Here is a 57,671-nt window from a genome sequence, read left to right as displayed (position 1 = left end):
CGAACGGCTTGCGCGCGCGCGGCGACTCGGTGTGCAGCGCATGCGCGACCAGTTCCTTGCCGGTGCCGGTCTCGCCGTTGATCAGCACCGACAGCGGCGCCTGCGCGAGGCGGCCGATGGCGCGGAACAGCGCGCGCATCGCCGGGGTGTCACCGATCAGTTCGGCGCTGCCCTGGCTTGCCGTCGGCAGCACGGCCTCGGCGCCGCCGCCGCCGGCCGCGGGCAGCGCACGCGCGGCCAACGCCACCGCATCGTCCAGGTCGAACGGCTTGGACAGGAATTCGTGCGCGCCGCCGCGGAACGCGCCGGCGGTGCTGGCCACGTCGGTGTAGGCGGACATCACGATCACCGGCAATTGCGGATGCGCGGCCTTGAGCTTGTCCAGCAACACCAGGCCATCGTCGCCGGGCATGCGCACGTCGGTAAACAGCAGGTCCGGCAGCGGCCGCTGCGCCAGCGCCTGCAGCGCCGCGGCGGCGCTGTCGAAGCCTTCCACGTTGTAGCCGGCATCGCGCAAGGCGGTGGACAGCACGAAGCGGACCGAGCGGTCGTCATCGACCACCCAGATACGTTGCGATCCTTCCAGGGATTCGGTCATCGGAATGCGCCTATTCGGGGTCCGCTGCGGCCTGCGGCAGCAGCAGGGTAAACACGGTATGCCCGGGGCGGGAGCGGAAGCTCAGCGAACCGGCGTGCTCGCGCGCCACCTGCTGCGCCAGCGCCAGGCCCAGGCCGCTGCCTTCGGCGCGGCCGCTGACCAGCGGCAGGAACAGGTGCTCGGCCAGTTCCTCCGGCACGCCGCGGCCGTCGTCGACGATCTCCAGGCGCACGCCGCGCGCATGCACGCAGTCGCCGATGCGCTGGGCATGCTCGACGCGGGTGCGCAGGGTCACCTGCGCGGCGCCGGCCTGGATCGCGTTGCGCACCAGGTTCCACACCGCCTGGGTCAGGCGGTCGGCATCGCCGAGGAATTCGGGAATGCTGGGGTCGTAGTCGCGCTGCAGACGCACCGACCAGCCGCCCTCGTTCTCGGCCAGGCGCAGCACCCGTTCCAGCACGGCGTGGATGTTGAGCATGGCGTGCGGCCGCGCCGGCACTGGCGACAGCAGCTGGTCGAGCAGGCTGTTGAGGCGTTCGATCTCCGCGCCGATCAGGTCGATCAGCTCGCGCTCGTCCTCGTCGCGATGCTGCGCGCGCCGCGCCAGCAATTGCGCGGCGCCCTTGAGCCCGGCCAGCGGATTGCGCAGTTCGTGGGCCAGCCCCTTCAGCGCCGCGCCCAGCGCATTGGGCAACGCCTGTGCCGGATCCGGGGTGGGGAATTCGTCGACCGGGTGCGCCTCCAGCAGCCAGCCGCCATTGTCCATCCGCGACAGCCAGCCCTCGGCGAAGCGCGGGGCCTCGCCGGGAATGGCCAGCGCCATGCGATGCAGGCGCAGCACGTCGCGTTCGTCGTTGAGCAGAAACCGTGCCAGCGCGTCGCCCTGCACTTCCAGCGAGGCCAATGGCTGGTCGAGCAGGCGCCGCGCGCTGACGCCCAGCCAGCGCGCGAAGGCCGGATTGGCGCCGAGCAGGCGGCCATCGGCATCGGCCCAGACCACCGGGGTGCCGAGCGCGTCGAGCGGGGGTGGAGATGCGGTCATGGACATTGCACCAATGTAGTGCAAACGCTGCCGGAAGGCGCTGAACGCCCGGCCGGACGGGCCATTTGCCGGAACGGGCCGGCAACGCAGGCCGGCGCCGAGGCGTGGCCTGGCGCGGCCGGCGGGCACAAGGCGCCGCGGGCAACGGTGGAACCAATGCGTAGGGGTCGGGCGAGGCTAGCGGCCACGCGGGAATACCTCGGATCGCGAAGAAAACTGCCGTCGTTCCGCCCCATGGAGCGCCGGCGATGGCCACTGACCGCCAGCACCGGTGCACCGGCCGCAGGCGGGATTGCCGCAACGGCCCGCGACGCGCGGTCGCGGGCCGCTCTTGCTCAGGACTCGTACGCGGCTTCGCCGTGCGAGGTGATGTCCAGACCCTCGCGCTCGGCTTCTTCCGAGACCCGCAGGCCAAACACCAGCTTGGCGACCAGGAAGCCGACCACCGAGACCACGCCGATCCAGACCACAGTGACGCCGACGCCGGTGGCCTGCACCAGCACCTGGTGACCCATGCTCACGCCTTCGGCATAGCCGGCGCCGCCCAGCGCCTTGTCGGTGAACACGCCGGTCAGGATCGCGCCGACGATGCCGCCGACGCCGTGCACGCCGAACACGTCCAGCGTGTCGTCGGCATTGAGCAGCTTCTTCAGCCCGGTCACGCCCCACACGCAGATCGCGCCGGCGGCCACGCCGATGGCGATCGCACCGAACGGGCCGACGGTGCCGGCAGCCGGGGTGATGCCGACCAGGCCGGCGACCATGCCCGAGGCCACGCCCAGCGCCGAGGACTTGCCCTTGACCAGCTTCTCGACCAGCGACCAGGCCAGCACCGCGGCGGCGGTGGCCAGCAGCGTGTTGAGGAAGGCCAGCGCCGCAGTGGCGTTGGCTTCCAGCGCCGAACCGGCGTTGAAGCCGAACCAGCCCACCCACAGCAGCGAGGCGCCGACGAAGGTCAGGGTCACGTTGTGCGGCTTGAGCGCGGTCTGGCCAAAGCCCAGGCGTTTGCCGACGAAGTAGGATCCGACCAGGCCGGCGACGCCGGCGTTGATGTGCACCACGGTGCCGCCGGCGAAGTCCAGCGCGCCCTTGGTGAACAGGAAGCCTGGGGCCGCCCACACCATGTGCGCCAGCGGCAGGTAGCCGAAGGTGAACCAGATGACGATGAACAGCAGCACCGCGGCAAACTTCACGCGCTCGGCGAAGGCGCCGACGATCAGCGCGCCGGTGATGCCGGCGAAGGTCAGCTGGAAGGCGACGAACACGTACTCCGGCAGCTTGAAGCCCTTGGAGAAGGTGTCGGCCAGTGTGGTGGTGTCCACCCCGTGCAGCAGCGCCTTGTTGAGCGTGCCGATGTACAGGCCGCCGTCGGCGAAGGCCAGGCTGTAGCCGTACAGCACCCACAGGATCGCGATCAACGAGAACACCACGCCGACCTGGATCAGCACCGACAGCACGTTCTTGGAGCGCACCATGCCGCCGTAGAACAATGCCAGGCCCGGCACCACCATCAGCAGTACCAGCAGCGTGGAGGTCAGCATCCAGGCGACGTCGCCCTTGTCCACCACCGGCGCGGCGACGGCCGGCGCGGCAGCGGCCGGCGGCGGCGGCGTCAGTTGTTCGGTGACCACGTCCGCGCTCGGCACCGGCGTCACTTCGGCCTGGGCGAAGGCCGTGGCGGGCACGCCGACCGCCATCGCGCTGACCAGCATCAGCATGCATGCCGCGTAGAACCGGGCCTTCCACCCGGAGAAAAGACCTGTCTTCATGAGGGGCTCCAGGGTGGGGTTAGAGCGCATCTGCGCCGATCTCGCCGGTGCGGATCCGGATGACCTGTTCGATCGCGGTGACGAAGATCTTGCCGTCGCCGATCTTGCCGGTCCCGGCCGCGGTCTGGATCGCCTCAACCACGGCCTCCAGACGCTCGTCGGTCACCACGGTCTCGATCTTGATCTTGGGCAGGAAGTCCACGACGTACTCGGCGCCGCGATACAGCTCGGTGTGGCCTTTCTGCCGGCCGAAGCCCTTGACCTCGGTGACGGTGATGCCGGACACGCCTGCCTGCGACAAGGCCTCGCGGACCTCGTCGAGCTTGAATGGCCGGATGATGGCGGTGATCAGTTTCATGCGCATACCCCGTTGGTGGAAGGAGCCGGCCGCCGTACGCCGGCCGGCGGTTTGCATGTCATCGGGGCGCCGCGAACGGCGCCGTCCTGCTGCGCGGTGCGTCCCGCGGATCACGCCGTGGCGCGGCGCACGCGAAGTGCGACGGCAACGGCGACGTGGGAGGGAACGTGGCCCACGGCACGCAAGCGCTGGCTTTCGTGGTGCATCCCCCTGGAAACACCGCTGTTGCCACTGCGTTCGGGCGCGGACCAACGGCACGGCTCCCCAGCCGAGTAGGTGGCGGCGATGACGAAGGAGGGAGGGGGAACCTTCGCCATCGCCGCCAGTGGAACTCAGTTGGCGTAGTACAGCTGGTATTCCAGCGGGTGCGTGGCGGCGCGGAACTTGGTCACTTCCTGCATCTTCAGCGCGATGTAACCGTCGATGAAGTCGTCGCTGAACACGCCGCCGGCCTTGAGGAACTCGCGGTCGGCGTCGAGCGCTTCCAGCGCCTGGTCGAGGCTGGAACACACCTGCGGGATCTTCTTCTCTTCTTCGGGCGGCAGGTCGTACAGATCCTTATCGCTGGGCGCGCCCGGGTCGATCTGGTTCTTGATGCCGTCCAGGCCGGCCATCATCAGCGCAGCGAAGGTCAGGTAGCCGGACTGCAGCGGATCCGGGAAACGGATCTCGATGCGTCGCGCCTTCGGGTTGGACACCCACGGGATGCGGCACGAGGCCGAGCGGTTGCGCGCCGAGTAGGCGAGCATCACCGGCGCCTCGAAGCCCGGGACAAGGCGCTTGTAGCTGTTGGTGCCGGCGTTGGTGAAGGCGTTGATCGCCTTGGCGTGCTTGAAGATGCCGCCGATGTACCACAGCGCCATCTGCGACAGGCCGCCGTAGCCGTCGCCGGAGAACAGGTTGGTGCCACCCTTGGCCAGCGACTGGTGCACGTGCATGCCGGAGCCGTTGTCGCCGACGATCGGCTTGGGCATGAAGGTCGCGGTCTTGCCGTTGCGGTAGGCGACGTTCTTGATGATGTACTTCATCATCATCAGCTCGTCGGCCTTCTTCACCAGCGAATTGAACTTGGTGCCGATCTCGCACTGGCCGGCGGTGGCCACTTCGTGGTGGTGCACCTCGACCTCGATGCCGACCTGCTCCAGGGTCTTGCACATTTCCGCGCGCAGGTCCTGCAGCGAATCGGTCGGCGGCACCGGGAAGTAGCCGCCCTTGACCGCCGGACGATAGCCGCTGTTGCCGCCTTCGATCTTGCTGCCGCTGCTCCAGGCCGCTTCTTCCGAATCGATCTTGAAGAAGGTGTGGCCCATCTCGTTGCCGAAGCGCACGCCGTCGAAGATAAAGAATTCCGGCTCCGGGCCGAAGAACGCCTGGTCGGCGATGCCGCTGGACTTCAGGTAGGCCTCGGCGCGCTTGGCCACGCCGCGCGGGTCGCGGTCGTAGCTCTGCATGGTGGCCGGGTCGAGGATGTCGCAGGTCAGGACCAGGGTCGGATCGGCCATGAACGGGTCGATGAACGCGGTGTCGGCGTCGGGCAGCAGGACCATGTCCGACTCGTTGATGCCCTTCCAGCCCGAGATCGAGCTGCCGTCGAACATCTTGCCCTCTTCGAACAGCGCAGGCTCGATGATGCTGACGGGGAAGGTCACGTGCTGCTGCACGCCGCGCATATCGACGAACCGCAGGTCGACGAACTCGACCTTGTTGTCCTTGACCAGCTTCTCAATATTTTCCGCAGACATCGATGAAACCTCGGGTTGGTGAATGACTTGGTCCCAGTGACAGCAATCACCGTGCCAACTGTGACTGATTCACAAGCCCTTGATTTTGGTAAAGGAAGCACGCCAACGGGGCGAACTGCATGCACCAAAGTGGTTCTATGGCAATTCAAAGCACCAAAATGGTGCTCGAGGCAATGTTTTATCCTTGCCCAGCTTTTCCCTCCCCCAAGAGCCGAACCCTCCCCCATGAGCGACATGTTCTCCGCCCTGCTGCTGGGCATCCTCGAAGGTCTGACCGAATTCCTGCCGGTCTCCAGCACCGGCCACCTGCTGATCGCCGAGCAATGGCTCGGCCGCCGTTCGGACTTTTTCAACATCGTGATCCAGGCCGGCGCGATCCTGGCCACCACCCTGGTATTCCGGCAGCGGCTGTGGACGCTGGCCACCGGGCTGGGCGACCGCGCCAGCCGCGACTACGTGCTCAAGCTGGGCACCGCGTTCCTGGTCACCGCGGTGGTCGGCCTGGTGGTGCGCAAGGCCGGCTGGCAACTTCCGGAGTCGGTGCAGCCGGTGGCCTGGGCGCTGGTGATCGGCGGCGTGTGGATGCTGGTGGCCGAGCATTTCGCCGCGCGCATGCCCGAGCGCGAGCGGGTGACCTGGAAGGTGGCCATCGCGGTGGGCCTGGCGCAGGTGGTGGCCGGCGTCTTCCCCGGCACCTCGCGCTCGGCGGCGACGATCTTCCTGGCGATGCTGCTGGGCCTGAGCAAGCGCTCGGCCGCGGCCGACTTCGCGTTTCTGGTCGGCATCCCGACCATGTTCGCGGCCAGCGGCTATTCGTTCCTGGAGCTATACAAGAACGGCGTGGTGGGCAGCGAGGACTGGGGCGACGTGGCCATCGCCTTCGCCGCCGCGGTGGTGACCGGCTTCATCGTGGTGAAGTGGCTGCTGGGCTACATCAAGTCGCACCGCTTCACTGCGTTCGCGGTGTATCGCATCGTGCTGGGTGCGGCGCTGTTGTCGTGGTTGCCGGGGGCCTGAGGGCTGGTTGGCTGGCGGCCGTACCCTCACCCCAACCCCTCTCCCGATGGGAGAGGGGCTAAGCGGCTGTTCCTTCTCCCATCGGGAGAAGGTGCCCCGCATGGGCGGATGAGGGTACGGGCGCAGCCTCGTGCAACCAAACTCCGCGAGACGTTGCGCGCCGGACCCTCACCCCAACCCCTCTCCCGACTGGAGAGGGGCTTTAGGCGAGCTTGGGATTCAGGCTATACGTGCCATAGAGGCTGGCCTCGGCCAGCACATGGCCCTGCATCGCGCGCAGTGCGTCGGCGGCGGTGAAGCGCGCCGGCAGTGCCAGCGTGGCCACGTCCAGCGCGAACAGGCGGAAGAAGTAGCGATGCAGGCGCAGGTCGTTGGCCGGCGGGTACGGGCCGTCGTAGCCATAGTAGTCGCCGCCCATCTGCGCATCGCCGGCGAACCAGTCGGTATAGCTGTTCAAACCCTGCCGCGCGCCGGGCAAGCCAGGCGGTTGCCGCTTGCCCTTGGTCACAACCCCGTCGCTGGCGCTGCCTTCGGCGATCTCGCGTAGATCGGCCGGAATCTCAACGGCAGCCCAATGCACGAAATTGGTGCGTGGCTGCTCGACCGGGATCTGTACGTCGTCGCGGCCAACCATTGCGGCCACGGTCGGCACGTCCGGATCGAGGCACAGCAGCGCGAACGCCGCGGTGCCGGCCGGCACGTCGTCCCAGGCCAGGTGCGGATTGCGGTTGGCGGCGAAGCCATCGGCCTGGCCCATCGCGTAGGTCGCGGCGATCGGCTGGCCGGGCTGGATGCTGTCACTGCGAAGACGCATGCGAAAACTCCGGTGGGGGAATCAGGTTTCGGTGTAGCCGAGGCGCACGGCCACCGGCGTGAGCAGCGCGAACGCGGCCGCCAGCGGCGCGGCATAGGCGCGCCAGTGGCCGGACGACAGGCGCGGCGGGCCGAGCGTGGGCACGCTCGGGAACGGGACGCCGAAGGCCTGCTGCAGCGCCGCGGCCACGCCGGCCGGATCGGCCTCGATGCCGTCCAGGCGTAGCAGCCGGTGCGGATACAGGTCCTGTTCGTGCAAGTCGGCGACCTGGGTCAGCACCGCCGCCAGCCAGTGCGCGCCGGTCTCCACGGTGGCCACGCCGAACGGCGCCGGGGCGCCGTTGGCCAGCCAGTCCAGCAGCATGTCGCGCGGGTCGCGCAGCGCGATTAGCAGCCGCCCTTCCGGCAGCTGCGGGCGCAGCCCGCGCAGCAGCGCATTGTCCCACCACAGCAGCCAGTCGACGATGTTGCCGTCGTCGATGCCGCGCGCCGGCAGCTGCGCGCGCCACTCGGCGATCAGCGCCGCGCCGTCGAGTTCGCCGCTGTCCAGCTCGGTGACGCTGCGGTAGCGCTGGAAGCCGTCGGTGGGCGGCTGCGCGCCGAAGCGGTCGCTGCGCAGCACCTGGCTGGCCGCGTTCATCACCGCGACCACCCGCTCCACGCCGCTGCCCGGCGCGCCCCACACGAACAGCGGCCGCGCCCGCACCTGCGGATCGATCTCGGCCAGCGCCGGCCATTGCGCCGGGGCCTGGCCCAGCGGCGGCAGCGGCAGGCGCTGCGGCAGCTGTTCATGCTGGAACGCCAGCCACGTCGCCAACGCCTCGGCCGGGCGCCCGGCGCGGTCCTGCACCGCCGCCAGCCACGGCCGCAACACGCTCTGCTCGGTTTCGGGCATGCGCTGCATCAGGTCACGCACGTGGGCGATGGCCGCGTCGTGCTCGCCGCGTTCCAGCAGCGCTTCGACCAGGCGCTGCTCGCCGCTGATGCGGCCCGGCTCCAGCGCCACGATGCGCTGCGCCACGGCCTCGCCCTGGTCGCGTTCGCCGGCCATGTCGTGCACCCGCAGTTGCGCTTCCAGCGCTGGCAGGTGGCCCGGCATCGCCGCCTGCCAGCGTGCGATCAGCGCGCGCGCCTCGGCGCCGCCGACCGGCTCCAGCGCCAGCCGCGCCAGCCACAGGTCGTGCGCACCGGTGGTGGTGGCCAGGGCCGCTTCCAGGGTGGCGCGGGCATCCTCGACCGCCCCCAGCCGCTGCCAGGCGATCAGCGCCGCATGCAGGGTGCGGCGGTCGGCCGGGGCGGCGCCCAACGCGCGCCGCAGGTGCTCCAGCGCATCGGCCGGACGCCCGGCCTGCAAGGCGTATTCGCCCGCCAGCCGGCGCATGCCGGCGGTGTCGCTGACCGGATCGGCCAGCACCGTGTCCAGTGCCGCGATGGCGTCGTCGAGGCGACCCTGGCGGTGCGCCAGCTGCGCGACCAGCGCCATCAACGCACTGCTGCCGCGGGTCAGCGTGGCGACGCGGCGGAACGCGGTCTCGGCGAAGGCCAGGTGCTGCTTGTCCAGGTAGGCGAAACCGAGCGCGTACAGCAAGCGCGGATCGTCGGGCAGCGCTTTGCTGGCGCGCGACAGCAGCGCCAGCGCGCGATCGGCATCGCCGCGGCGCAGCGCCAGCATGCCGTCCAGGCCCAGCAATTGCGGATGGTCCGGATCCAGCCGCGCGGCGGTGCGGCTGAGCCGCTCCACTTCGTCCAGATCGCCGCGGCCCAGCGCCAGATGGGCGCGCATGACGTAGGCCAGCAACTGGTTGGGATCCAGCGCGGCGGTGCGTGCCAGAGCGTCCTCGGCCTGGGCCAGGTCGTTGGCGCTGAGCAGCATGCCGGCGCGCAGCAGGTGCAGGCCGGCGTCTTCCGGCGCCAGCGCGATGGCCTGGTCAATGCTGTGCAGCGCGGCAGCGGTGTCGTCGTTCTGCTGCTGCGCCAGCGCCAGCCAGCGGTGCGCCTGCGCGTCGGCGGCGGCATCGGCCACCCAGGCCTGGGCGATGCGCAACGCATCGGCGTTGGCCTGGCGGCGCAGGGCATCGAGAATGTGCTCTTGCATGAGCGTCCGGCTGGTGGCAAAACCGCATTGTAGCGGGAGTGCCGGGGAGCGCATGGCTCAGGCGCGCAGGCTGCCGTCACAGCGGCGAACGCCAGGAGGCATATGCATCAAAATGGTCAACAGAGCGCGGGCTGCAACTGGACGACAAGCTCCCGATGCTGGACGAAGGCTTGTGAGCCTATCGGCTCAGCGAGACGTGAACTCAGGGTGCTCTGGACGTTCCTTGTGGAATTGAGGCCAGGCGGTAGCGGAAGGATCGGTGCTTGTCGTCGAGGGGCCAGACTGCTTGCAAGCGCCTTACCAATCCAGGGCAATGCATAACTGGCCAAGATCGTAAATGCCAGCGCCACGGGGATCGCCGCCAGCGACGGGAATGCCTGCAAATGCATCCTCAAAAACTCTGCAGAGCGGAATCAACGGGGTGATTTGCGTGTGCCTATCGAAGCTTATGCCGCCACTTGCAATGGGCCAGCTTTGTGCCACGGGACTGAAACAGCGACCAATGTCAGCAGCCCGAGCGATTGCGAGGACTGCAGAGCACATCAGGGTTCCGGCGCGCCCGCGGCGGGTCGCTGCATCGCTTCGCCATGCAGTGACACTCTTCGCAATTGCCTTTCACCGCCAGCGGCAACCAGGCAAAGCTAGCCGTACATTGCACTAGAGCGTGTTATGAACTTTGGAGGATGGCGGCAGCGTTGCTGAGCATGAGGACCGTGAAGACGACGAAATGCAGGCCAGCCAGGGTTTCCGGCAAGCGCTCGTAGTCGCGTGCAAGCCGACGGAATCGATTGACCCAGCCAAAGCTACGTTCGACGACCCAGCGCCGAGGAAGCAACACGAACCCTTTCTTGGCTTCGGGAAGTTTCACCACGTGCAATTCGATTCCTTCTTCCTGAGCCGCTTGCGCCGGCTCCTGGCCGGTGTAGCCTTGATCCACGAATGCCACCGTTACGGTGTCACCTGTGACGTGTTGCACCTCCTGCGCCAGTGAGCGCACTTGAGCGCGCTCTTGTTCGTTGGCTGGCGTGACTTGCACTGCAAGCAAATGTCCGAGCGTGTCGACCGCCATGTGCACCTTGCTGCCTTTCTTCCGCTTATAGCCGTCGTAACCGGCGCGCGGGCCGCTCTCACAGGTGGATTGCAGTGTCCGCCCGTCCAGGATGATTGCGCTGGGTTGGCCTTGCTTCCCCTGGGCGACACGTAGGACGGAACGCAGATCGCTGACCATGGCTTCAAAGCAGCCCGCCTGCAGCCAGCGCTGCGTCTGCTGGTAAACCGCTTCCCATGGCGGGAAGTCGTTGGGTAGCAGGCGCCACGGCGCTCCAGCACGCGCCATCCAACGCAGCGCATTGAACATCGCCCGCAACGCGTACTTGCGCTGCGGAGCTTGCTCTGTCATCAGGCTCAGGTAAGGCGCCGCGAACGCCCACTCTTCGTCGGAAATATCGGTCGGATATGGGCGTTTGCTCTGCATCCATCTACGATAGCTGCATCCCCGAAAAGTTCATAACACGCTCTAGGATGATCGAACGGCTTTCCGCGTATTCGTGCCTCGGCGATCGGAGATTCCGCTAAAGGTGAATAGAGATGGGAATTTGCTGCTCCAAATCCTCCGGGTCCTCCAGACATGACACATATGCCACGGAGGCGCCATCGCGCGCATCCACGGCGCCGGGCAGTGACAGCAGCAGCCCGATGCAATCGCCGGAGCTATCATCGCTGAGAGTCTCCCTTGGGACGCGTCCCGCGGCGCTGCGCAGGGGTGGAGATGCGCCTCTGGAGCAACATCAGATCCAGCAGGCCGCCTACCATATGGGAGCTTATGTCGTCGGTGACCAGGTCACGAGTCCGAGAAGACTCGCGACAGCCGGGCAAACCGTTCACGACGTCCGCCTACTGCTCAAGCACGGCCGGGGAAACGTCAAAGCGGACGACATTCCCTCGTACGGCCACAACGGCATCGGATCGTCGGTCGCAAAGATGGCAACGGGAGGCGGTAGCAGCAAGGTTGCAAGGGCCGTCGTCATGGGGGCGGCGGTCTGCGATCAGCAAGCTCCCCTGACCGCCATGGTCCACGCTCCACACATGGCAGCCAACGAGCAGAGTGTGACCTTTGAAGCTCGCGTGCCGATGAAAGAGATAAAGGACGAAGGTAATGAAATACCCGTCAGGACGAAACACACCTGGAACGAACTGCAACGTGTAAGCCGCGATCCGACGTCGACCGTGGTCATGGATGCGTGGGCCAACGGCCCGGCAGTTCGCTTGAAAGACAGTGCATGGAACGCAGAGCCGGCCACGAAAGGTGCTTGGTCGATGGACAAAAGCAGAGCCGAGTTACTGAAAGAGCGTATCGAGGGGTTGGTTCCCTTGATTCATCCGGACCACGATTCCGTCACGGCCGCAAACTTACGCTGCAGGAGAAATGCCCCCGTATCGTGGGAAAAATACGCAGAATCACAGGTGATTTCAGCGGAGTTCGCCAACAGTGTGCGCAACGCATTGTCCTGTGTCCCTGCACACCAGCAGCGGGAAATCGCGTCACGGATGATCCAGGAAGCCTATGGAACGGATCCTGGCTCTTACGCGCACCAATCCGCGGTTGAATCAGTTCTGGTGGCAGCCAACCACCTGGACTCCCTGCCTCGGCCTGCTGTCGTACCACCGGAATACTGAGCGCACGAGGGTCGATCCGGCCGCCGTGGATGGGCGATGTGCGCGCCACCGATTCCAGGGTCCAGGCGGCGCAGATTGATATCGGTAGGGTTGCTGACCCTGACATCGGCGATCTCGATGCTCGTACGCGTGACGCCCGGCAGGCGGAATGCCGTCCAGCCTGTGCTCAGGCGCGCAGGCCGTCGGTCAGGCGCTCGGCCACCCAGCGTTCGGCGAACCCGTCGCCGCGCGCGTTCTCGATGAAGCCGCAATGCCCGCCCCAGCGCGCGATTTCCAGCCGCGCCAGGGCAGGCAGGCGCAGGTTGCGGAAATCGTCCAGCGGGATCACCGGGTCGTCCTCGGCCATCAGGATGTCGGCCGGCACGCTCAGGTTGCGCAGGCGCTCGCCGGCGATCGAATAGCTTTCGAAGTACGCGTCCAGGCTGGCGAAACCGGCGTGGCGCTGCGCCAGCCAGCCCATCAGCTCGCGCATGTCCAGCGCCAGCGTGGCGTCGTCGTAACCGTGCCGCTCGGGGAACAGTTCGCGCTTGCGCAGCAGCGACTCGCGCCACCTGCGGCGGAAATACCAGTCGTAGAACTGCGGGCCGTTCTCGATCCGCTGCATGGTCGTGGCCGGATCCAGCAGCGGACACACCGCGGCCACGTGCTGCAGCGGCAGGCCAGCGGCCGGCGCGCGCAGTGCCAGGCGCAAGGCGAAGTTGCCGCCCAGCGAATAGCCGGCGGCCAGCAGCGTCGGCGCCGGGAAGCGCCGCCACAGGTCGCCGGCGGCGTTGACCACTTCGTCCAGGCGCTCAGAATGGAACAGGTCCACGTTGAGGTGGTGGGTGCCGCCGTGGTCGCGGAAGTTGAGCCGGAACACCTGGTAGCCGCGCGCCAGCAACTGCGCGGCGGTCAGGCGCATGTAGCCGGAGTCGGCGCTGCCTTCCCAGCCGTGCAGCAGCAACACGGTGCCACGCGGCTCGGTGCCGGCCGGCACGCTGAGCCAGCCCTGCAGGCGCACGCCGTCGCCGCCATCGAGGATGTGCGAGGTGGTGGTCGCGCCGCTGGCGGCGAGCAGTTGTTCGCCGCGGCGCACGCGCAGGGCGCTGGAGCCCAGCACCGATTGCAAGTGCGGGTTGCGCAGCCAACGCGGGGGAAGGTAGTCGGCAGCATTCATCATCGGCAGCGAGCTTGCCCCGTGCGAGTGGAGCAATAGATCAAATCGACCGGGCCGCGGTGTTCCATGGTTCAGCGTTGCGCCATCGCCGCGACGATGCGCGCGCGCGCGATCTCGGCGATGCCCCGGCGCCCTTCCACGTCCTGCAGCCGGATCGGCTGCAGGAAGTGCACCTCGGCCTCGCGGCCCGGCTCGCCGAGCAGGCGCAGGAAATTGGCGAAGAAGCTCTCGTGCGCGCCGAACGCGATCACCGTCTGCGCCGAGCCGCCGGCGCCGTAGCGCACCGCCACCGGCTGCACCGCCACCTGCGCTTCCACCGCGGCCTGGAAGATGCGCGCGTGGAACGGGCCGACATCGTGGCCGCCGCGGGTGCGTCCTTCCGGGAACACGCCGACCGAGCGCCCCGAGCGCAGCCGTTCCAGCATCGCCTGCAGCACCCCGCCCAACGATTCGGTGTTGCCGCGCTGGTGGAAAATGGTCTGCCCGCGCGCGGCCAGCCAGCCGACCAGCGGCCAGCCGGCGATCTCGCGCTTGGCGACGAAGCCCATCATGCGCTGGCTGTGCAGCATCACGATGTCGATCCAGCTGACATGGTTGGCCACGAACAGCACCGGATTGGGCAGCGGCGTGCCGACCCGGCGCACGCGCAGGCCGAAGATACGCAGCATCCAGATCGACCACCAGCACACCATGCGGTCGCCGAACGATTCGACGCCGGCGCGGCCGGGCGACAGCGACACGCACGCCAGCAGGAACGGCAACGACAGCGACACGTGCAACGCCAGCAGCGGAATGCGGTAAGCGTAACGGACCCAGCGCAGCGCAACGCCGTGTTGGCGCGTGGCGGGTGAGGAGAACTCGCTCATTCGGGTCAAGATACCGGAAGCCGGGGGGAAGCACCCTATTGTGTCAGCATGAGGACGGTTGCGACTGAGCGCACGCTAATTGCCTGCGATCACCGCCAGGGTCAGCCGCGATACGCAGACCGGCTTACCGGCCGCGTCCTCGATGCGGATCTCCCAGACCTGGGTGGCGCGGCCGAGGTGCAGCGGCCGCGCAGTGCCGGTGACCGTGCCGGTGCGAGCGGAACGCAGGTGGTTGGCGTTGATCTCCATGCCCACGCAGAGCTGGTCCGCTTCCACGCACAGGTTGCCGGCGCCGCTGCCCAGGGTTTCGGCCAACACCATCGAGGCGCCGCCGTGCAGCAGCCCGTACGGCTGCCGCGTGCGCGCATCGACCGGCATCGTCGCGCGCAACCAGTCCGGCCCGGCGTCGGTGAAGACGATGCCCAGGTGCGCGATCAGGGTGCCGCGGGCGTCGGCGTTGAGGGCATCGAGATTGACGGGTTCGCGGAAGGTCATCGCGCAGGGTCCGTGGACGAGGAGGGCGCCAGCCTAACGTCAAACGGTACCGCGGGCGATGCGGTGCGCCACGCACGCGTGCGCCCGTCGGCAATCGCTCCGCCACCAGGTTCCTGGAACGCCAGCTTCAGGCAGCCTGGCCCGCAGCCGGGCATCGGCGATCGAAGGCGATGCATCAGGCCCTTGCGCCTTTGCGGCCCGGCCCCGGCCCCGGCCCCGGCCCACGCGATTTTCCGAGTCCCCGGTCCCGAGCCCCGCTTCCCGGCCTCTCACAGAATCGGCACCAAGCCCGAGCCGAACGCCGTCAGCATCCGCACCAGCAGCCACTTCGGGCCAACATTGACCTCGGGGAAGTCGCCGACCGCGTTGTAGCAGCGGTGGAAGCCGGGATCGCGCCGGGTCAGCGGCGCCGGGCATTCGGGGCCGGACTGGAATGCGTAGTTGGTGGCGTAGCGCCATGGCCAGAAATCCAGCACCGGCAGCGCCTCAGAGGCCTTGCCCATGCTGTAGTTCAGGCCCGACAGCAGCGGCGGCTTGACCCGCGCGGCCACCGTCCACGAGTTCTCCGGCTCGATGTCGCGGCCTATGCTAGCGGCCAGCGCCTGGGCGAAGGCCGGGTCGTCGATGATCACCGCGCCCTCGGTGTTGTAGGTCTCGCTGCGCGGATCGAAGTTGTGCGTGCCGATCACGCCGACGCGGCGATCCACCACCAGCGACTTGGCGTGCAGGCCCATGCGCGCGCCGTCGCGGGTCACCGGCAGCGGCCGGTTGGCGACGCGGCGGCTCAGCAACGAGGGCCGGGTCTCGGTGCGCAGCACGCGCCGATCGACCTGGCTGCCGTCGGCGCGACGGCGGCTGCCGGGGGGGCCGCCGCTGCCGCTGCCGAGCACCGAACTGCGGCCGCTGCGCGCATTGCTGCCGGCAGCACTGCCGCCGATCAGCGGATTGCGGCCGCCGGCCTCCCCGGCGTCCGGCAGCTGCAGCGGCGACGGCAGCAGGTTGGCGTAGTCCACCGGCGCGTCCAGCGGGAACGGTTTGTACTCGTAGATGTCGAAGCCCAGCTCGCGCAGGTTGCGGCGCTTGTACTTGTACGACAGCGCATACACCACCGGGTTGTCGGTACTGGCCAGGCTGTTGGTGGCCACGATCACCTGCGGCGGCTGCGCGCGCTTGCGCAGGTCGCGGAAAATCGCCTGCGCCGGATCCGACAGCACCAGGTACGGCGTCTGCAGGATGATCTCCTGCCTGGCCTCGGCGATCAGCTTGTCCAGCTTGGGTGCGGTGGAGATCGCCTTGGGGCCGTGCTTGCGGCGATGCTTCTGCGGCAGGTCGGCGACGTAGTCCACGTGCCTGACCGGCAGCGCCGGCAGTACGAAGGCGTCCTCGACGAAGGCCGGATCGGCGGCCTCCTCGCTCACCCGCTGCACCCGCTGCGGGCGCAGGAACTGGGCGGGCGGCAGCTGCGGCACGCCGTCGCGCAGCAGCAGCTTGCCGACGTCGTTGAGCCGCGCCACCGGCACGCTGCGCCGCGCCGCCCAGTAGGCGTCGAAGCTGGCGGCCATGCTGCGCGCCACCGGCCCGGCCACCAGCACGTCGCGGTCGCGGAAGTTGTACTCGCTGTCCCAGTCGTAATAGTCGTCCTGGTAGTTGCGCCCGCCGACCACGCCGATCGCATCGTCCACCACCAGCAGTTTGTTGTGCATGCGCTGGTTGAAGTGGCGGAAACAGCACAGCACGCTGGCGGCGTAGTGCAGGTAGTTGGGCTTGGCCAGGCCGAAGGTGGGGTTGTAGATGCGCAGCGAGAAGTTCTGGTGCGCGCCGGCCAGCGCGCCGAGGATCTGCAGGTCGGAGATCGCCGACAGCTGGTCGATCAGCACCCGCACCTGCACGCCGCGTCGCGCCGCGGCCAGCAGCTCGTCCATCACCAGCCGCGCGCTGTCGTCCTTGTCGAAGATGTAGGTCTGCAGGTCGATGCTGCGGCTGGCGCTGCGGATCAGGTTGACCCGCGCCACCAGCGCTTCCTCGCCGTGGTCCAGGATGGTGGCGTATTGGCGCGGCACGGCGCCGCCGGCGGACTCGGCGAAGGCCTTGCCGGCCAGCGCGCGCAATGGCGAGGCCAGCGCGCAGTGATCGCGTTGCGTGCAGTCGACGCGGCCGTCGCGCGCGGCCTCGGCGATCGCCACCGCGCGGCCGTGCTGGGCCTGCGACAGGCTCGCGCAACCGCTGCCGAGCAGCAGCGCCGCCAGCACCAGGACCCGCAGCAGCGATGTCACGGAGCGTGCGCTGCCGTCAGCCGTGCGCGCAGCACGAAGGTGACCCGATCGCTCAAGGCCAGATCCCACTTATCCATTCCATAACGTCCACGCAGAACCGTACCGCGGCTGATCACATCGCAATCATAGCCTGGGCGGCTGCACGCCGCCGGCATCATGGTCAGCGTCTCGGTATGGCCGACCCCGCGGATGCTCAGCGTGCCGACCAGCGCACCGCCCGTGGTCAGCAGCTCCGGGGAGAACGGCTGCGAATCGAAAGAGACGGTCGGAAAGCGTTCGGCGTCGAAGAAATCCTCGCCGCGCATCCAGCCGGAGTAGCGCGGCTTGCCGGGAATCTGCACGTAGGCGGTGAACAGGCGCAGGCGCACCTGGTGGCGGCCGTCGGGCAGCATCTCCACGGTGCCTTCGAAGCGCGGGAAGAAGCCCTCGATGCGCTGCCCGAAGCGGGTGCGGATCTCGAAACCAAAGCGCGACTGGACCGGATCAAGGGCATAGTCCCCCGGCGACGGCGGCTGGGCCTGCGCGCTGGCACAGCCCGGCAGCAGGCATAGCGACAGCAGCGCGGTGCACAGCGCCGGGCGCAGGCGCCGGCGCGGTACGTTCAGGGCCACCAGAATGCGGTCAGTCGCGCCACGCCCGGCTCGATCGCCGCGTCCTGCGGCACCGTCAGCACCACCACGCTGGCGGTGGGCATGCCGCGGTAGTCGCCGGACTGGCCGCTGTGCATCAGCGCCGCCAGCTGTTCCAGGCCGGGGTTGTGACCGACCAGCAGCAGGCGCTCGACGTCGCGGTGCTCGTCCAACAGCGCGGCCAGGGTGCCGGAGGTGGCCTCGTAGGCCCGCGGCTCCAGACGCTGCTCGACATAGCCGGTCAGCTCCAGCACCGCTTCCAGGGTTTCGCGCGCGCGCCGCGCCGGCGAGCACAGCACCCGGTCGGGCACCAGCCGCTGCTCCAGCAGCCAGCGCCCGGCGGCTTCGGCCTCGGCCAGGCCGTGCGGCGACAGCGGCCGGTCGACATCGGCCTGGCCGGTATCGGCCGGTTCGGCATGGGCATGGCGCAGCAGGATCACTTCACGCAGGACGATGGTCATCGGTCAGGCCTTCTTGAGCCACTTGAGCAAGGGTTCCCAGTCCTGCTGGTGATCGCGCACCTGGGCAGAACGGTAGTCGAACAGGCTGCGGCCGAGGCCGACCAGCACCACATAGGCCTGGCTGTCGCGCAGCTGCGCCAGCACCGGATACGGCCAGCCGCCGAGCATCTCCAGCGCCTGTTGCGCGGCGTGGGTCCACGGCTTGCTGCGGTTGATCACCAACCCCACCGGCAACTTGCGCTGGTGCACCCGCGGCACCTTGGCCAGGGTGTTGAGGAAGCCGACGGTGGCCTCGATGTCCAGCGCCGACGGCATCACCGGCACCACCACCGCATCGGCCTCGTCCAGGAACTGGGCCAGATCCTCGGCCATGGCGCCGGCGGCGCCGTCGATGATCACCCGCTGGGTGTCGTCCGGTAGCGCCGCGCGCCAATTGCGTTTGCGGCTGGCGTCGATCGGCAGCACCGCGCTGTCCAGGCCGGCGCGGCGCTCGGCCCAGCGGGTCGAGGAGCCCTGCGGATCGGCATCGGCCAGCACCGTACGCTTGCCGGCCAGCGCGTAGTACGCGGCCAGGTGCGTGGCAATCGTGGTCTTGCCCACGCCGCCCTTGGAGCCGGCCACCAGGATCGTCTTCATGCGCGCCTCGCTTCCGGAAAGAAGAGGCCGCAGCGTACACCGGCCCCACGTTGGCCGGTAGTCAACGCGTGGTGGGCGGGCCGGCCACGTTGCTATCGTGGCGGCCCCACGGCAACGGCTCGCCCATGAGCGAGCTGCCGCTGCAGGAACTGCGCGGCACGCGGCCGCTGTCGGTGATGATGGCCGAACAGATGAAGACACTGCACGAATGGGCACGCGAGCGTACGGTGTCGGCGAATTGAGGAGCCGCGTTTTTGCAGGAGGAATTCAACCCCGACCTGGCATTCCCGGTAACGCCCGGCCGCGCTTGCACCCCTTGCTTACGGAAGCGCCCCCAGTAGCCACGCCCAGGCCGGCAAGGTGACCAGCGACAGCAGGATGCCGTAGCCGACCAGCGCCGCCGCCAGCCGCGGCGCCAGCCGGTGGGAGATCGCCAGCGCGGCGGCGGTGATCATCGTCGGCATCGCCGATTCGAGCACGTTGGCCTGCAGCAGCTGCCCGCGCAGGCCAAGCGCCCACGACAGCGGCCAGGCCAGCGCCGGCAACAGCAGCAGCTTCAGCAGCAGGCCGGCGGCGAGCGGCTTCAGTTCCTCGCGCGGCAGCCGCAGCTGGATCGAGAAACCGACGGCCAGCATCACCAGCGGCAACATCGCGTCGGCCAGGTGCTGCAGGCCCGAGGCGATCCATGCCGGCGACTGCGCGGGCATCAACGTCAGCGCGAACGCCAGCGCCCACAGCGGCGGGAACCGGGCCATGCGCAGCAGCGTCTGCCGCAGCGTCGGCGGCGTCTCGCCGCTGTAGCGGGCCAGCACATACAGGCCGAAGCTGGACAGCAGCACGAAGGTACCGAACTGGTCGTAGACCACCGCATACGGCAGCGCCGCCTCGCCGAGCAGCGCGCGCACCATCGGATAGCCGATGAAGCTGGAATTGCCCAACGCCACGCACAGCAGCAGGGCCGCATACTGGTCGCGGTGCAGGCGCAGCGGCCGGCGCAACGCCAGCGCCGCGAGCACGGTGACGCCGGTCAGCAGCCACGGCGTCAGCATCAGCCCGAGCAGGGCCAGGTCCAGCTGCAGGCGCGGCACGTAGAGCAGCACCGAGGCCGGCAGGCACAGGTACAGCACCACGCGGTTGAGCACATCGGTGGTGTTGGGCGGCAGCGCGCGCAGGCGCGCGAACAGCTTGCCGAGCGCCAACATGGCCAGGATCAGGGCGAACGCGTCGAAAGCCATCGGCACAACGGGAATCTGGCGGATACACCGGCATCATCGCATGCGCGTGCCGGCAGGCCGGTCGATCACCTGCGCCGCGCGGCATGGCTGCGCTGGCGTATGCAGCGTCCCTGCGTCGGCGCTGAAGCCCCTCCCACAGTGCGCCCAGCAGGCTTCCCGCAGGCCCTTGCAGGAGCGACTTCAGTCGCGACGAACGGAGCGCTGCAGCTGACGACCGCGCACAACATCGGGGCCAAAGACCCTACAGTAGCCCAGCCGCGCCATCGCCAGCTGCGGTGACGGCGAATCAGGCCGCGGCGCGGAGGCAAGCGCAGTTCAAGGCCATGCGGGCGGCTTGGCCTGCCAGGCGGACTGCACTTCGGCCAGGGTGGCGCGTTCGTCGTCGCGCCAGGCCGGCAGCAGCTTGGCGAAGTCGGCGCCGGCCCCCCACTGGTCCGGCCAGGTACGCACCCCGGCGGCATACCACTTCACCGCCTCGTCCTTGCGGTCCAGACGCCACAGCACCAACGCCAGCGTCGGCGGCAGCCAGTCCGGCGCGGCCGGGTGGCCGTTGACCAGGCCGCTCCATTGCGCCAGCGCGCGCGCCGGATCGCCGGCACGCAACAGGTCCCAGCCGTAGTTCCACTCGATCTGGCGACGCGGCGCGCCGGCGTTCAGTGCGTGCAACGCCGTCTGGTACAGTTCTTCGCCCAGTGTGCGGCGCCCGCCGGCCATGGCAATCGCCGCGAGCTGCGCGCGCGCCTCGACCGCGTTCGGATCGCGCTGCACGGTACTGGCCAGACGATCGACCAGCGCCTCGCCACTGCCGGCGATCGCCGCCACCGGCCGCGTGCTGCTGCGGTCCTGGTCGAAATAGAACTCCTTCGGCGCGGGCAAGGCCTGCGCGTGCGCGTCGACCGCGGCCGTGCCCACCCAGGCCAGCATCGCGGCCAGCGCGTATCTATGTGCATTCACTGCTGACAACCCCTTGGCGGATGGTCCCCTTCCCCATCGGCATGCTAACCGCGTCCGCCGCTGGCGGCGAGGAGCGGGCTCACAAAATGCCGCTGATACAATCGAGGGATCGTGCATGGCCTGCGCCGCGCACGCGCCAGCCTTCCATCTACGGGCACGCCATGAACCGCATCGCCGATCCGCGTCTGCCGTCTTCCCTCACCGCACCGGCCGCCGACAGCGTGGATGGCGGCTATACGCTGGAGCACAAGTACACCCGCACCGACGGCCGCATCTACCTGTCCGGGGTGCAGGCCTTGGTGCGCCTGCCGCTGATGCAGCAGCTGCGCGACGGTGCCGCCGGGCTGAACACCGGCGGCTTCGTCAGCGGCTACCGCGGCAGTCCGCTGGGCGGCTTCGACCTGGAGCTGTGGCGCGCGCGCAAGCACCTGGACGCGGCCAGGGTGAAGTTCCAGCCCGGCCTCAACGAGGACCTGGGCGCGACCATGGTGTGGGGCACGCAGCAGACCAACCTGTTCCCCGGCGCGCGCGTGGATGGCGTGTACGCGATGTGGTACGGCAAGGGCCCGGGCGTGGACCGCTGCGGCGACGTGTTCAAGCACGCCAACGCCGCGGGCACCTCGCGCCACGGCGGCGTGCTGGCGCTGGCCGCCGACGACCACGCCTGCCGCAGTTCGACCCTGCCGCACGGCTCGGAAGAGGAATTCGTCAGCGCGATGATGCCGGTACTCAATCCGGCCGGGGTGCAGGACATCCTCGACCTGGGCCTGCTCGGCTGGGCGATGAGCCGCTACACCGGGCGCTGGATCGGCTTCAAGACCATCGCCGAGACGGTGGAGTCCTCGGCCTCGGTGGAGGTGGATCCGTTCGCGCGGCAGATCGTGCTGCCGGAGGATTTCGAACTGCCGCCGGGCGGGCTCAACATCCGCTGGCCGGATCCGCCGCTGGACCAGGAGATGCGCCTGCACCGTTACGCGGTAGGCGCCGCGCAGGCCTTCGCCCGCGCCAACGGCGTGGATCGCACGGTGATGGATTCGCCGCACGCGCGGCTGGGCATCGTCACCACCGGCAAGAGCTACCTGGACGTGCTGCAGGCGCTGGAATACCTGGGCCTGGACGCGCGCGCCTGCCGCGACATCGGCATCCGCGTGTACAAGGTCGGCATGACCTGGCCGCTGGAGCCGATCGGCATCGCCGCGTTCGCGCAGGGGCTGGAGGACATCGTGGTGGTGGAAGAGAAGAAGGCCTTCATCGAGCGGCAGATGAAGGAGCTGTTCTACAACTGGCCGGCCAGTGCCGGTCCGCGCCCGAGCATCGTCGGCAAGTACGACGAGGCCGGCGAATGGATCCTGCCATCCATCGGCGAACTGACCCCGGCGACCATCGCCGCGGTGATCGGCAAGCGCATCCTGCGCAGGCTGCAGTCGAGCGCGATCAGTACCGAATCGATCGAGCAACGGCTGCGCTGGATGGAGGCCAAGGAAGCGGAAATGGCCTTGCCGCGCGCCAATTTCCCGCGCGTGCCGCACTACTGCTCCGGCTGCCCGCACAACACCTCCACCGTGGTGCCGGAGGGCTCGCGCGCGCTCGCCGGGATCGGCTGCCACTACATGGTGACGTGGATGGACCGCTCCACCGACACCTTCACCCACATGGGCGGCGAAGGCGTCACCTGGGCCGGGCAGGCGCCGTTCACCGACACCCCGCACGTGTTCCAGAACCTCGGCGACGGCACCTATTTCCATAGCGGCTCGCTGGCGATCCGGCAATCGATCGCCGCCGGCGTCAACATCACCTACAAGATCCTCTACAACGACGCGGTGGCGATGACCGGCGGGCAGCCGGTGGACGGCAGCCTCAGCGTGCCCGACATCGCACGGCAGATGCGTGCCGAAGGCGTGCACAGCATCGTCCTGGTCAGCGACGACATCGGCAAGTGGACGCGGCGCCGCGAGCTGTTCCCCAACGAGGTGGAATTCCACGACCGCAGCGAGCTGGACACGGTGCAAAGGCGCCTGCGCGAGGTCAAGGGCACCAGCATCCTGATCTACGACCAGACCTGCGCCACCGAGAAGCGGCGCCGGCGCAAGCGTGGCAAGCTGCCCGATCCGGCCAAGCGCGTGCTGGTCAATTCACTGGTCTGCGAAGGCTGCGGCGATTGCGGCGAGAAGAGCTTCTGCGTGTCGGTGCTGCCGAAGGAAACCGAGTTCGGGCGCAAGCGCCAGATCGACCAGTCCGGCTGCAACAAGGACTATTCCTGCATCTCCGGCTTCTGCCCCAGCTTCGTCACCGTGCACGGCGGAACGCTGCGCAAGGGCGGCAAAGCCGACGCGGCCACGCTGCTGCAGGACCTGCCGCTGCCCAGCTTCCGCAGCGACCTGAGCCAGCCCTGGAACATCCTGATCACCGGCGTCGGCGGCACCGGCGTGGTCACCATCGGCGCGCTGTTGGGCATGGCCGGACACCTGGAAGGCAAGGGCGCCAGCGTGCTCGACCAGACCGGGCTGGCGCAGAAGGGCGGCGCGGTCACCACCCATATCCGCCTGGCGCGCCAGCCCGAGGACCTGCACGCGGTGCGCATCGCCGCCGGCGAGGCCGACCTGGTGCTGGGCTGCGACATGGTCGTGGTCAACGACTACTGGGCGCTGTCCAAAGTGCGCGGCGACCGCTCGCAGGTGGTGCTCAACACCTACGAAGCGATGCCCGGCACCTTCACCACGCACCCGGACATGCAGTTCCCTGCCGCCGACATCGTCGCCGGCGTGCGCCTGGCCCTGGGCGGGCGCGAGCCCTTGCTGCTCGACGCCACGCAACTGGCCACCGCGCTGCTCGGCGACGCCATCGCCAGCAATCTGTTCATGCTCGGCTATGCCTGGCAGCAGGGGCTGGTGCCGCTGTCGTACGCCGCGCTGATGCGCGCGATCGAACTCAACGGCGCCGCGGTGGCGATGAACCAGCAGGCCTTCGCGTGGGGCCGCCTGGCCGCGCTGGACCTGGCCGCGGTGCAGCAGGCTGCGGGCATGCCCGGTAGTGTCGCGGCCGGAGCCGAACCTGCCGCGCAACGGCTGCAGCAACTGCCGCCTGGAGAATGGGAAGGCCACGCAGGCGGCGCCAGCGCTGCGCCGCGCAATCCGCACAACGCGCGCCAGACACGCGCCGCTGGCGACGCCGTCGACACCGGCCACGCGCCGCTGGACGACACCCGCCTGTCGCGCTCGCTGCACGAACTGGTCGCGCGCCGCCGCGCGTTCCTGGTCGATTATCAGGACGCCGACTACGCCGCACGCTACGCCGCGCTGGTGGAGCGCGTGCGCGAGGCCGAGCAGCGTGTGGCCGCAGGTTCCACCGCGTTGACCGAGGCGGTGGCGCGCTACGCGTTCAAGCTCATGGCCTACAAGGACGAATACGAAGTGGCGCGGCTGTACACCAGCGGCGATTTCCAGCGCCAACTGCAGCAGCAGTTCGACGGTGCCTATTCGCTGCGTTTCCACCTGGCGCCGCCGCTGCTGGCCAGGAAGGACGCGCAGGGCCGCGCACTCAAGCGCGAATACGGGCCGTGGATGTTCACGGCCTTCAAGTGGCTGGCCAAGTTACGCGTGCTGCGCGGCAGCGCGTTCGACCTCTTCGGCTACAGCGCAGAACGCCGCGGCGAGCGGCAGCTGATCGCCGACTACGAACGCACCGTGGGCGAGCTGCTGGAATGCCTCGGCGCCGACAACCTGGCGCTGGCGGTGGAGATCGCCAGCGTGCCGGAACACATCCGCGGCTACGGCCACGTCAAGCAAGCGCACCTGCACGAAGCCAAGCAGCGCCAAGCACGGCTGCTGGCGACCTGGCGCAATCCGAAGGCGCTGCATATCGTGCAGGCGGCTTGATCGGGAGTCGGCGGCGGATCGCGGACCGCGGACCGCGCTGTTGCGATGTGCTGCGCCGTCTCCGCCAGCGGCAGTGCTCGCTTGGTGGAGCGGGGTCAGCGACTAAGCAATGCGAGCACGACTGCTGACATGCAGCGCGACGCATCACTAGTGAAGTCGCTCCCACGCCTGTCAGCACTCAAACGGCAGGGCTGGTCCGAATCCAGCAGCAACTAGCACAGCCTTGTCTGCAAGGCCCCCGATTTCTGTAGGAGCGGCTTCAGCCGCGACAACTTCCGAAGCCGGACGGCCCGCCGCTGCGCTCGTCGCGACTGACGTCGCTCCCACAAGGATTCCACGGGCACCGCGGGGCGGCGAGGCCTCTTGTGGGAGGGACTTCAGTCCCGACTGCATGCCGGTTCGGAACATTCACCGCTGCGCTTGTCGCAGCTGAAGACAGTCGCCCCTACAGATTGGACAGCAGGCATCAGCTTTCCAGGTCGGAACGCATGCATCGCCAGGCATCGGGCGGCATGCTTGCCCTGGCCTGGCGATGCGCCCGGTTCAGACCCGCGGATCCAGCGGCGTGCCGCGATCCGACCCGTGGTAGCGGTCCGAATGGAAGGCCTCGCGCACCGCCGCCTTGGCCTGCGCCCAGGTCAGCCGCGAACGATCCTTGGCGCGTTCCCAGCCGCTTTCCAGATCCGTCTCCAGGCGCTCGTCCCAGTCGCGGCCCTGATAGCGGCTGCGTGCCTGCACGCCGTAGCGGTAGGCCGGACGATAGTCGTCGTAACCGGCATCGGCATCTCGGTAGCCCACGCTGTCGAAGCGCTCGGCGTAGTAGCGGTCGCTGTCCTCGTAGGTGCGATACGTGGTGTCCGCACGCTGCCAGGAATCGCGTGCCGCCAGGCGCGCATCCTCCCACTCCAGGCGCGAGTCGCCGCGGCGCGTACCCCAATCGCGCGACAGCTCGGTTTCGCTCTCTTCCCAGCTGCGGGTCGGATACTGCTCGCGCGCCTGCAGGCCGAGGCCGTAGGCGGCCGCATAGTCGCGCTCGTAGTCGTAGTCGGACTTCACGTAGTCGCGGTGGCGGTATTCCTCGCGCCAGTACTCGGCTTCGCCGGTGGGATCGATGCGTTCGGCCACGCCCTTGCCCGCTGCCGCGCCGGCAACCACGCCGACCGCGGCGCCGATCAGTGTGCCGAGCGGACCGAACACGGTGCCGGCCAGCGCACCGGCGGCGACGCCGCCCGCGGTGCCGCCGATGCCGACCCCGACCGGATGCGAACCCGGCGTGCCGGAGATGGGATCGCGATTGAGATCGCGCGCTTCGTTGCTGCTACTCATGGAAACGCTCCGCAATGATAAGGATCACCGGCCATCTGCATCGGCCTGTGGTGATCGCACAGTGGCGAAGGTCCGGTTAATCCCCCGTGCCACCGGGGTGAGCGCGCGATGAGGCCACTCCCCGGTCCCGTCACGCCTTCGCAACGACGGCGGCTGCAGGCGCGCGTCAGCCACGCCGCCACACAAGACAGCGATTGTTCGCAGGCATTGCCGCATCCTCCTGCAGCAGCAGACCCTGCGCCTGCGCCAACGCGGCAACCGCCTCGAAGTCGCGGATCCCGCTCGCGGCATCGCGCGCCTTCAGCCAGGCGTCAAACGCGCGATTGCTGTCGCTGCTGAAGGTGCCGCCGTAGTTGAACGGCCCGTACACCGCCAGCGTGCCGTCATCGCGGTCGGCCAGCAGCTTGCCGACACCGGCGAAGAACGCCTGCACCGCGGGCCAGCCCATGATATGCAGCGTATTGGCGGTGAACACTGCATCGTAGCCGGCGCTCGGCCATGGCCCTTGCTGCACGTCCAGCGCCAAGGCCGGCGGCGTGTTCGACAATGCCGCCGCGTCCAGCCATTGCGCGATGCCGGGCAGATGCTCGGCGCGCTCGCTGCATTGCCAAGTCAGCTGCGGCAGCGCCGCGGCGAAATGCACCGCATGCTGGCCGGTACCGCTGCCGATCTCCAGCACATGCCGGCGCTCAGCGAAATGCCGCTGCAGCACCTGCAGGATCGGCGCGCGATTGCGCTCGCAGGAAGGTGCGTAGGGTCTATCGTTCATCGCTCATCGCTCATCGCTTGGTGGTGACCGCAGCATGTGCCACGGCTTCGCGGAGGCGTATCGCGGTCAACTGCGCGAACGCACGAAGATGCGCTTGCTGCCGCCTTCGTTGCCGCGCTCCTCGAGTTCGAACCGCGCCGACAGCCGGCGCAGCAGGTCGCTCAGCTTCTTGTGCCCGTACAGGCGCGGATCGAAATCCGGGCGCACCTTGTTGAGATAACTGCCGACGCTGCCAAGCCCGGCCCAGCCCTGGTCGTCGGAGGCTTCCTCGATCGCCTGGCGCAGCAGTTTCAACGGTGCCGACAGCGGCGCGGCCTTCACATCGGCCGGCACGGCGGGCGCCGCCAAGCCCGAGGCCACGGCAGCCGTCGCCTCGGGCTTGGCCGTTTGCGCAGCCTGCGCAACGTGTGGCGTCTTGCGTCCCTTGCGCGCCGGCTTGGCAGCAGCGGCCGCCGGCTTGGACGGTTCGCTGTTGACCGCCTCGCTGCGCAGCACTTCGGTGTAGATGAACTTGTCGCAGGCCTGCACGAACGCATCCGGGGTCTTGCGCTCGCCGAATCCATACACGGTCGGCCCCTCTTCGCGCAGGCGCTGCGCCAGGCGGGTGAAATCGCTGTCGCTGGAAACCAGGCAGAAGCCGTCGAAACGGCCGGTGTACAGCAGGTCCATCGCGTCGATGATCAGCGAGCTGTCGGTAGCGTTCTTGCCGCTGGTGTAGGCGAACTGCTGCACCGGGCTGATCGAGTGTTTCAGCAACGCCTGCTTCCACTGGGTCATCCGCGTGCTGGTGAAGTCGCCGTAGATGCGCTTGACGCTGGCCACGCCGTACTTGGCCACTTCGGCCAGCAAGCCTTCGATCACCGACGGCTGCGCATTGTCGGCATCGATCAGCACCGCCAGGCGCGGCTGGTCGTCGTCGGTGTCGGATCTGGAACGGGTTTTCATGGCGGGGACCTGCGTGGAAACGAAAGCGACGGCAGCGCCGCGCTGGCAAGCTGCGGCGCCAGCTGCCACTGTGCCACTGCGGGGCAGCGGCGGCCAGTGCGTGGCGATGACGAACGCATGGCCCATGCCGTCCCCTGCATGCAGCTCCGCTTCGCTGCTTGGATCGATCAGGCGCGAAGGGGTGTAGGCGAGCCGCACGCGTGCCGGTGACGAATCGCAGCGGCGGGAAGCGATGCGGCTGCGCTGGCTTACGCCGACGTCGGCAACGCCTCGTAGGCCTGCCGCACCGCGGCCTCGCCGTGCGCACCGCGAAGTAGCCCGATTCGCTGCCATCGTCGCGCGCACTGCGGCCGCCGTGCGCCAGCACTTCCAGGCAGGCCAGGGTGGTGGCCGGATCGTCCAGCCGCTCGCCCTCGGCGCGGGCGATGTCGGCGATCGAACGCAGCATCAGCGTGCTGGTCAGCGGCAAATCCACCAAGCAACCCGGGCAGGCCGAAGAAACCGCCGATCGTGCCTGGGTTCGCACAACGTCTAACTTTTTCGCGTAGCAGGCGGACGCATTCGCAGGTCCCGATAATTTACGTCTCATTCGTTGAATTTACGCTCCAAGGCGGATGTTTTTTCGCAGGCAACAGTCAAATGGACAAACTGACCGGACTCTCCCACTCAAGCAGGCTCCGCCGCGAGAGCGAAAATGAAGACCCCCCTCCCGGCCCATCGGGTCAAGGCGCGACGTCAAGCGGAAGTGCATCACCGGCCTTGGCTGCCTTGGAAGGAGGACGTCCGCCGCGTCAGAGTGCCAATGTCGGCATTCGCCCCCAGACCAGCCACTTGCCCGCCCACTCGCCGTCGCACACCTCCATGTTCGACAGGGTGCTGGGATGGATGGGGGGGAGGTCGTTCAGCATCCCCCCGGACCCCAGGGTCTGGATCGATGCCAACGTCCCGCATGCAAAGGCAGCCAGGATAAACCTGCTTGATACTGCAATCGCAGTGTCCCGTTCGTCGGACATCACCCTGCCTGTACAACAAGGCGCGCACCAGTTCTACACGTACCGCGCAGCGGACGCATCCGGCGCGAATACGAAGATCCTGGCTCCAGCCCAGGAGTTGATCCCCGGGCTGCTGCGGTCTGACCGGTTGATCGAGCTTTCGCAGAGCCACCTGGCTCAGCTCAACGCGCTCGCCACCAGGCATCCCAGCGTCAAGAGGCGAATGCCGGACACCAAAGCGCGGCTGCGGGTGATCACTCCCACGGTCGCTGCCAATCTGGCAGCGGCACGCGAGTCCATCGACCTGGTCAAGGCACTTCTTCCCTACGGGGCTGGCAACCAGATCAAGGATGTCGCCGCGACCGGGGGTGAAAGTATGCTCTGCTCCTCGATGGCGAGTACATCGAGGAGCAGCCCGGGGGACCGCGCCTTTATCGCGATCCAGTCACAAGGTGGCCGTTGCGACGCGCAGGCTGCCCTGACGTACCAACTGCTCTCGCAGAATCCTGCGCTGAGGGAGTGCAGAATAGACATGCTGGACGGAGAAGATCACGTGTTCGTGGTGATCCGGGGGCAGAAGCCCGCACACGATATCGTGGTGGATCCGTGGGCGCCTTTCGCCTCACCCACGCTTGTCCAGGATGCACTCTCCATGCATCGGGATCTGCTAAGCGCAGGACAGTTCAGGCACACCAAACCTGCCGGCACCGTTCTGCCGGCCCTGAACATCCAGGAGGCGCTGAATAAGCTGGCTCTCCAACGTGAGCGTTACCCGTCGATACGCGAACGGTTCTTCGCTGAAAGATACCGAAACCCCGACAACGACATCATCAACAATCTGAGGAATCCGTGGGATCAATGGGATACACCCTTCAGCGGCAATCCCAATGTCCGCTATGACGTGCGTGACGAATCCGGCCGCCGGTTGATCGACGGTCCGCTCAGGTTCGACATGCAGCGGATCGCAGTCTCGCCCGGACCCTACCAGCCACCGGCTGCATGACGCCCGCCGAAGCAGGTGCATGCGCGACTCGCCCTGAATCGCTCAACGCCATGCAGGCCGCAATCCAAACCGGCCTCCCTGGGCATCGAACAACACATCGTACTGCTGCAGCAGCTTCATGCGGGTGTTCACAAAGGCGGGGCGCCAGAACACCTGTGCAGCCGCGCCACGCGAGGGCCAATTGACGAGCGCGGTCCGGGCGCACCGGCCCCGCTTGCATTGAACGCATACCGGGCCACCGGCGCATGCGCATCTTGAAACAGCCGTTGCATCGGAGTGCCATCCTTGGGATGGAGGCTACAGGAAGTGTGTTGGCTTACGATCAAACCGCGTAGCAATGCGGCGGAACTGCGTGAGCTAGGCCAAGCGGCATTCGATGCAATTGGGTAGCCGAAACATGTATTGACGAAAGTCCGATTGTCGGCTGCTGTACAGCCAGGATCACCGGCCTTGCTAGAAAGCAGATATTGGATCCACCCCCACTGGGTCTGGGTCAATTCGTAACAGCTAGGCCGCGCCGGATGTTCCTCGGCATCAGCCAAAGATAACGGCTGAATCTCGATCCAGCCTAGCGCGACGCCGGCAGCGCCTCGTAGGCCTGCCGCACCGCGGCCTCGCCGTAGCGCCGCTCCAGCCGGCGCACGATGAAGTGGCCGCGCGCCATCGCCTGGAAATGGCCCATGAACACCATGTTGAGCAGCGCGCCGCTGGCCGCGCCGACCAGCGGCACCGCCTGCGCGGCCAGTTTTTCGCTGACCGTGATCGAGAACTTCGCCGCGATCCGCGACATCAGCGACACCAGCGCCGGTGCGCCCTTGCTGCCGATGCCGTGCGCGGCGACGTATTGCGCGGCGGCGCTGAGCTGTTGCGCCATCGCCGTGCGCACTGCGAAGTAGCCCGACTCGCTGCCGTCGTCGCGCGCGCTGCGGCCGCCGTGCGCCAGCACTTCCAGGCAGGCCAGGGTGGTGGCTGGATCGTCCAGCCGCTCGCCCTCTGCGCGGGCGATGTCGGCGATCGAACGCAGCATCAGCGTGGTGGTTAGCGGCAGTTCCACCAGCAGCCCGGGCAGGCCGAAGAAACCGCCGGCCGCGCCGGTGGCCGCCACCGCCATGCCATGCAGGCGGGGCCGCGCCGTGCCCGGCGCCTGCGTGCGCAGGGTCAGCAGCGCCGAGCGCAAGGCGATGCGCAGCGCGCGCTGGCTGACCGCGTCGATGCGCGAGGATAGCGCCTTGGGCAGGCGCTTGCTGAGCAGATCCTCGATCGGCGCACCGACGGTATTGGCGATCTTCGCCGCCAGGCCGGGATGTTCGAGCAGCGCATGCGCCTGGGCCAAGTCGCGGTGGTCGGTGGCATCCATGGCGGGAACGGGGAGATTGGAGGTCATGGCCAGGAGTCGTGGCGTGGGAGCGCACAGCATGCACCGGCCGCCGCCGCCGTGTTGTCGAGGGCAGATGACGGACGCGGGAAAGCCGGTACCCGGCCGGTCGCCGCGGCCCTACCCGGCGATCTGCTCCAGGGTGCGGTTGCGGGTGCGCGGGCCGAACACGCCGATGATCGCGGCCACCGCCAGTAGGCTGGCGACGATGAAGGCCAGCACCCCGTGGCTGCCGGTACGCTCCAGCAGCAGACCGATCAGCAGGCTGCTGCCAGCGGTGGACAGGCGACTGAAGGAATAGCAGAAACCCACCGCACGGGCGCGCAGCGCGGTCGGGAACAGTTCGGCCTGGTAGCCGTGATAGGCGAAGCTCATCCAGGCATTGCAAAAGGTGATCGCCGCGCCGCAGGCGATGATCGCCAACGGCTGGGTCTGCCAGGCGAACAGCGTGCCGAACAGCACCGCGCCGAGCGCCGACCACACTACCTGCCACTTGTTCTCCCAGCGTTGGGCGCCGCGCAGCAACAGCAGCGGTGCCAGCGGATACGCCAGCGAGATCGCGAACGCATAGCCCAGCCCGTGCACGCTGTCCGCGCCTTGCGCCGACAACAGCGTCGGCAACCAGTTGCCGAAGCCGAAGAAGCCGATCGCCTGGAACACATGGAACGCCACCAGCATGACCACGCGGCGCCGGTAGGGCTCCTTCCACAGCGCGCCAAAATGCGGCTGCGTCGCAGCGCAGGCGAGCGGCAGTTCGATCTGCGGCGTGTCCAGCGCGCGACCAAGGTCGGCAGCGCAGCGTGCTTCCAGATCGCACAGCACGGCATCGGCCTCGGCATGCCTGCCCTGCGCCGCCAGCCAGCGCGCCGATTCTGGCAGGCGCCGACGCAGCCACCAGATCGCCACCGCGAACGTGCCGCTGAGCAACACCACCCAACGCCAGCCGCTGACCCCGAACGGCGCGTGCGGCACAAGCGCCCATGCGCTCACCGCCACCGCCGGCACCGCCAGGAACTGCACGAAGAACACGAACGCGAAGGCCGACCCGCGCATGTGCCTGGGCATCAGCTCGGACAGATAGGTGTCGATGGTGACCAGCTCGATGCCCAGACCGATGCCGACCACGAAACGCCACCCGATCACTCCCAGCGCCGTGCTCTGCAGCCCCATCGCCACGGTCGCGGCGGTGTACCAGAGCAGGGCGAAGGTGAACACCGGGCGTCGCCCGAAGTGGTCAGCGAACGGACTGAGCAGGCTGGCGCCGAGAAACAGGCCCAGGAACGTGGCCGAGGCGAACGCGGCCTGGTCGGCGATGCCGAACACGCCCGCCGCGCCAGTGGCGAAGATGCCGTCGCGCAGCAGGCCCGGGCTGATGTAGGCGGTCTGGAACAGGTCGTACAGTTCGAAGAAGCCGCCCAGCCCGAGCAGCGCGACCAGGCGCCACAGCGTGGCCGTCGCCGGCAGGCGATCGATGCGCGCGGCCACCTGTGCAACGGGATCGTCGGAAACAGCAGCGGCAGGATCGAGCATGGGCAGGCACCGGTGGGCAGGGTCGCCGACAGCCTCGGCCTTCGGCGCAGCTGAATGCTGCCCGATTGCCCGGCACAACTGCCACCGCGAATGTCGGAAATTGTAGACGCGTGCCGGTCGGCGTTCAGCGGGACGTTGGCTTGCGGACCGCGCGTGGCGCCATCCAGCTAGCGCAGGAACAGCACGTCCAGATCCTGCGTCGGCACGAACGTCTTCTGCGCGAATTCGAAGGTCAGCGGATCGGTGGGCTGCCGCGCGCCGTCGAAGCACAAGCTGAGGATGTCCGTGCACAGCGTTACGTTTGCGATCGCGCTCCCTACGCCGACATGACCGCGACGCCCGCCATCCTTAGCAAAACATTAACCGCACGCTTGGTACATCTGTGCCGGTAAAGACCGGCATCGGCAGAAGGGGAAGGACGCGTGCAAACCAAGCGAAACCAGCGCCGCTGGCTGTTGTGGATCGTGTTGCTGGCCGCTGCGGCCGCCAGTGCCGAGGCGAGCGCTGAGCAGTATCAAGAACAGCAACAGATGCAACTGCAACAACAGCAACTGCAGCAGCAATAGTCGGAAAACGCCAACGCATCATAGGGCGTGTCCGCCGCCTACCTGGACTGCCGCAAGCAGGCCAGTGGCGTATACGACCAACAGCGCTGCATCGAACGCAGAGCGCAGGAAGATCGCATGGCCAGGGCCTACGACACCCTGCGCTACCGGCTCAGCGGCAGCGACAGGGCCAAACTGATCGATGCGCAGTACACCTGGCAGCAATCCGCTGCGCAGGCGGGAGATCTGGACAAGGCGCTCGGCGGCGGCGGCCAGGCAGCCGCCTTGCAGCGCGCAGAAGCGGCGCTGGAGCGGATCAACGCACGCACAAACGAGCTGGAAAAGTACGCACGTCGCTGACGCAGCGAGCGCATGTCCGCATTCGGCGCGTCTGCGGGTGCGGCGTCACCGCTCAGCTCGTCGCCATTTGCGCAACGCAACCCCGGCGTTGATGGAGGGTTCCGTCTGCACGCGATTGCAGCCATCCGCAGCGGGGGATCCATGCACGCATATGCCATCGCCCTGGGCGACTGGCCCGATGGCCCGACGTGCCCGCGGCCAGCACGGGTGGACAGGCCGCGACGGCACGCGTTGCCGGCGCCGCAGGGGTTCGGCACCGGCACGGCCGCCGGCTTCAGCGCATGCGAGCGCCTGGAAACGCCGTTGCCGTGCGGACTGAAATGGCGAGCAGGCGTGGCGGCAGCGATCACCCGTCGCGGCCACGTCGTTCGCCAGGCGGCGGCCGACATCACGGCGTCACCGTACCGGTGCGCGTAGCGTCGGCGCCGGATCGCACACAGTGCGTTACCCGCCCATGGAGAGTCGAATGAACAAGATGCTTGGCGTTGTGCTCGCTTGCACCCTGGCCGCCGGCCTTCCCGCCGTTGCAGGCGCGGACCAGGTCGCGCCTCAGGACCGCCACGACGATGGCCGGCGCCACGACGCCCCGCCGCGGCCGGGCCAACTCGACCCTGCTCGGCGCGACGAAGCCCGCCACGACCACCGGCATGACGATCGTCCCGGCGACCACCGCAGGGACGATCGCCCGGACGACAGGCGCTATGGACGCTGGGATCCCAAATGGGGTCCGCGCCCGGGCAATCCTCCCGCGCACCGGTCGCGGCACGACGATTGGTATCGCCACGTGCGCACCTGCCAACAGCGCTACCGCAGCTACGACACACGCAGCGATACCTTCGTGCACCGCGGCCGCCGTTTGCGCTGCCCGCTGTAAGCGGCAAGCACCTGCCCGCTCTCTGCGCACGCCACGCAGCGCGGCGGTGCAGGCTTGATGCCGGGCAAGTGCAAGGCGGGGGACCGAATCCCGAATGCAGCGGCGCGATCGTCCACGGGATGGACGGCACCGGCCGGCGATCCGCTCACACCGACAGCAGTACCCGCAGGAACACGCTCACGGCTTGCCCGCGCAATCCGCGTTCTGCACATCGCAGAGCTCCGCCGCACGACGGATCTGCGCGTCGCTCAGCGGCGGTGGGCGAGCGATGGCCGATTGGATCTGGTCCGGCGCACCGGTCAAGGTGTGCAGGCCCTTGGCGACCTTGCCGGCAACGTAATAGACGCCGAGCGCGAGGTAGCCTCCGCCCTGGCTGACCTGCTCCACCGAGGGCGGTGGCCGCCAGTCCTTGTCGAAGCGGCTGGGTTGGGCGCTGACCGGATTCTTGAAGCGGTACAGGTCCAGCGGCTGCTCCTCGTCCGGCGGCAGCGCGCGCACTTCGTCGAGGGTCTGGATGTCCTGCGGCGGCGGGCTGGCCGCGGCGGCTGCGGGATCCGGGGCGGCCTGCTGGGCATGCGCATGCGCGGCCAGGCCAAACAGCGCGGCGACAACGACGGAACGCACGGCATTGCTCATCGAGATCGGTCCTTTCCCAGGCATACCCATTGCAGATGCCGAGCTTACGGTTGCCGGCTGAACATCACCAGCGCCGCGCCGTGGACGCTCAGGCCACCTGCAACGGCTGCAGGCTCAACCAGATGGCGCACCAGTGCGACAGTGCGCCGCCCACCACGTGTGCGTGCCAGATGGCACGGTTGTAGACCATCGACTTGCGCACGTAGAAGCCCACGCCAACGGTGTAGAACATGCCGCCGGCGGCGATGCACCACAGCACGGCGCTGTCCAGGCTGGCCATGAGCGGCTTGATCGCGACAATACCGGCCCAACCCAGCAGCAGATAGATGGCGACCCAGAAGCCCTTGCTGATGCCGGGCAGGAACAGTTTGGCGAACACGCCGAACAGCGCCACGCCCCACACCGCCAGGGTCATCGACCAGACCCAGGCGCCGGACAGCGCCAACACGAACAGCGGCGTGTAGGAGCCGGCGATCATCACGAAGATGCCGGCGTGGTCGAGCTTGCGCAGGATCGGCTGGCGCTGTGGCGGGGCGAAGTTGTAGGCCGCCGAGCAGGCGAACATCACCAGCATTCCCAGCGCGTAGACGCAGGTGGCCAGGAGCAGCGCGTGGTTGGCATGGGGGCGCCAGATCAGCATGGCGCCGCCGACGATGGACAGCAGCAGGCCGGCAGCGTGCACGATCAGGTCGGCGCGGCGGGCGCCGGCGGTTTTGTAGTGGGCGGCGGGGGCGGGGGAAGGCACTGACAAGGCGAGTCTTCGGCGCGTCGAGGGACGGCGCCGCTGCGCTAGGGGGGAGCACAGGATACGCGCTGGCCGCGACGATCAGGTCAGGTCAGCGTTGTCGGTCCGCACGCGCCGTCGCCATCCGCCATCGCGACGGCGGCCACGCAGCTGCGTGGGTTATGCCGCGATGCGCGCGATCTTGCGCGTCTGCGCGCCGAGCGCGCGCCGCGCCTGCTCCGGGTCGTAGTCGGCCTGCAGCCCGAGCCAGAAGCGTTCGCTGGTAGCGAGCGTGGCGGCCAGCCGGATCGCGCTGTCGGCGCTGATGCTGCGCTTGCCCAGCACGATCTCGTTGAGGCGGCGCGGCGGCAGCGCGAGTGCGTTCTGGCTGATGCCCAGCGAGTTCAGGAATGCCTCCAGCAAGACGTCGCCGGAATGGATGTTGGGCAGGGTCTTCATGGCGGTTGGCTCGATTGGGACGCCTCGGCACATGCGATGCCGGATGCGGCAACTTCGCGCACGCTGCCGATTGGCGTGCCTTCTGAACGCGGTCAGTGGGCCATTGGCTTCCGCAGTGTCGTGTCTCATACCCTGAGACGCATTTCCGCTTCCCTGTCCCGCTTTGAGAGCCGTGCCGATGCCCGCCCACGCCCTAGCCCGCCGCACCGAGGACGCCGAGCGCGCCCTGTCGACCACCGGCGGCGAGCCCTCGCGCGACGGCGCACTGCTGACCGAGCGGCTGGAACGGCGCTACCACGACCGCATCACCGGCAGCTTCATGCTCCCCGGCCGCGCGGGCCGCTATGCGCCGATCCCGGACGACGTGCCAGCGGCACTGGTCGCGGCGCTGAAGGCGCGCGGCATCGAGCAGCTGTACAGCCATCAGGCCGAGGCATGGGACGCGGCGCAGCGCGGCGAGCACGTGGCCATCGTCACGCCCACCGCCTCGGGCAAGTCGCTGTGCTACACGCTGCCGGTGGTGGCCGCGGCGATGACCGCGCAGGCCAAGGCGCTGTACCTGTTCCCGACCAAGGCGCTGGCACAGGACCAGGTGGCCGAGCTGCTGGAACTCAACCGCGCCGGCGAGCTGGGGATGAAGGCCTTCACCTTCGACGGCGACACCCCAGGCGACGCACGCCAGGCGATCCGCCTGCACGGCGACATCGTGGTCAGCAATCCGGACATGCTGCACCAGGCGATCCTGCCGCATCACACCAAGTGGGCACAGTTCTTCGAGAACCTGCGTTATGTGGTGATCGACGAAATCCACACCTACCGCGGCGTATTCGGCAGCCACGTCACCAACGTACTGCGCCGGCTCAAGCGCATCTGCGCGTTCTACGGGGTGAACCCGCAGTTCATCCTGTGCTCGGCCACCATCGGCAATCCGCACGCGCACGCCAAAGCGCTGATCGAGCAGCGCGTGCATGCGATCACCGAATCCGGCGCGCCGTCCGGCGACAAGCACGTGCTGCTATGGAACCCGCCGGTGGTCAACGCCGACCTGGGGCTGCGCGCGTCGGCGCGCTCGCAGAGCAACCGCATCGCGCGGATCGCGATCAAAAGCGGGCTAAAGACGCTGGTGTTCGCGCAGACCCGGCTGATGGTGGAAGTACTGACCAAGTACCTGAAGGACATCTTCGACCACGACCCGCGCAAGCCGCCGCGCATCCGCGCCTACCGCGGCGGCTACCTGCCGACCGAGCGCCGCGAGGCCGAACGCGCGATGCGCGCCGGCAGCATCGACGGCATCGTCTCCACCTCGGCGCTGGAACTGGGCGTGGACATCGGCGCGCTGGACGTGGTGGTGCTCAACGGCTACCCCGGCAGCGTGGCCGCGACCTGGCAGCGCTTCGGTCGCGCCGGGCGCCGCCAGCAGCCGTCGCTGGGCGTACTGGTGGCCAGTTCGCAGCCCCTGGACCAGTACGTGGTACGGCATCCGGACTTCTTCGCCGATGCCTCGCCCGAACACGCGCGCATCGCCCCGGACCAGCCGCTGATCCTGTTCGACCACATCCGCTGCGCCGCATTCGAACTGACCTTCGTCGCCGGCGAGGCGTTCGGCCCGGTCGATCCGGCGGTGTTCCTGGAAGCGCTGGCCGAAAGCGACGTGGTGCATCAGGAAGGCGACCGCTGGGAGTGGATTGCCGACAGCTACCCGGCCAACGCGGTGAGCCTGCGTTCGGTGGCCGACGGCAATTTCGTGGTGGTGGACAAGACCGACGGCAAGCAGCAAATCATCGCCGAGGTGGACTATTCCGCCGCCGCGCTCACCCTGTACGAAGGCGCGATCCACATGGTGCAGAGCACCCCGTACCAGGTCGAGAAACTGGACTGGGAAGGGCGCAAGGCCTACGTCACCCGCACCCACGTGGACTACTACACCGACAGCATCGACTTCACCAAGCTCAAGGTGCTGGACCGCTTCGACGGCGCCGCGGCCGGGCGCGGCGACAGCCACCACGGCGAGGTGCACGTGGTGCGGCGCGTGGCCGGCTACAAGAAGATCCGCTACTACACTCACGAGAACATCGGCTACGGCCCGGTCACCCTGCCCGACCAGGAACTGCATACCACCGCGGTGTGGTGGCAACTGCCGCAGGCCACGCTGCTGAAGGCGTTCGCGGCCAAGCAGGACGCGCTGGACGGCTTCCTCGGCGCAGCCTACGCGCTGCACGTGGCGGCCACGGTGGCGGTGATGGCCGACGCGCGCGACCTGCAGAAAGCAGTGGGCGACGGCGACGGCGCCTGGTTCGCGATGGCCGACGCCAAGGGCCGCGGCCAGCTGCGCGGCGGCGACAACGGCGAGCCGGTCGGCGTGGAGCTGCAGCAGTTCGTGCCCACCGTGTACCTGTACGACAACTTCCCCGGCGGCGTGGGCCTGAGCGAACCGCTGTGGCAGCGCCAGGCCGAGCTGGTGCAGCGCGCGCGCGAACTGGTGCAGCGCTGCGACTGCGTGGCCGGCTGCCCGGCCTGTGTCGGCCCGGTGCTGGCCGCGCAGGAGGACAGTGCGACCACGCCGAAGGCACTTGCCCTGCAGGTGCTGCGCCTGTTGCTGGACGGTGGCCCGGCACTGGACGAGGAAACGACCACGATCGACAGCGAATGCGATGCGCTGCCGGAGTGGAGCGCATGAACATCAGCCTCGAACGCCTGCGCGCCCTGCGCAGGCAGGCCGGCGATCCGGGCGTGGAGACGCCACGTGCGCCCGCACCGGGCGTACGACCAGCAGGCAAGGCGATCGCAGCTGGCGCTGCCGCAGCGGCGAGCGCTCCTGCACGGGCAGCGGCACCAGCAGGCGGAGCGGCGACGCTGCGCAAGCCACCACGCGACACCGATGCGGCGCCCCTCCCGCCCGCACCACGTACACCGTTGCCGGCACGCAGCGGCCACACCGCCGTCGCCGAGGTGCCGCCGATCGCGATCGAACCATTCGACCGGCGCGGTGCCGACGTCGCCTCGCTGCGGCGCCTGCTCGGCATGCGCGAGCGCGCGGTGGCGCCGGCCGCGGCGCCGCGCAAGCCGCAGGCGGCCGACCGCCACCTGCCCGGCGTGGAGATCGCACCCGGCCTGCACCTGATCGAAGCCTTCTTGCCGCAGCCGATTCCCGCCACCGCACTATCGCTGGCCTTCGCCCGCCGCGAGGACGCGGTGCAGCCGTCGGATCTGCTGTTCTTCGACACCGAGACCACCGGACTGGCCGGCGGCACCGGCACCCGCGCCTTCATGATCGGCGCGGCCGACTGGTACCTGGATCCGCTCGCAGGCCCGGGCCTGCGCATCCGCCAACTGATGATGGCCACGATGGGTGCGGAAAAGGCCATGCTCGAAGCGTTCCGCGCATGGCTGGCGCCGACCACGGTGCTGTCCAGCTACAACGGCCGCTGCTACGACGCGCCGCTGCTGAAAACCCGCTACCGGCTGGCGCGCTGCGCCGATCCGCTGTCGGCACTGGACCACGTGGACCTGCTGCATCCCACCCGCCGCCGTTACCGCGGCACCTGGGAGAACTGCAAGCTGTCCACCATCGAACGCCAGCTGCTGCGCATCGTGCGCGAAGACGACCTGCCCGGCTCCGAAGCGCCGGCCGCATGGCTGAGCTATTTACGTGGCGGCAGCGCGCGCAACCTGCGCCGCGTCGCCGCCCACAATCACCAGGACGTGGTGACGCTGGCGCTGCTGCTGCAACGCCTGGTCGACGCCGATGCCGAAGAGCGCGAGGTGGTGCCGTTCGCGGAAGCGCCGTAGCGCAGCGTATAAAGCCCCTCTCCCGACGGGAGAGCGGTTGGGGTGAGGGTCCGGCGCGAAAGCGTCCCGCGCTTCCCTGCCCCCACTCTGTCGGCGTCCGCGGCGACGATCCGCGCGGGCGCCGCGGCGGGGAATCGCTCAGCCGTCGATCGGCGTGGCCAGCCCTTGCGCGATGGCCTGGCGGATCAACTGCTCGGCCTGCTGGCGCGCACGTACGCTGGCGTCGGCCTGCTGCTTGCCCAGTTGCGATTGCTGCAATCCGAGTTGCATCTGTTGCCTGGCCAGGTCCTGGATCTTCTTGCCAGCTCCTGCCGGCGCATCTGCTCGGCCGCGCGCTGCGCCGTCACGCGATCGATCTGCGCCTGGCTGGCGGTGCCACGACTGCCGGCGAGCGCCGCCTCGGCCTGGCGCGCAGCGCTTTCGGCCATTTGCGCGCTCAGTTCCGCCATGCGCTCGCCCAGCTCGCCCTGGCGCTCGCCGAGATCGCCTTGCTGGTCGCCCAGCTCGGCCTGTGCATCGGCCAGGTCCAGGGTCTGTGCGTGCAGCGCCTGGAAGCGCGCCAGCGCCGCCGGATCGCGGACCATGTAGCGAAGGCCGTCATGGCGGAACCACAGGATCTCGCCGTCGTCGCCGGCCAGGCGACGCGCTTCGTGCAGGTCGTCCAGCGAGGCGTCCATCAGGTTGTGCCCGTCCTGTACCAGCACGTAGGCGTCCTGGTCGCCGTGCTGCGAGAGCGAAACGCAGCCTTGGCTGAGCAGCGGCGCATCGGCTTGCAGCGACGCAACGGGAGCTGCAGGTGCGGCTGGCGGTGCCGCAGCCGCCGGCACGGCGGGTGCCGGCGGCGCCAGTACGCTCGCCAGGATCGGAACGGCCGGCGCTGGCACCGCAGGTACAGCCGGTGCAGTGGCCGGCGCCGGCTTGGCCACCAGGCGCAGCGGCATCACCCCGGCCAGCGCGATCGCGGCGGTGATCAGCCCGGCGCCCAGGCGCGAAAACGATGCGGTGCTCTGCAGCATCAGCAGCCGCCGCTTCAGGCTGACGAAGCTGGGCGAGGCGCTGGCCACACCGGCCGCCGGCCGCGGCGCCACGCCCAGCTGCAGCAGCAGCCGCGCATAGTTGTGCCGGCAGTGCCGATGCCCGGCCATCACCGCCGCATCGCAGGCGGCTTCGCGGGCCAGCGCGTATTCGCGCACCGCCAGCTGCACCAGCGGATGGAAGAAGAACAGGTGCTGCGCCAGCGCCGGCAGCAGGCCCCACCACAGGTCGCGGCACTGCAAGTGCACCAGTTCGTGGGTCAATGCCATATCCAGATCGTCGGCGTGCATCGCCGCCAGGCGCCGCGCCGGCAGCAGCAGCACCGGCCACCACGGCCCGATCAGCTGCGGCGAATCGATCTGTGTGGACAGCCGCAGTTGCGGTGGCTGGCGCAGGCCGTGCGCTGCGGCGGCCAGGCACAAGGCGCCGAGCAAGGCGGCGTCGCTGCACGGCGTACTGGCCTGCACCAGGCGCCGGCTGGCGCGGTAAGCATGGCCGCTGCGCAGCGCACCGAGCAGCACGCCCGCCAGCCACAGCGCGGCCAGCACCTGCGCCCAGGGTAGCGGCGCGGCGGCAGACGCGGCCTGCGACGCGGTGAGATGCGGCGAAGCGGGCGACGTTGCGCTCGTCGCCGCCGGGTTCTGCCGCGCCGCGGCCGGCAATGCCGTCGCGGCGAGCGCGGCCGGCGCCGGCACGGCCGGCAGCACCGGCAGGTGCACGGCGCCGGCCCACACCAGGCCGAGCATGGTCTGCGCGCCGACCAGCCACCACAAGCGGCAACGCGCGGCCGCCGGCAGGCTCGGCAGCCAGCGGCACAGCGCCCAGATTGCCGCGACCAGCACCGCGGCCTGCACGCTGGTCGCCAGCAGCCGCGACAGCAGGACCTCGAACAAGCGCGTGCCGAAGATCGTGTCCATGCCTCAGTCGTCCCGCCGCTGCGATTGCAGTTTGGCCACCAATGCTTCGAGTTCGGCCAGCTCGTCGTCGCTGACCTCGGCGCGCTGCGACATCCACGCCACGAACGGCGACACCGAGCCTTGCAGGGTCTTCTCGACGAAGCTGCCGACCGCGCTGCGCACCACGTCGTCCTGCCCGGCGGTGGCGGTGTAGCGGTACACGCCTTGCACCTGGCGCCGGCGCAGATAGGCCTTGGCGCGCAGCCGCTCCATCATCGTCAGCACGGTGGAGCGGGCCAGCCCGCGGGTCTCGCCGAAGCCGGCGGCGACCTCGCCGACGCTGGCCTCGCCCTGTTCGCCAATGTACTGCAGCAGGGCCAGTTCCTGATCCCCGATCGATTTGCGTCGCATCCGCCCACCCCAGTGACTACACGTGTCGCCAAACGCATCCGTGGCGACACGTGTAGTCAATAGGCCGTCGGTCATTGCCTTGCCAGCGCGACAGGAATGCAAGTGTGGGCCGGGAGGCCCCCGTCTGGCAAAGCCCGCGGCCACCCCGGTGAAGCCCGGCAGCGGTCTCTTCATGACGCAAACAGCTGCCGCCGACTGGCGCGATCGGCGCAAGCGAACGTGCCGCCTGCGCCAGCCCGGCGCCTGCGGCAACCCGCAGATCGCCGCGTTGCCGCCATCGCGCGGTACAGACGATCCGCTCGTCCGCACCGCGGCGGCAGCGCGGCGCTACTCCTTCGGCTCGGTCTGCTTGGCCTGCTCGTTGAGATAATGGCTCACCGGCGCGCCACGATAGCGGTCGGTCAACAGGCCCAGCGCTTCGGCTTGCTTGTCGATGGCCTGCCGCGCCGCAGGCGGCAGTTTCAGGGATGCACCTTGATCCAGCCTTGCCCCGTCGCGTACCGCCTGAATATGCACCTCATCGGGTGGCTGCTTGGCCGCGACGAATTGCTTTTTCCGCAGGGCGGCAATCTCGGCATCGCGGTTTTTGTCGATCTGCGTATCCGGCGGCACGTCCAACTCCATTCCGGTATGTCCATGTGACAACCTGCGGTTCTCGCGCAGGGCCAGGAACTCTTCGTCGGGCTGATCGGTCAGTACACTTTCGCCGCGATCGCGAAACGCGCCGGTGGTCCCGCGCTCTTCCTCGAATTTCACCTTCGGCAATGGATTGATCTCACCGAAGATGCCCCAGGTGAAGTATTCCCGGCTGCCGTCCGACTTCGGCAACGAGAAATCCTCGTAGCGGTAGACGACGCCCAAGGCGGCCTTGTCCATGCCGGAGCCGGGCTGCCGCACGCGCGCGCGCGCCATCTGCATGGCCTTGCCCGCGTCGGTATCGGGATTGGAGACCATCGCCTCGACGATGACAGGATGCATCTGGCTCCAGCTTTTCAGCCAGCCGGTGGCGGTGTCGGCCAACCCTTCCGCCCCGGTTCCGCCGCCAGGGAAAAACTTGCGGACTTGCGGTTCCTCAATCGGCCCCTGGTCCAGGACCGGCACCACGTTGATCTTGCCCAGATCGCGGCGCAGTTTCAGACGCCGCGGCTCGTCCTGCGAATGCTCGGGATTGATCTGCAGGCGTTTGCACATGTTGGAGAAGAACTGATCGAACCCGCCCTTGTAGAACGCAGAATTCACCTTTATGGCGGCGATACCGCCCAGTTTCGGCTGTTTCATCAACAACAGCGCAACGTCCTCGGGGGTCTGCTCCTTGCAATCCAGCACGATCGACATGCCGGGCTTGGTCGTGCGCACGTGATTCAGCATCTGCTCGATGCTGGCCAGACGCTGATCGGTGCGCACGAAATTGCCGTCCACGGGATTGCGGATCACCAATGGCTGGTCGCGCAACTGGGAGAACGGCGTCTGTGCGACCAGGCGGTCCTCCGGATCGTCCAGGATCCGCCCTACGGTAAAGTCGTGCATCATCATCGGCACCCCGTCGGCAGTCACTTGGACATCCAGTTCAAGGGTGCGATATCCCTCATCGTAGGCGCGATCGAGCGCGGCGATCGAGTTTTCCGGGATCCCCTTGTGGAAGTCGTAGAGCCCGCGATGCACCATGACGTCCTTTCCGAGCGCCTTGGTGCTGTCTGCCTGGAGGTAGTTCTCGTGGACCAGCTCCTTGCGCTGCGCGCGCAGCGTCTCGCCCTTGCCTTCCAACAGGCGATGATCGTTGGCTTTGAAGAAGCCCACGGCGCCCTGCTGCGCGGGGATCTCATGGCCTTTATAGCGCGGGACTTTCTGCAATTGCCGGCGTGACGTCCTGGATTGCGCGGCAGGCTGGAGCCAGTCGGGATTTTTCAGGCCCTGCGCGGGCAGATCCAGCGCCTTGCCCAGCGCAGCGGTCGCCTCGTCACTGAGGCGGTCACCTGGAACGAAGGCGCGCTGCAGGTCGAACACGATGCGCTGACCCTGCTCATCCACCAGCAGCGGCTCCGTCTTGCGGCCCGCGCCCTGGCCGGACAGGCTTTTTGCCATCGCGCGAAAAGCGGGCGGATCCAGATAGACCGGGGTCAATGTGCCGGCGGCGAACTGCGCCGCGACACTGCCCGGTTTCAGTGCCACCCCGGCGTCGGCGCTCAGTGTTCCCAGTCTGGTCTGCAACGCGTGCACGGTGACCTGCCGGGCGTCTATTTCGGCCCGGCGGTCCTTGGAGAAATCCCCATCCAGGGCCACCAGCGGCGCTGGGGCGCGCTTGCCGCCGGCATCCGGCAGCGGCACCAGCGGCGGGGCGCCGGCGTTGGGCAGGCGCGGCCGTGACCGTCCCGCCAGCCCGGAAGGCGCGGCGGCCATCGGCGTGGACACCGTCGCGGTATCGACGAAAGGAGCCTCGGCGGTTTTCACCGCAGTTGTTGATGCAGCAGCAGGGGGGTACGAAACGCGCATGGCAAACTCACAAAACGACGGGCCGCTAATACACCGCATGCAATATGACAATTCACGGCAGAGGCGAAGCCGCGCGTACCATCCACGAAGCGAGCTTGCAGCACCGCGTCCAGCGGGCTTCATGCCGCGCCAACATCCGCCGCGACACGCTTGCGTCATCCTCAAAGCGATGTGCCGCCTGCGGCAGCCCGCAAATCGCCGCGTTGCAGCCGCCATCGCGCGGTACAGACGATTCACTCGCCTGCACCGCGGCGGCGGCGCGGCGCTATTCCTCCGGCTCGGTCTGCTTGGCCTGCTCGTTGAGATAATGGCTCACCGGCGCGCCACGATAGCGGTCGGTCAACAGGCCCAGCGCTTCGGCCTGCTTGTCGATGGCCTGCCGTGCCGCCGGCGGCAGCTGCAGGGACGCACCTTGATCCAGCCTCGCCCCATCGCGCGCCGCCTGGATATGCACCTCATCGAGTGGCTGCTTGGCCTCCATGAACTGCTTGCGACGTTCCTGGACAATGTCAGCATCGCGATTGCGATCGAGCGGAGCGTCAGGTGGCACGTCCAACTCCAGCCCGGTATGCCCGCGCGGCAACGTGCGGTTCTCGCGCAGCGCCAGCACTTCTTCGTCCGGCTGGTCGGTGAGCACGCTTTCGCCACGCTCGCGAAACGCGCCGGCGGTGCCGCGCTGCGGCTCGAAGCCGCTGCTGGGAACCGGATTGATCTCGCCGAAGACGCCCCAGGTGTAGTAGTCGCGTTGGCCGCCAGAACGCGGGATCGAGAAATCCTCGTAGCGGTATGCGGAGCTGAAGGCCGCTTTTTCGTAGCCTGAACCTGGCTGCCGCAGGCGTTCCTGCGTCAGTTGCATGGCCTTGCCGGCGTCGCTGTCGGGATCGACGATCATCATCTCGGCAATGATCGGACGCATGTTGTTCCAGCTCTGCATCCAGTGGGTGGCGGTATCGGCCAGCCCTGTCGTGTCCTCGGCAGCGGGGAACAACGCGCGCAACTGGGTGTCCTTGAGCGTGTCCTCGATCAGCAGCGGCACCACTTTGATCTGGCTCAGATCGCGTCGCAGCTTGTCGCGGCGCGGCTGATCTTGGGAATGCAGCGGATTGATCTGCAGCTTCTCGCACAGATTGGAGAAGAATTCGTCGAAACCGCCCTTGTAGGCGACGGAATACAGCTTGAGCGCGGTGATCGGGCGCAGTTGCGGGCGCCGGATCAGCATCAGCGCCACGTTCTCGGCGATGTGTTCCTTGCAATCCAGCACCACCGACATGCCGGGCTTGGTGCGCAATACGTTGTCCAACATCGGTTCGATGCCGGCGATGCGTTGGTTGGTACTGACGAAATTGCCGTCCATCGGATTGCGGATGACCAGGCGCTTGTCCTGCAATTCGGCATATTTCACCTGCGTGGCCAGGCGATTTTCGGAGTCGTCCGTGGTGCGCCCGATCGCGAAATCGTGCAACAGCACCGGCACGCCTTCGGCGCTCACCTGCACATCCAGTTCGAGGGTGCGATAGCCCTCGGCGTAAGCGTGCTCGATCGCGGCGAGTGAATTTTCCGGGATGCCGGCATGGGTGTCGAACAAGCCGCGATGCACCATCACGTCCTTGCCCAGCGCCTTGGTGCTTTCTGCCTGGACATAGTTCGCATGCACGAACTCGGGCAGTTGCTTGCGCACCACCTCGCGCTTGTCGCCCAGCAGGCGATGGTCGTTGGGCTTGTAGAAACCGGCACCGCCGTTCTGTGCGGGGATCTCATGGCCTTTATAGCGCGGGACTTTCTGCAATTGCCGGCGTGACGTCCTGGATTGCGCGGCAGGCTGGAGCCAGTCGGGATTTTTCAGGCCCTGCGCGGGCAGATCCAGCGCCTTGCCCAGCGCAGCGGTCGCCTCATCACTGAGGCGGTCACCTGGAACGAAGGCGCGCTGCAGGTCGAACACGATGCGCTGACCCTGCTCATCCACCAGCAGCGGCTCCGTCTTGCGGCCCGCGCCCTGGCCGGACAGGCTTTTTGCCATCGCACGAAAAGCGGGCGGATCCAGATAGACCGGGGTCAATGTGCCGGCGGCGAACTGCGCCGCGACACTGCCCGGTTTCAGTGCCACCCCGGCGTCGGCGCTCAGTGTTCCCAGCCTGGTCTGCAACGCGTGCACGGTGACCTGCCGGGCGTCTATTTCGGCCCGGCGGTCCTTGGAGAAATCCCCATCCAGGGCCACCAGCGGCGCTAGGGCGCGCTTGCCGCCGGCATCCGGCAGCGGCACCAGCGGCGGGGCGCCGGCGTTGGGCAGGCGCGGCCGTGGCCGTCCCGCCAGCCCGGAAGGCGCGGCGGCCATCGGCGTGGACACCGTCGCGGTATCGACGAAAGGAGCCTCGGCGGTTTTCACCGCAGTTGTTGGTGCAGCAGCAGGGGGGTACGAAACGCGCATGGCAACCTCACAGAACGACGGGCCGCTAATACACCGCATGCAATATGACAATTCGCGACAGAGGCGAAGCCGCGCGTACCATCTGCGAAGCGGGCTTCATGCCGCGCCAACATCCGCCGCGACACGCTTGCGTCATTCTCAACAGGAACCGTCCATGATCCGCCATCCGCTCGCCCCCGCCGTCGCGCTCGCCGCCAGCCTGCTGCTAGGCGCCTGCAGCACCACCCAGGTCGCCAACGTGCAGCCGATCGACGGCGTCATCTCCGGCCAGTGCCACGTCGACAAGGTCCGCGGCGCGGTCGGCCTGGCCGCCGCGCAGACCACCGTGGAACGCGCCCGCGTCGACAGCGACAGCCTGAAGGTGCAGGTGGTGAACAGCAGCGTCGGCCACAGCGGCGCCACCTCCAGCGGCGTGGACAGCGCGTCCCGCGGCGCCGGCGAGAACGGCGGTGAGCGCCTGACCATCGAGGTCGGTCCGTACAACAACATCACCACGCTGTATTGCGGTTGATGGCGCGCACCGCCGGCTGAGCGGCTGACGCGGCGCGGTGTTTCGCCGCGTAGCGACGTGACGTCATGGCGCCGCCGCGCCAGCGCTCCGATCAGCCGGCACGGCCGCGTGGACGCGCGGCGTTCTTGGCCGCGCTGCCGCCAGCCCGACGCGGGGCGATGGACTTCGCCGGCTTGGCGTCGGCCGCTTTGGAACCCGCTTTCTTGGCCCCGACCGTCTTGGCCGCCTTGCGGGTCGCGGCGCGCGCTTGCGCCAGGTAGTTCAGCGTGACCAAATCCCACTGCCGCTCGCCGCGCACGCGCTCGCACAGGCCGTGCAGTTCGCCACCGCGCCAGCCGTCGAACACGCACGGGTCGATATAGGCCTTTCGGCACACCGCCGGGGTATTGCCCAGCGCGTCGGCCACCTCGCGGATCACCGCGTTCTGGGCCAGCTTCAGCGCGCGCTCGCTGCTAGGTTCGGGCAAGGGCAGCTGCGCCAGCCTTTGCAGCGCGGCGCGGGTGCCGCCCCAGGTGCGGAAGTCCTTGGCGGTGAAGCTCTCACCCATCGCCTCGCGCAGGTAATCGTTGACCTCGCCCGAGTCCACCGGCTGCAGCTGGCCGTCGTCGTCGCGGTACTGAAACAGCGCCTGCCCGGGCAATTGCTGGCAGCCGCGGATCAGCTTGACCAGATGCGCGTCGTCGACCTCGATGTCGTGCTCTTGCCCGCCCTTGCCGCGGAACTTCAGCCGCGCGCGGCCGACGTTGACGAATTCCAGGTGCCGGTTGCGCAGCGTGGTGAGGCCATAGGAGCGGTTACTGCGCGCGTATTCGGCATTGCCCACGCGCACCAGAGTCTCGGCCATCAGCGCCACCACCATCGCCAGCACCTTGTCGCGCGGGTAGCCGGGCAGCGCAAGGTCGCGGCGCAGGCGCCGGCGCAAGCGCGGCAAGGCCTGGCCGAAGGCGATGATCCGCTCGAACTTGCCGTCGCCGCGCAGCTGCGCCCAGTCGGTGTGGTAGCGATACTGCTTGCGCCGCCGCGCGTCGCGGCCGGTGGCCTGTACATGGCCGTTGGGCTTGGTGCAGATCCATACCTCGGTATAGGCAGGCGGGATCGCCAGCTGGCGGATGCGCTGCAGGGTCTGCGCATCGCGCACCGGGCGGCCGTCGGGAAGGCGGTAGCCGAAGCCGGTGCCAGCGCGGCGGCGAGCGATGCCGGGCTCTTCGTCGCTGACATAGACCAGGCCTGCGCTGCGGGCGGCCTGCCTGGGCTGCAGCGCGCGGGCCGCCTCGGTGGCGGCAGTGGTGCGGGACGCGTTGGACATCGGGACCCCAGCGGGTGAGGAGCCGGGATTGTCGGCAGTGCACCGCCTAGGCCGCGTCAACGGCGGCCGGTTAACGTGCGCCGAACGCGACTTGTCCGATTCTTGTGCGCTTATGCTGGACCTGCCCCCCTCCATCCACCAGGAGCCTCGATGAGCACTTTCCTTTCTTCTCGTGCGTCCGCGCATGCCGGCCTGTTGGGCACGGCGTGCCTGGCGCTGGCCTTGGCCGCGTGTACCGCGCCGGTGCCGGACGAGCAGGAACAGGTAGCGGCCAAGGCGCAGGCCGCCGCGCAGCGGGCCGCCGCGCCGGATCCGGCCAGCGCCCCGGAGCCGCCGCCGGTGGGCACGTGCGACGCCTCGCAGGCGCAGGGCCTGGTCGGCCAGGCCGCCGAACAGGCGTTGCTGGACCAGGCGCGCAGCGACACCGGCGCCAAGAGCGTGCGCGTGCTCAAGCCGAACCAGGCGGTGACCATGGAGTTCGATGGCGAACGGCTCAACATCGAGGTCGATGTCAAGAACCAGATCACCGGCGTACGCTGCGGCTGAGGCCCGTCCGCCGCCGCCTGCAGGTGGTGCGTACGGCTGCAGCAGCAGAGTGGTTGCCGCCACTACGGTTGCAGTTGAAACCTTGTATTGCGGCACCGCACCAACATGTGCTTTAGTCGATGTTCCGGTGACCTCAAGATGCGCTCCAGGATAGAGCGGGGGCGAGTGTCGCCGCGTTCCTTCGGATCGCTTTTTTCAGAGGCAGACATGGCCCCCCGCAACCGCCACGGGCTCTACGACCCCCAAGACGAGCGCGATGCCTGTGGTTTCGGCATGGTCGCGCAACTCGATGACCAACCCTCGCGGGCCTTGGTGGATACCGCCATTGCCGCGCTGTCGCGGATGACCCACCGTGGCGGCGTCGCCGCCGACGGCCTGACCGGCGACGGCTGCGGCCTGCTGATCCGCAAACCCGATGCGTTCTTGCGCGCGCTGGCGCGCGATGCAGGCATCGCGGTCGGCGCGCGCTTCGCCGCCGGCCAGGTGTTCATGCCGCGCGACGACGCGGACGGCGCCGCGCGCTGCCGTCAGGTATTGGAAGAGGAGCTGCTGCGCGCCGGCACGCAGCCGCGCGGCTGGCGGATCACCCCCACCGACGATTCGGTGTGCGGGCAGCTGGCCAGGGACACCATGCCGCACATCGAGCAGGTGTTCGTCGATGCCGGCGCCGAGCACAGCGAGGACGGCTTCGCCCTGGCCCTGTTCCTGGCGCGCCGCCGCGCCGAGCAGCGCCTGCGCGACATCGCCGACTTCTACGTCACCACGCTCTCGCCCAGCGGCATCAGCTACAAGGGCATGGTGCTGCCGGACAAGCTGAGCACCTTCTACCCGGACCTGCAGCGCAGCGACCTGGCCTCCAGCGCGATCGTGTTCCACCAGCGCTTCTCGACCAACACGCTGCCGCGCTGGCCGCTGGCGCATCCGTTCCGGCTGCTCGCGCACAACGGCGAGATCAACACCATCGAGGGCAACCGGCACTGGGCGCAGGCCCGCAGCAAGGTGTGGAAGACACCACGCTTCGACATCGCCGAGTTCGACCCGGTGATCTCGATGCACGGCTCGGACTCGCAGAGCCTGGACAACATGCTCGAGCTGCTGGTCGCCGGCGGCATGGACCTGCTGCACGCGCTGCGCATCCTGGTGCCGCCGGCGACCCAGTCGCTGGAGTTCAAGGACGCCGACCTGGCCGCGTTCTACGAGTTCTACGGACTCAACACCGAGCCATGGGACGGCCCGGCCGGCATCGTCGCCTGCGACGGCCGCTACGCCGCGTGCATGCTCGACCGCAACGGCCTGCGCCCGGCACGCTGGATGCTGACCTCCGACCGCCATTTCCTGGTCGCCTCGGAAGCGGGCGTGTGGGAACTGCCGGCCGAGCGCGTGATCCGCAAGGGCAAGCTCGGCCCGGGCGAGATGATGGCCATCGACCTCAAGCGCGGCGATCTGCTCGATTCTGACGCGATCGACCGCATCAACCGCGGCCGCGCCCCGTACAAGCAGTGGTTGCAGCAGGGCGTGACCTACCTGCAGACCGAACTGATCGACCCCTCGCTGGTCGAGGAACCGTTCGACGAGCGCACCCTGCGCAGCTACCACAAGCTGTTCCAACTCAGCACCGAGGAAGTGGAACAGGTGCTGCGGCCGCTGGCCGAGACCGAGCAGGAAGCCACCGGCTCGATGGGCGACGACACCCCGATGGCAGTGCTCAGCCGCCACACCCGGCCGCTGTACGACTACTTCCGCCAAGCGTTCGCGCAGGTCACCAACCCGCCGATCGATCCGCTGCGCGAAGACTGCGTGATGTCGCTGACCACCCAGCTCGGCAAGGAGACCAATATCTTCCACGCCGGCCCGGAGACGGTGAACCACGTCATTCTCAACTCACCGGTGCTCAGCCAGCGCAAGCTGCGCCAGCTGCTGAAGATGGAGCAGTACCAGACGCGCAACGCGCAGATCGATCTGTCCTACAGCGTCGAGGAAGGTCTCAAGGCCGGCCTGGAGCGGATCTGCGCGCAGGCCGAGCAGGCGGTTCGCGACGGCAAGGTCATGCTGCTGCTGACCGACCGCTACCCGGTGCCGGAGCGGCCGATGGCGCATGCGCTGCTGGCCACCGGCGCGGTGCACCACCATTTGTCGCGCGCCGGCCTGCGCTGCGACGCCAACCTGATCATCGAGACCGGCACCGCGCGCGATCCGCACCACATGGCCTGCCTGCTCGGGTTCGGCGCCACCGCGGTGTATCCGTACCTGGCCTACCAGACCCTGTTCGACCTGGGCCGGCGCGGCATCCTGCTGCTGAAGAAGGGCGGCGAACAGGCGCAGATCGGCCGCAAGTACCGCAAGGGCGTCTACAAGGGCCTGTCCAAGATCATCTCCAAGATGGGCATCTGCACCATCGCCAGCTACCGCGGCGCGCAGCTGTTCGAGATCGTCGGACTGGACCCGGACGTGGTCGAACTGTGCTTCCCGGACACCGCCTCGCGTATCGGCGGGGTGAACCTGGCGCGGCTGGACACCGAGGCGCGGCAGCTGAACGCGCGCGCCTGGAACGACCTGCTCAAGCCCGAGGTGGGCGGGCTGCTGAAGTATGTGCACGGCGGCGAGTACCACATGTACAACCCGGACGTGGTCATGACCCTGCAGCGCGCCACGCGCAGCGGCGAGCAGGCCGACTGGGCCACCTACGCCGAGGCCGTGCACGCGCGCCCGCCGTCGGCGCTGCGCGACCTGCTGCAGCTCAAGCGCGCCGAGGTGCCGACCCCGCTGGATGAAGTCGCACCGGCCTCGGACCTGCTGCGCCGCTTCGACACCGCCGCGATCAGCCTGGGCGCACTGTCGCCCGAGGCGCACGAAGCGCTGGCGATCGCGATGAACCGCCTCGGCGGGCGCAGCAACTCCGGCGAAGGCGGCGAAGACCCGGCGCGCTACGGCACCGAGAAGCGCTCCAAGATCAAGCAGGTGGCCTCCGGCCGCTTCGGCGTCACCCCCGAGTATCTGGTCAATGCCGAAGTGCTGCAGATCAAGGTCGCGCAGGGCGCCAAGCCCGGCGAAGGCGGCCAGTTGCCCGGGCACAAGGTCAACGAGCTGATCGCGCGGCTGCGCTACGCCAGGCCGGGCATCGGCCTGATCTCGCCGCCGCCGCACCACGATATCTATTCGATCGAGGACCTGGCGCAGCTGATCTACGACCTCAAGCAGGTCAATCCGACCGCACTGGTGTCGGTGAAGCTGGTCAGCCATGCCGGCGTGGGCACCATCGCCGCCGGCGTGGTCAAAGCCGGCGCCGACCTGATCACCGTGTCCGGCCACGACGGCGGCACCGGCGCCAGCCCGGTCAGCTCGATCCGCTATGCCGGCGTGCCGTGGGAGTTGGGCGTGGCCGAGTCGCACCAGGCGCTGGTCGCCAACAACCTGCGCGACCGCACCATCCTGCAGACCGACGGCGGCCTGAAGACCGGCCTGGACGTGGTCAAGGCCGCCATCCTGGGCGCCGACAGCTTCGGCTTCGGCACCGGCCCGATGATCGTGCTCGGCTGCAAGTACCTGCGCATCTGCCACCTCAACAACTGCGCCACCGGGGTGGCCACCCAGGACGAGCGCCTGCGCGCCAACTACTTCACCGGCCTGCCCGAGCGGGTGGAGAACTTCTTCAGGCTGCTGTCCGAAGAAGTGCGGCAGTGGCTGTCGTACCTGGGCGCACGCTCGCTGGACGAGATCATCGGCCGCACCGAGCTGCTGCAGCAACTGGACGTGTCGCCGCGCGAAGGCGTGCGCGTGGACCTGTCGCGGCTGCTCAAGGACATGCGCTACGACGGCAGCCACTGCGCCGCGCAGCGCCTGTACGAATCGCCGGACAGCCTGGCCACGCAGATGGACGGCCTGCTCGCCGACGCGATCGCCCACAAGCGCGGCGGCGACCACCGCTTCCTGATCCACAACACCGACCGCTCGATCGGCGCGCGCCTGTCCGGTGCCATCGCCCGCGTGCACGGCAACCACGGCATGGACGACGCGCCGCTGAGCCTGCGCTTCCGCGGCTCGGCCGGGCAGAGCTTCGGCGCATTCAACGCCGGCGGCCTGCAGCTGGAGCTGGAGGGCGAGGCCAACGACTACGTCGGCAAGGGCATGGCCGGCGGGCGCCTGGTGGTGCGTCCGCCGCGCGGCGCGCGCTTCGAGGCGCGCAGCACCGCAATCATCGGCAATACCTGCCTGTACGGCGCCACCGGCGGCGAGCTGTACGCCGCCGGCCGCGCCGGCGAGCGCTTCGGCGTGCGCAACTCCGGCGCGCTGGCGGTGATCGAGGGCGCCGGCGACCACTGCTGCGAGTACATGACCGACGGCATCGTGCTGGTGCTGGGCAAGGTCGGGCTGAACTTCGGCGCCGGCTTCACCGGCGGGCTGGCCTACGTGCTCGACGTGGACCGCGATTTCGTCGACCGCTACAACCACGAGCTGATCGACATCCATCGCATCTCCGCCGAAGGCTTCGAGAGCCACCGCCAGCACCTGCACAAGCTGATCAGCCGCCACCGCGAACTGACCGGCAGCATCTGGGCGCAGCAGATCCTCGACGAATTCCGCGACTACGTCGGCAAGTTCTGGCTGGTCAAGCCGAAGGCGGCGAGCATCGAGTCGCTGACCGAGTCGTTGCGGCGCGCTGCTTGATCGACGCGCCCTCTCTCCTGTTTGTGGGAGAGGGGGTGCGCGAGGGCGCTGCGCGCGCCGTACCCTCATCCGCCCCTTCGGGGCACCTTCTCCCGAGGGGAGAAGGGATTACGCCACGGAATTTTTTATGAGCCGCAAACAAGCCTTCCAGTTCCTCGACCTGCCCCGGCAGATGCCGCAACGCATCCCGGTGGAACTGCGTACGTCCGGCGACTGGAACGAGCTGTACGGCAAGTTCGACAAGGCCGACGCGCAGTACCAGGCCGGGCGCTGCCTGGACTGCGGCAATCCGTACTGCAGCTGGAAATGCCCGGTGCACAACGCGATCCCGCAGTGGCTGCAGCTGGTGCAGGAGAACCGCATCGAGGAAGCCGCGGCGCTGTGCCACAGCACCAATCCGCTGCCGGAAGTGTGCGGCCGGGTGTGTCCGCAGGACCGCCTGTGCGAAGGCAGCTGCACGCTGGAGGAATTCGGCGCGGTCACCATCGGCGCGGTGGAAAAGTACATCGTCGATACCGCGCTCAACAACGGCTGGCGCCCGGACCTGAGCCAGGTCCAGGCCACCGGCAAGCGCGTGGCGGTGATCGGCGCCGGCCCGGCCGGGCTGAGCTGCGCCGACCGCCTGGCCCGCGCCGGCATCCATGCGGTGGTGTACGACCGCTACGAACAGATCGGCGGCCTGCTGCAGTTCGGCATCCCCAGCTTCAAGCTCGACAAGAGCGTGATCGGCAAGCGCCGCGAGGTGCTCGAAGGCATGGGCGTGGAATTCCGCCTGGGCGTGGAGATCGGCCGCGACGTCAGCCTGGAGCAACTGCTCGGCGACTACGACGCGGTGTTTCTGGGCACCGGCGCCTACCGCTACACCGACGGCGGCCTGGCCGGCCAGGATCTGCCCGGGGTGCTGCCGGCGCTGCCGTTCCTGGTGCAGAACAGCCGCATCGTCGGCGGCAACGATCCGTGGGGCCGGCCGATCGCCGGCTGGGAAGACACCATCGCGCTGCCGGACCTGGGCGGCAAGCGCGTGGTGGTGCTCGGCGGCGGCGACACCGGCATGGACTGCGTGCGCAGCGCGATCCGTCTGGGCGCGGCCAAGGTCACTTGCGCCTATCGCCGCGACGAAGCCAACATGCCCGGCTCTGCGCGCGAAGTGGCCAACGCGCGCGAGGAAGGCGTGCGCTTCCTGTTCAACCGCCAGCCGCTGGCGGTGGAAGCCGATGCCGCCGGCAAGCTGGCCGGCGTGCGCGTGGTGCAGACCCGCCTGGGCGAACCCGATGCGCGCGGGCGCCAGGCCGCGGTGCCGATCGAAGGCAGCGAATCGCTGCTGGACGCGGACGTGGTGATCATCGCCTTCGGCTTCTCGCCGAGCGTGCCCGAGTGGTTGGCCGCGCAGGGCGTGGAGGGCACCGCCAACGGCCGCATCCTGGCCGGCGGCAGCGATCCCGATGGCAGCGGCCGCCTGCCGTACCAGACCAGCAACCCGAAGCTGTTCGCCGGCGGCGATGCGGTGCGCGGCGCGGACCTGGTGGTGACTGCGGTGGCCGAAGGTCGCGACGCCGCCGCCAGCATCGCCGAATGGATCGGCAACCGCCTGCCGGTGACGACCCAGGCCGCAGCCTGAGCGACTTAGCCCGCGTCTGCGCGGACGACATCCTTGCATGCCCGTCGGCGAACCGCCGGGCCACCGTTGGCGCGCGTTGCCGGCGCCGCCGCCGCATTGCCCGGCAACCGCGCCGGCCCCTTCTCACAATGCGCCCGCAAGCCTCCCGTAGGAGCGGCTTCAGCCGCGACGAGCGAAGCGGATTTTCCGACTTGGCATGCAGTCGGGACTGAAGTCGCGACGAACGCAGCGGCGGGCCTTCCGGCTGCGGAAGTTGTCGCGGCTGAAACTCCTCCTGCATGCGCACCGACACCGCGACGAACCGTGCCTGCGTGCACAGTTGCGACCTCGCCCTGAGCGACACGAGCGCAACGCCGTCTTTCGCACCAGTGAATGCACCGCTAACGCGCGAGCGCCTAGGCTGGCCGAGCGGGGTGCGATCCGCGCACCCTTGCACCGCCGGGTGCTTCCCCCGATGGCACAACGGCATCCCCCCACCTCTTCCCTGGAAGCTCCCCCATGTCGCTTTCCTCTCTCTGGTCGTCACGGCTACGCCCCGTCGCTCCCGCCATGTTGCTGCTCGCCGCCGCCTTCAGCGTGTCCGCTCAGGACGGCAAAAGCGTGCTCAAGTACGCGGGCGTCAACCTGTCCGGCGCCGAATTCAATTCCGGCAAGAAGCCGGGCACGCTGTACAAGGACTACACCTATCCGGGTCCGACCGACTACGGCTACTTCGCCGGCAAGGGCATGAACATCGTGCGCCTGCCGTTCCTGTGGGAGCGCCTGCAGCCCACCGCCAAGGGCGAGTTCGATCCCGCGCAGCTGGCGCAGATCAAGAAGGCGGTGGCGCAGGCCAAGGCCAGCGGCCTGCACCTGATCCTGGACCCGCACAACTACGCCAAGTACAACGGTGCGCTGATCGGCAGCGCCGGCGCGCCGGCCGAGGTGTTCGCCGACCTGTGGCGGCGCCTGGCGACCGAGTTCAAGAACGACGACACGGTGATCTTCGGCCTGATGAACGAGCCCAACGCGGTCTCCTCCACCGACTGGGCCGCCGCCGCGCAAGCGGCGATCAACGCCATCCGCAAGGCCGGCGCGAAGAACCTGGTGCTGGTCCCCGGCACCGCCTACACCGGCGCGCACAGCTGGCGCAGCACCTACTACGGCACCTCCAATGCGGTGGCGCTGCAACCGCTGAAGGATCCGGGCAATCGCATGGCCTTCGAAGCGCACCAGTACTTCGACAAGGACAACAGCGGCACCAAGGGCGAATGCGTCAGCGCCGGCGCCGGCGCCGAGAAACTGGCCGGCTTCGTCAGCTGGCTGCGCGAGAACAAGAAGGTCGGCTTCATCGGCGAGTTCGCCACCGCCGATACCCCCGTCTGCAACCAGGCGCTGGAAGGCATGCTCAGCTACATCGAGCAGAACAAGGACGTGATCGTCGGCTGGACCTGGTGGGCGGCCGGCGCGTGGTGGAAGAACGACTATCCATTCAACGTGCAGCCGAACAAGGACGGCAGCGACAGGCCGCAGATGTCGATCCTGTCCAAGCACGCGCGCAAGGTCACCGGGAAGTGAGCCGGCAGGCGTGCCGGGCGCAACGTCCGGCACGCCGTCGCTGCAAGCATGGGCGACACAGAGCGCGCATGCGCTGCGGCGGTTGCCACATGCATCGCGCTGGCGACGATCGACAGAGAACCAGTCCGCGTTGGCCTTGCAAAGCCCAACACAGATCCGCGCACGCATGCAGGTTGGTCGTAGTGGCGAGGCCA

General features: G+C 68.4%; 45 protein-coding genes and 1 pseudogene (1 of these 46 running past the window's edge). 14 read left to right on the top strand and 32 right to left on the bottom strand.

The genetic code is table 11. The features are described from left to right. The 5 genes from ntrC to glnA all read right to left on the bottom strand — a co-directional run. Positions 1-598 carry the 5' portion of a nitrogen regulation protein NR(I) gene (gene ntrC, locus E4A48_RS17905; RefSeq protein ID WP_142742890.1) on the bottom strand. Its footprint begins 830 nt before the window's first position, so only the first 598 of its 1,428 coding nucleotides appear in the window; its start codon is at positions 596-598; its stop codon lies beyond the left edge, outside the window. Positions 599-608: 10 nt separating this feature from the next. Further along, positions 609-1,646, bottom strand: a complete 1,038-nt coding sequence (locus tag E4A48_RS17900; RefSeq protein WP_185910676.1) for a two-component system sensor histidine kinase NtrB — start codon at positions 1,644-1,646, stop codon at positions 609-611. 329 nt (positions 1,647-1,975) lie between these two features. Next, the gene (gene amt / locus E4A48_RS17895; RefSeq protein ID WP_039006464.1) at positions 1,976-3,409 is read right to left on the bottom strand and encodes an ammonium transporter; all 1,434 of its coding nucleotides are present in this window, start codon (positions 3,407-3,409) and stop codon (positions 1,976-1,978) included. A 19-nt stretch (positions 3,410-3,428) separates the two neighbouring features. Next, positions 3,429-3,767, bottom strand: a complete 339-nt coding sequence (locus tag E4A48_RS17890; RefSeq protein WP_039009092.1) for a P-II family nitrogen regulator — start codon at positions 3,765-3,767, stop codon at positions 3,429-3,431. Positions 3,768-4,099: 332 nt separating this feature from the next. Beyond that, a complete protein-coding gene (gene glnA, locus E4A48_RS17885; RefSeq protein WP_003470521.1) occupies positions 4,100-5,509 on the bottom strand; it encodes a type I glutamate--ammonia ligase in 1,410 nt (469 codons plus the stop codon). 225 nt (positions 5,510-5,734) lie between these two features. Between glnA and E4A48_RS17880 the strand changes: the two genes are divergently transcribed. Next, positions 5,735-6,526, top strand: a complete 792-nt coding sequence (locus E4A48_RS17880; RefSeq protein ID WP_058196829.1) for an undecaprenyl-diphosphate phosphatase — start codon at positions 5,735-5,737, stop codon at positions 6,524-6,526. Positions 6,527-6,728: 202 nt separating this feature from the next. Here E4A48_RS17880 and E4A48_RS17875 read toward each other — a convergent pair whose 3' ends face one another. The 3 genes from E4A48_RS17875 to E4A48_RS17865 all read right to left on the bottom strand — a co-directional run bounded on the left by E4A48_RS17875 (position 6,729) and on the right by E4A48_RS17865 (position 10,908). After that, the gene (locus tag E4A48_RS17875; RefSeq protein WP_039006469.1) at positions 6,729-7,340 is read right to left on the bottom strand and encodes a YbhB/YbcL family Raf kinase inhibitor-like protein; all 612 of its coding nucleotides are present in this window, start codon (positions 7,338-7,340) and stop codon (positions 6,729-6,731) included. Positions 7,341-7,361: 21 nt separating this feature from the next. Next, a complete protein-coding gene (locus E4A48_RS17870; protein WP_142742888.1) occupies positions 7,362-9,434 on the bottom strand; it encodes a tetratricopeptide repeat protein in 2,073 nt (690 codons plus the stop codon). A 667-nt stretch (positions 9,435-10,101) separates the two neighbouring features. Further along, positions 10,102-10,908: an IS5 family transposase gene (locus E4A48_RS17865; RefSeq protein WP_039005206.1), complete on the bottom strand. Its 807-nt coding sequence runs from the start codon at positions 10,906-10,908 to the stop codon at positions 10,102-10,104. A 221-nt stretch (positions 10,909-11,129) separates the two neighbouring features. Between E4A48_RS17865 and E4A48_RS21655 the strand changes: the two genes are divergently transcribed. Further along, on the top strand, positions 11,130-12,110 hold the full coding sequence (locus E4A48_RS21655) for a type III secretion protein (protein ID WP_155521992.1): 981 nt from the start codon (positions 11,130-11,132) through the stop codon (positions 12,108-12,110). A gap of 166 nt (positions 12,111-12,276) precedes the next feature. Here E4A48_RS21655 and E4A48_RS17850 read toward each other — a convergent pair whose 3' ends face one another. The 9 genes from E4A48_RS17850 to E4A48_RS17810 form a co-directional block, all read right to left on the bottom strand. Further along, positions 12,277-13,266 carry a YheT family hydrolase gene (locus tag E4A48_RS17850; RefSeq protein ID WP_038234258.1) on the bottom strand — a complete coding sequence of 330 codons (990 nt, stop codon included), beginning with the start codon at positions 13,264-13,266 and terminating at the stop codon, positions 12,277-12,279. A gap of 71 nt (positions 13,267-13,337) precedes the next feature. Further along, complete coding sequence (locus tag E4A48_RS17845) at positions 13,338-14,132, bottom strand: lysophospholipid acyltransferase family protein (protein ID WP_142742886.1); 795 nt, start codon at positions 14,130-14,132, stop codon at positions 13,338-13,340. A gap of 75 nt (positions 14,133-14,207) precedes the next feature. Then, the gene (locus tag E4A48_RS17840; protein ID WP_142742885.1) at positions 14,208-14,627 is read right to left on the bottom strand and encodes a hotdog fold thioesterase; all 420 of its coding nucleotides are present in this window, start codon (positions 14,625-14,627) and stop codon (positions 14,208-14,210) included. 269 nt (positions 14,628-14,896) lie between these two features. Further along, complete coding sequence (locus E4A48_RS17835) at positions 14,897-16,900, bottom strand: phospholipase D family protein (RefSeq protein WP_142742884.1); 2,004 nt, start codon at positions 16,898-16,900, stop codon at positions 14,897-14,899. After that, the gene (locus E4A48_RS17830) at positions 16,897-17,445 is read right to left on the bottom strand and encodes a YceI family protein (RefSeq protein ID WP_230812561.1); all 549 of its coding nucleotides are present in this window, start codon (positions 17,443-17,445) and stop codon (positions 16,897-16,899) included. The genes E4A48_RS17835 and E4A48_RS17830 overlap by 4 nt, the downstream gene beginning before the upstream one ends. A 56-nt stretch (positions 17,446-17,501) precedes the next feature. Then, a complete protein-coding gene (locus E4A48_RS17825) occupies positions 17,502-17,978 on the bottom strand; it encodes a SixA phosphatase family protein (RefSeq protein WP_039009094.1) in 477 nt (158 codons plus the stop codon). 15 nt (positions 17,979-17,993) lie between these two features. After that, on the bottom strand, positions 17,994-18,626 hold the full coding sequence (locus tag E4A48_RS17820) for a ParA family protein (RefSeq protein ID WP_039006481.1): 633 nt from the start codon (positions 18,624-18,626) through the stop codon (positions 17,994-17,996). Between the two features lie 320 nt (positions 18,627-18,946). After that, positions 18,947-19,861 (bottom strand): AEC family transporter, encoded by a 915-nt coding sequence (locus tag E4A48_RS17815; protein WP_142742883.1) that lies wholly within the window; start codon positions 19,859-19,861, stop codon positions 18,947-18,949. Positions 19,862-20,176: 315 nt separating this feature from the next. Continuing rightward, on the bottom strand, positions 20,177-20,785 hold the full coding sequence (locus E4A48_RS17810) for a tetratricopeptide repeat protein (protein ID WP_039006486.1): 609 nt from the start codon (positions 20,783-20,785) through the stop codon (positions 20,177-20,179). Between the two features lie 191 nt (positions 20,786-20,976). On the opposite strand from E4A48_RS17810, the gene E4A48_RS17805 reads away from it, so the two are divergent. Further along, positions 20,977-24,690 (top strand): indolepyruvate ferredoxin oxidoreductase family protein, encoded by a 3,714-nt coding sequence (locus E4A48_RS17805; protein WP_142742882.1) that lies wholly within the window; start codon positions 20,977-20,979, stop codon positions 24,688-24,690. Between the two features lie 543 nt (positions 24,691-25,233). Here the strand turns inward: E4A48_RS17805 and E4A48_RS17800 are convergent. The 4 genes and pseudogenes from E4A48_RS17800 to E4A48_RS17785 form a co-directional block, all read right to left on the bottom strand. After that, a complete protein-coding gene (locus E4A48_RS17800; RefSeq protein WP_039006490.1) occupies positions 25,234-26,016 on the bottom strand; it encodes a hypothetical protein in 783 nt (260 codons plus the stop codon). 166 nt (positions 26,017-26,182) lie between these two features. After that, positions 26,183-26,785: a DUF938 domain-containing protein gene (locus tag E4A48_RS17795; RefSeq protein WP_039006492.1), complete on the bottom strand. Its 603-nt coding sequence runs from the start codon at positions 26,783-26,785 to the stop codon at positions 26,183-26,185. Between the two features lie 66 nt (positions 26,786-26,851). After that, positions 26,852-27,730, bottom strand: a complete 879-nt coding sequence (locus tag E4A48_RS17790) for an NYN domain-containing protein (protein WP_142742881.1) — start codon at positions 27,728-27,730, stop codon at positions 26,852-26,854. 295 nt (positions 27,731-28,025) lie between these two features. After that, positions 28,026-28,245, bottom strand: a pseudogene (locus E4A48_RS17785) (EcsC family protein); the annotation flags it as partial. A gap of 346 nt (positions 28,246-28,591) precedes the next feature. Here E4A48_RS17785 and E4A48_RS17780 point away from each other — a divergent pair. Then, entirely contained in the window at positions 28,592-29,725 is a 1,134-nt protein-coding gene (locus tag E4A48_RS17780; RefSeq protein WP_260607991.1) for an Hrp-dependent type III effector protein, read from the top strand. A gap of 568 nt (positions 29,726-30,293) precedes the next feature. Here E4A48_RS17780 and E4A48_RS17770 read toward each other — a convergent pair. From E4A48_RS17770 to E4A48_RS17760, 3 genes are all read right to left on the bottom strand, one after another. Then, the gene (locus E4A48_RS17770; RefSeq protein ID WP_230812557.1) at positions 30,294-31,109 is read right to left on the bottom strand and encodes an EcsC family protein; all 816 of its coding nucleotides are present in this window, start codon (positions 31,107-31,109) and stop codon (positions 30,294-30,296) included. Positions 31,110-31,220: 111 nt separating this feature from the next. Further along, positions 31,221-32,630, bottom strand: coding sequence for an MFS transporter (locus E4A48_RS17765; protein ID WP_142742880.1), 1,410 nt, complete (start codon positions 32,628-32,630; stop codon positions 31,221-31,223). A 167-nt stretch (positions 32,631-32,797) separates the two neighbouring features. Next, a complete protein-coding gene (locus tag E4A48_RS17760) occupies positions 32,798-32,911 on the bottom strand; it encodes a DUF4424 family protein (protein ID WP_409976383.1) in 114 nt (37 codons plus the stop codon). 141 nt (positions 32,912-33,052) lie between these two features. On the opposite strand from E4A48_RS17760, the gene E4A48_RS20670 reads away from it, so the two are divergent. The 3 genes from E4A48_RS20670 to E4A48_RS17750 all read left to right on the top strand — a co-directional run bounded on the left by E4A48_RS20670 (position 33,053) and on the right by E4A48_RS17750 (position 34,409). Beyond that, a complete protein-coding gene (locus E4A48_RS20670) occupies positions 33,053-33,196 on the top strand; it encodes a hypothetical protein (protein ID WP_155521910.1) in 144 nt (47 codons plus the stop codon). Positions 33,197-33,223: 27 nt separating this feature from the next. Next, positions 33,224-33,535, top strand: a complete 312-nt coding sequence (locus E4A48_RS17755) for a lysozyme inhibitor LprI family protein (protein WP_260607990.1) — start codon at positions 33,224-33,226, stop codon at positions 33,533-33,535. A gap of 466 nt (positions 33,536-34,001) precedes the next feature. Beyond that, entirely contained in the window at positions 34,002-34,409 is a 408-nt protein-coding gene (locus tag E4A48_RS17750) for a BA14K family protein (RefSeq protein ID WP_039006502.1), read from the top strand. A 177-nt stretch (positions 34,410-34,586) separates the two neighbouring features. Here E4A48_RS17750 and E4A48_RS17745 read toward each other — a convergent pair whose 3' ends face one another. The 3 genes from E4A48_RS17745 to E4A48_RS17735 all read right to left on the bottom strand — a co-directional run bounded on the left by E4A48_RS17745 (position 34,587) and on the right by E4A48_RS17735 (position 36,228). Continuing rightward, positions 34,587-35,045 carry a hypothetical protein gene (locus tag E4A48_RS17745; protein ID WP_058196248.1) on the bottom strand — a complete coding sequence of 153 codons (459 nt, stop codon included), beginning with the start codon at positions 35,043-35,045 and terminating at the stop codon, positions 34,587-34,589. Between the two features lie 88 nt (positions 35,046-35,133). Continuing rightward, positions 35,134-35,796, bottom strand: coding sequence for a PAQR family membrane homeostasis protein TrhA (trhA, locus tag E4A48_RS17740; RefSeq protein ID WP_039006506.1), 663 nt, complete (start codon positions 35,794-35,796; stop codon positions 35,134-35,136). Between the two features lie 153 nt (positions 35,797-35,949). Continuing rightward, positions 35,950-36,228, bottom strand: a complete 279-nt coding sequence (locus tag E4A48_RS17735) for a HigA family addiction module antitoxin (RefSeq protein ID WP_142742879.1) — start codon at positions 36,226-36,228, stop codon at positions 35,950-35,952. A gap of 178 nt (positions 36,229-36,406) precedes the next feature. Between E4A48_RS17735 and E4A48_RS17730 the strand changes: the two genes are divergently transcribed. Together E4A48_RS17730 and E4A48_RS17725 are read left to right on the top strand one after the other, a co-directional pair. Beyond that, positions 36,407-38,905, top strand: a complete 2,499-nt coding sequence (locus E4A48_RS17730; protein ID WP_142742878.1) for a DEAD/DEAH box helicase — start codon at positions 36,407-36,409, stop codon at positions 38,903-38,905. Continuing rightward, on the top strand, positions 38,875-40,017 hold the full coding sequence (locus tag E4A48_RS17725) for a ribonuclease H-like domain-containing protein (protein ID WP_409976348.1): 1,143 nt from the start codon (positions 38,875-38,877) through the stop codon (positions 40,015-40,017). Before E4A48_RS17730 ends, E4A48_RS17725 begins: the two co-directional genes overlap by 31 nt. A gap of 185 nt (positions 40,018-40,202) precedes the next feature. Here the strand turns inward: E4A48_RS17725 and E4A48_RS17720 are convergent, their stop codons facing one another. The 4 genes from E4A48_RS17720 to avrBs2 (E4A48_RS17705) form a co-directional block, all read right to left on the bottom strand. After that, entirely contained in the window at positions 40,203-41,969 is a 1,767-nt protein-coding gene (locus E4A48_RS17720; protein WP_260607989.1) for a M56 family metallopeptidase, read from the bottom strand. 3 nt (positions 41,970-41,972) lie between these two features. Continuing rightward, positions 41,973-42,359 (bottom strand): BlaI/MecI/CopY family transcriptional regulator, encoded by a 387-nt coding sequence (locus E4A48_RS17715; RefSeq protein WP_058197178.1) that lies wholly within the window; start codon positions 42,357-42,359, stop codon positions 41,973-41,975. A gap of 327 nt (positions 42,360-42,686) precedes the next feature. Continuing rightward, entirely contained in the window at positions 42,687-44,849 is a 2,163-nt protein-coding gene (avrBs2, locus tag E4A48_RS17710) for a type III secretion system effector avirulence protein AvrBs2 (protein ID WP_185910675.1), read from the bottom strand. A 265-nt stretch (positions 44,850-45,114) separates the two neighbouring features. Then, the gene (avrBs2, locus tag E4A48_RS17705; RefSeq protein WP_409976319.1) at positions 45,115-47,313 is read right to left on the bottom strand and encodes a type III secretion system effector avirulence protein AvrBs2; all 2,199 of its coding nucleotides are present in this window, start codon (positions 47,311-47,313) and stop codon (positions 45,115-45,117) included. Between the two features lie 115 nt (positions 47,314-47,428). Here avrBs2 (E4A48_RS17705) and E4A48_RS17700 point away from each other — a divergent pair, with 115 nt between their 5' ends. Beyond that, positions 47,429-47,785: a hypothetical protein gene (locus tag E4A48_RS17700; RefSeq protein WP_039006514.1), complete on the top strand. Its 357-nt coding sequence runs from the start codon at positions 47,429-47,431 to the stop codon at positions 47,783-47,785. A gap of 91 nt (positions 47,786-47,876) precedes the next feature. Here the strand turns inward: E4A48_RS17700 and E4A48_RS17695 are convergent, their stop codons facing one another. Then, a complete protein-coding gene (locus E4A48_RS17695; RefSeq protein WP_185910674.1) occupies positions 47,877-49,091 on the bottom strand; it encodes a DNA topoisomerase IB in 1,215 nt (404 codons plus the stop codon). A gap of 150 nt (positions 49,092-49,241) precedes the next feature. Between E4A48_RS17695 and E4A48_RS17690 the strand changes: the two genes are divergently transcribed. The 4 genes from E4A48_RS17690 (at position 49,242) to E4A48_RS17675 (ending at position 57,477) form a co-directional block, all read left to right on the top strand. After that, positions 49,242-49,637, top strand: a complete 396-nt coding sequence (locus E4A48_RS17690) for an I78 family peptidase inhibitor (protein WP_039006516.1) — start codon at positions 49,242-49,244, stop codon at positions 49,635-49,637. Positions 49,638-49,844: 207 nt separating this feature from the next. Then, positions 49,845-54,302 carry a glutamate synthase large subunit gene (gene gltB, locus E4A48_RS17685; RefSeq protein ID WP_039006517.1) on the top strand — a complete coding sequence of 1,486 codons (4,458 nt, stop codon included), beginning with the start codon at positions 49,845-49,847 and terminating at the stop codon, positions 54,300-54,302. Between the two features lie 127 nt (positions 54,303-54,429). Further along, complete coding sequence (locus E4A48_RS17680; RefSeq protein WP_039006518.1) at positions 54,430-55,920, top strand: FAD-dependent oxidoreductase; 1,491 nt, start codon at positions 54,430-54,432, stop codon at positions 55,918-55,920. Positions 55,921-56,418: 498 nt separating this feature from the next. Then, a complete protein-coding gene (locus E4A48_RS17675) occupies positions 56,419-57,477 on the top strand; it encodes a glycoside hydrolase family 5 protein (RefSeq protein ID WP_142742876.1) in 1,059 nt (352 codons plus the stop codon). The last annotated feature ends 194 nt before the right edge of the window (positions 57,478-57,671 follow it).

The organism is Xanthomonas translucens pv. cerealis, assembly GCF_006838285.1.
Classification (GTDB): Bacteria; Pseudomonadota; Gammaproteobacteria; order Xanthomonadales; family Xanthomonadaceae; genus Xanthomonas_A; species Xanthomonas_A cerealis.
The sequence above is the reverse complement of the archived record's forward strand: the minus strand, read 5'-3'. Positions and strand labels throughout refer to the sequence as shown.

What these genes read in the sequence shown, in the direction of transcription:
- E4A48_RS21655 (WP_155521992.1), top strand. Translation starts at nt 11,130, where the DNA reads ATGCAATCGCCGGAGCTATCATCGCTGAGAGTCTCCCTTGGGACGCGT.
- E4A48_RS17720 (WP_260607989.1), bottom strand. Translation starts at nt 41,969, where the DNA reads ATGGACACGATCTTCGGCACGCGCTTGTTCGAGGTCCTGCTGTCGCGG.
- E4A48_RS17750 (WP_039006502.1), top strand. Translation starts at nt 34,002, where the DNA reads ATGAACAAGATGCTTGGCGTTGTGCTCGCTTGCACCCTGGCCGCCGGC.
- E4A48_RS17675 (WP_142742876.1), top strand. Translation starts at nt 56,419, where the DNA reads ATGTCGCTTTCCTCTCTCTGGTCGTCACGGCTACGCCCCGTCGCTCCC.
- E4A48_RS17880 (WP_058196829.1), top strand. Translation starts at nt 5,735, where the DNA reads ATGAGCGACATGTTCTCCGCCCTGCTGCTGGGCATCCTCGAAGGTCTG.
- avrBs2 (WP_185910675.1), bottom strand. Translation starts at nt 44,849, where the DNA reads ATGCGCGTTTCGTACCCCCCTGCTGCTGCATCAACAACTGCGGTGAAA.
- E4A48_RS17735 (WP_142742879.1), bottom strand. Translation starts at nt 36,228, where the DNA reads ATGAAGACCCTGCCCAACATCCATTCCGGCGACGTCTTGCTGGAGGCA.
- E4A48_RS17745 (WP_058196248.1), bottom strand. Translation starts at nt 35,045, where the DNA reads ATGAGCAATGCCGTGCGTTCCGTCGTTGTCGCCGCGCTGTTTGGCCTG.
- E4A48_RS17820 (WP_039006481.1), bottom strand. Translation starts at nt 18,626, where the DNA reads ATGAAGACGATCCTGGTGGCCGGCTCCAAGGGCGGCGTGGGCAAGACC.
- E4A48_RS17700 (WP_039006514.1), top strand. Translation starts at nt 47,429, where the DNA reads ATGATCCGCCATCCGCTCGCCCCCGCCGTCGCGCTCGCCGCCAGCCTG.
- E4A48_RS17875 (WP_039006469.1), bottom strand. Translation starts at nt 7,340, where the DNA reads ATGCGTCTTCGCAGTGACAGCATCCAGCCCGGCCAGCCGATCGCCGCG.
- gltB (WP_039006517.1), top strand. Translation starts at nt 49,845, where the DNA reads ATGGCCCCCCGCAACCGCCACGGGCTCTACGACCCCCAAGACGAGCGC.
- E4A48_RS17790 (WP_142742881.1), bottom strand. Translation starts at nt 27,730, where the DNA reads ATGAAAACCCGTTCCAGATCCGACACCGACGACGACCAGCCGCGCCTG.
- E4A48_RS17890 (WP_039009092.1), bottom strand. Translation starts at nt 3,767, where the DNA reads ATGAAACTGATCACCGCCATCATCCGGCCATTCAAGCTCGACGAGGTC.
- E4A48_RS17730 (WP_142742878.1), top strand. Translation starts at nt 36,407, where the DNA reads ATGCCCGCCCACGCCCTAGCCCGCCGCACCGAGGACGCCGAGCGCGCC.
- E4A48_RS17795 (WP_039006492.1), bottom strand. Translation starts at nt 26,785, where the DNA reads ATGAACGATAGACCCTACGCACCTTCCTGCGAGCGCAATCGCGCGCCG.
- E4A48_RS17850 (WP_038234258.1), bottom strand. Translation starts at nt 13,266, where the DNA reads ATGAATGCTGCCGACTACCTTCCCCCGCGTTGGCTGCGCAACCCGCAC.
- E4A48_RS17810 (WP_039006486.1), bottom strand. Translation starts at nt 20,785, where the DNA reads ATGCTGGCCTGGGTGGGCACGGCCGCGGTCGACGCGCACGCGCAGGCC.
- E4A48_RS17695 (WP_185910674.1), bottom strand. Translation starts at nt 49,091, where the DNA reads ATGTCCAACGCGTCCCGCACCACTGCCGCCACCGAGGCGGCCCGCGCG.
- E4A48_RS17840 (WP_142742885.1), bottom strand. Translation starts at nt 14,627, where the DNA reads ATGACCTTCCGCGAACCCGTCAATCTCGATGCCCTCAACGCCGACGCC.
- E4A48_RS17800 (WP_039006490.1), bottom strand. Translation starts at nt 26,016, where the DNA reads ATGAGTAGCAGCAACGAAGCGCGCGATCTCAATCGCGATCCCATCTCC.
- amt (WP_039006464.1), bottom strand. Translation starts at nt 3,409, where the DNA reads ATGAAGACAGGTCTTTTCTCCGGGTGGAAGGCCCGGTTCTACGCGGCA.
- avrBs2 (WP_409976319.1), bottom strand. Translation starts at nt 47,313, where the DNA reads ATGCGGTGTATTAGCGGCCCGTCGTTCTGTGAGGTTGCCATGCGCGTT.
- E4A48_RS17845 (WP_142742886.1), bottom strand. Translation starts at nt 14,132, where the DNA reads ATGAGCGAGTTCTCCTCACCCGCCACGCGCCAACACGGCGTTGCGCTG.
- E4A48_RS17805 (WP_142742882.1), top strand. Translation starts at nt 20,977, where the DNA reads ATGAACCGCATCGCCGATCCGCGTCTGCCGTCTTCCCTCACCGCACCG.
- E4A48_RS17780 (WP_260607991.1), top strand. Translation starts at nt 28,592, where the DNA reads ATGTTCGACAGGGTGCTGGGATGGATGGGGGGGAGGTCGTTCAGCATC.
- glnA (WP_003470521.1), bottom strand. Translation starts at nt 5,509, where the DNA reads ATGTCTGCGGAAAATATTGAGAAGCTGGTCAAGGACAACAAGGTCGAG.
- E4A48_RS17865 (WP_039005206.1), bottom strand. Translation starts at nt 10,908, where the DNA reads ATGCAGAGCAAACGCCCATATCCGACCGATATTTCCGACGAAGAGTGG.
- E4A48_RS17900 (WP_185910676.1), bottom strand. Translation starts at nt 1,646, where the DNA reads ATGTCCATGACCGCATCTCCACCCCCGCTCGACGCGCTCGGCACCCCG.
- E4A48_RS17815 (WP_142742883.1), bottom strand. Translation starts at nt 19,861, where the DNA reads ATGGCTTTCGACGCGTTCGCCCTGATCCTGGCCATGTTGGCGCTCGGC.
- E4A48_RS17690 (WP_039006516.1), top strand. Translation starts at nt 49,242, where the DNA reads ATGAGCACTTTCCTTTCTTCTCGTGCGTCCGCGCATGCCGGCCTGTTG.
- E4A48_RS17765 (WP_142742880.1), bottom strand. Translation starts at nt 32,630, where the DNA reads ATGCTCGATCCTGCCGCTGCTGTTTCCGACGATCCCGTTGCACAGGTG.
- E4A48_RS17770 (WP_230812557.1), bottom strand. Translation starts at nt 31,109, where the DNA reads ATGACCTCCAATCTCCCCGTTCCCGCCATGGATGCCACCGACCACCGC.
- E4A48_RS17715 (WP_058197178.1), bottom strand. Translation starts at nt 42,359, where the DNA reads ATGCGACGCAAATCGATCGGGGATCAGGAACTGGCCCTGCTGCAGTAC.
- E4A48_RS17680 (WP_039006518.1), top strand. Translation starts at nt 54,430, where the DNA reads ATGAGCCGCAAACAAGCCTTCCAGTTCCTCGACCTGCCCCGGCAGATG.
- E4A48_RS17725 (WP_409976348.1), top strand. Translation starts at nt 38,875, where the DNA reads ATGCGATGCGCTGCCGGAGTGGAGCGCATGAACATCAGCCTCGAACGC.
- E4A48_RS17870 (WP_142742888.1), bottom strand. Translation starts at nt 9,434, where the DNA reads ATGCAAGAGCACATTCTCGATGCCCTGCGCCGCCAGGCCAACGCCGAT.